Source organism: Pseudoalteromonas sp. KG3 (genome assembly GCF_030436385.1).
GTDB lineage: Bacteria > Pseudomonadota > Gammaproteobacteria > Enterobacterales > Alteromonadaceae > Pseudoalteromonas > Pseudoalteromonas prydzensis.
Genome location: NZ_CP098524.1, coordinates 807,401 through 865,071 on the forward strand (window position 1 = coordinate 807,401; position 57,671 = coordinate 865,071).

Genomic DNA, 57,671 nt, shown 5'->3' on the forward strand with positions numbered 1-57,671 from the left:
CAGTAAAGCGGCGCCGCTTGTTGACCATGCAATTAAAATAGGAATTTTATAATAATACGATAAACCAATTGAGGTAACTCCCATCGCAAGCCCTAACATCAGTACCCAGCTGGCAACTAAGTCAGCAGTGCCACCGAGTACAATAACGACTTGATAAATAAGAGCGATTGAGCTGGTAAAACCAATGATCACAGCGACTAAGCCTGCGGTTAAGCGATTTAATAGCTGATTTGAAAGTTGCATGAAATTCCTAAAGCGATAAGTCTTATCGCTCTAGTTATACATAAATATTGCAGTGATGCTAGTCGCAGTAAGCTATTTTTGACTAAGGTATTACTCGCTTAAGTAAACATTAACAAAATTTAATGTTCTCTCCACCTTGCCGATATTTATAGCCGGTTATAGTGCTTGGCATAAACAGCTTATTCAGCCGACTAAATTTGGAGTTAGTTATGCACAGCCAGCACAAAAAAATCACTCAGATTATTTCATTATCAGCACTGACACTCGCATTAACTGCTTGTGGCAGTAGTAATTCACAGAGCAATGAGCTTACTAAGTTACCAAGCGTACTAATTGGTGAGCTAACCGCCACTACAGCAACAACAATTACAGTAAATCAGCATGAGATCCCGGCAAGTAATGCCGAGGTGGAGATTGATGGTGTAGATGGCTCATTGAGTGACTTGAAAAAAGGCATGATGGTTGAAGTAGAAACCAATGGCAGCCACGCGACGGAAATTGATTACGATCCTAATTTTAAAGGCCCAGTGCAGGTTCAAGGTAACGTTATTAATATTGCTGGTGTGAGATTAACAGGATTTGATAGCAGTATGGTAAAGGATGGTGATTTAGTTGAAGTAAGTGGTTATAACAGTGCTTACAACAGGTTAACAGTGACCTACCAGCAGCCAATCAGCGATCCCCAAACTGAGCTTGAAGTCGAAGGGGTAATCTCTGCACTTAATACCCAACAAAGGACATTCTCGTTAGGGAATATTCTGATTAATTATCAACAAGCAGATGTGGATGGGCCTCTTGTTAATGGACAATTCGTTGAAGTTGAAGGTTTTATGAATGGCCAACAGTTGTTGGCAAACGAAGTTGATGCCAAGCAACACAGTAGTTTTGATGATGACACGGATAGCCAGTTAGCTGGGCAAGTTACGTGGCTAAACAATGATTCAACCTTAATGACTATTAATGGCCAATGGCAAGTCAGTTTAAATGCGCAAACGCGTTATGATGATGGAACGGTAGCTGATCTAGCGATTGGACGGTTTGTTGAGATTGATGCCCTATGGCAGCAAGCAAATAACAGGTTTGTAGCGCAAGAGATTGAGTTTGGATCAGCAAATGATGTTGTGAACAGCAACAGCGCTTTTTCAGTTACAGGGTTAGTGACTTATACACAGGGCGTTGCGACAATCAATGGTATTGAATTTATACTCAATAACCAAACCGTATTTGATGATGGCTTAACGTTAAATAACATAGAAGGCCGATGGCTTGAACTTGAGGGGATTATCGCCGATGATAAACAAACCGTTAGCGAAGTTGAGCTAATGGATGGCAATGAGCCGCTTAATCTAACTGGTTTTGTCAGTGCAGATCAAAACATGCAAGCTAGCTTATGGGGTTATGTAAGTGAGGATAATTCACTCGATCAATACCTTGACCAGTATGTTGAACTTGAATGCCAATGGGTTGCAGAGGATCAAGTTACAGCATGTCGACTTGACGATTAATTGAAAATGCCACAGCCGTTGCTAATAACGGCTGTGCTTTGAGGTAAGCACATGAAAAAATTATTGCTAGTTAGCTTATTGTTTGTCACCTCAATGAGTATTGCTGCCAGCTCCGCTATTTTTGCAAAGCTGCATCAAGCAAACGCACCAACGCCGAGCGCCATATTACAAAAAATTGAGAACGAATACAGTAATAAAACCGTGATTGTGGAGTTTGAACTTGAGTTTGAAAAAGGCAATACCACGTATGAGGTCACATTATATCAAGCTAGTAGCGCACGCTTTATTGAGTTATTAGTAGATCAAAACGGCAGCTTGATTGAACTTGAGTACAACGCCCCAGAGCTTGATGAACAAGAAGAAATTGCCGCGGCAGAGTTAATGCGTCATAAGGGTTATACCATGCAAGGTTTATTAAGCAAAATGCATGATCCTGCTCATCAATACCTTATTGAAGCCCAGCTTGAACAAGATATGGGCGTGACCTACATGGTGGCCACCTTTATCACAGCACAAGGACGGCATAAAAAAGCCATTGATTTGGCAACGGGCAAAGATCTGCCTTTGCTGCGTTGGGGTAACTAAGCGGCTATTTTGTCTATTGATTAAACTAAGTTGAACTGACTAATGAAATTACTGCTGATCGAAGACGACAAGCAAAATCGTGATTTTCTCTATAAAGCGTTTAGTGAACAAGGCTATACGGTTGATACTGCAGCGGATGGGCAACAAGGTTTATTGCTGAGTACCTGTGAAGAATATGACATTATTATTCTGGATCGGATGTTACCGAAACTTGATGGTCTGCAAGTACTCGCAGCTTTACGAGCGACAGGAAAAACGACACCAGTATTGATTTTATCCGCGCTTGATAAAGTTGATGATCGTGTTACTGGGCTAAAAGCCGGTGGTGATGATTACCTTGTAAAACCTTTTGCATTTTCAGAGCTGGCTATTCGCGCAGAAAACCTGATTAAACGCCAAGTTGCTCATCCACCGCTTAATACTATTCTTCGTTTAGCAAACTTACAGGTAGATTACGCCAATCACAAAGCTGAAGTCGCTGGACAAGCACTGAGCTTACAACCAAAAGAATTTAAGTTATTACGCTTTTTATTAGAACATCAAGGTAAGCTCGTCACCCGTACACTATTGTTTGAAGCTGTATGGGAGTACCATTTTGATCCTGGCACCAACGTTATTGATGTTCACATTGCACGGCTACGTAAAAAGTTACAGCAATTCGATGCCGGAGTTCATATTGAAACCATTCGCGGGGTGGGCTATCGCCTTGCTAAAGAGCAAAATTATGCCGATTAACGATTCCATTTGGCGTCAATTTGATCCGCGTAATAGTTCGGTGTGGCGTTTAACGCTGGGCTTTGCTGTTATTATGGCGGTGATGCTGGCATTGACGGTTGTGCTAATTTACCAACTTTTATTAGGTGAGCAAAGTCGCCAAGTTGAACGACGTTTGGCTGCTGAGCAAGTAAGGATCGAAGGCCTTGCCAGTGAATTTTCAGCAAATAGTTTTTTTGCGCAACTGGAGGTATTTCGCAGCGAAGGCGATTTACTTATATTTTGGCAAAGTGAAGGTGAGCAAAGTCAGCAATTAAGCTTTTTACCAGAGGATATACCCACTTTGCCACGGACGGTGGTTTTTCCTGTATTAGACGCACAACGCGGGCAAATTCGTTTATTAACGACAGGCATAGTACGTACTCAACATGGTGATATAGTGCTTGCCACGGCAACTGAACATTTACAACGATTGATCGTTGAGTTTAAAACCATTGCTATCTGGGCATGCTTAATTAGTTTGATATTAACAGGCGTGTTTGGTTATATTTTTGCACGACGACATTTACGTCGCGTGCATTACTTCAATAATACGGCAGAGCAAGTACAAAATGGTGATTTATCGGCGCGTATTGAGCACCATCAAAAAGGCGATGAATTTGACCGATTAGGGGCGCATATCAATACCATGCTGGATGCAGTAGAAGAGAACTTTGCTTTAGTGCAAGGGATCACTGATAACATTGCCCATGACCTTAAAACCCCGCTTACGCGTTTACGGCTAAACTTGGAGCAACAAGCTCAGCGTTATCCTCAGATTGGTGTTGATATCGAACAACTTGATATCATTATTAATACATTTGATGCCATGCTAAAACTAACTCGTTTAGAGCATGGTAAGTTTCCATTGGCTATGCAGCAAGTCGACTGCCAGTTATTACTTGCAGATCTCATTGAAATGTTACAACCAAGTGCTGAGCAACAGCAACAAACAATAACTTTTGATTGCCATGGTTCTATGCACCTGCAAGGGGATAAAAATCTACTGTTCCAAGCCGTGTTTAACTTGCTAGATAACGCAATTAAATATGCAGGGATTGGCGCTAGTATCGTTATTTATAGCGATCCTCGTACTATCACTATCAGTGATAGTGGTAAGGGGGTGAGTCAAGAACAGCTTACTCAGCTGACGAAACGTTTTTACCGTGCCGATCCAGCTCGCCAACATGAAGGCTTTGGTTTAGGGTTGGCAACAGTGCAGGCAATCTGCTCCCGTCACCAACTGCAACTTAATTTACACAGTGATAGTGATGGATTTAGTGCCTCAATTTTACTTAGTGACAGCGCTTAAAATCGCTTTTGGCGTTGGCAATTCAGTGACAGTATCAGTGCTTTCATCTAAGCCTTCAAAATCAGGATTTGAGTTTGCTTCACAGATTTTAAACTGATTATCGTCACGATAATTTATTTTTTAATAAGGTTGCATTTATACGTTTATAAAAGTGTATAAATGCAAATAGATAGAAAGACCTATAAAAGGAAAATATGATATTTTATTGTTAATTTTCCACTCAGTTGTTTAGACAGTTCAAATTAACCATTCCACTATCACGATCTAAATTATTTTTAACATACAGATTAGTATGAAGATATTTTATTTTATTGTTTTTATTATCGGTAACAATTTTGTGCTTGCGATTTTTTTTGTTTCGATTTATGGTTAACGCGAAATTAACCTTTGGATCTTAATGGGAAACAAATGAAGAAAGCTATTGCATTTATTATCATTGTTCCACTCAGTCTGTTTTTTATCTATGAATACGCTATTCATGAAGAGGTAAAAACACCTGTGTTTACACCAATGAATGAAAAAAATGTTGCTGTAGTTGCTGCACCGATAGCTAAACCTTTGCCTAGCGAATCATTGTCTAAGGACGTTGTGACCAGCGCTGCAGATACGCTGCAAACTGATAGCGACTTTGATGCCATTAACCGCTTATCAGACAACGCGAAGCAGGTGCTAAAAGCTGCGGGTGTATTACCGACTGATTTAAAAAATGAAGCCTATGTTGAATTTGACTTAGCTGCACTAAGAAAGCTTAAACAAGGTGATAGCTTTGATTTAGCGATCCCGCAGACGGCTGAAACTTTTAGCGCCGAAGTGACTAATGTGATTGCCGCCAGTAATGGCGATAAAAGTGTATTTGGCAGCGTTATTGGCGCTGATGGACGTTTTCATACCACAGTGCTGACTATCGGAAAAGATGCTGTATATGGCCAGTTTACTGCCCCCAGTGGTAATTACGTGTTTGAAAGTAAAGGGCAATATGGCTGGTTAGCGGCTAAGCGCGACCTCTATAAAAACCATATTGAACACCAAGTAACCAATCAACCCGCCGCTCAGCCCAGTGATGGAGATGATCCTTTTGCTCCAAAAGCTGAGGCTAATAGCTTATAAAAATTCATCATGCGTAATTTTTAAGCCAATAAAACACAACTAACAAGGAAATAAGATGAACAAACGACTAACCACTTTAGCTGCATTTTGTGCGTTAGGTATGACTGCAACTAGCCAAGCGGCGACCATTGATATTGCGATTTTATATACCGATCAAGCGGCAGCTGCCACCACCAACATTAACACTAAAATCAACCAGTACATTGCCTTTAGTAACCAAGTATATAGCCAAAATGGGGTTGATATTACGTTACGTTTAGTCGGTAGCGAAAACTTAGGCAACCATGCTATTACACCTTCGAGCAGTTGGTTAAACTCAGTAACTAATAGCAGTTATATTCAAGGTTTACGTGATAGTTGGGGGGCAGATATGGTCGCTGTGCTTGGTACTGGTCAAAGTGCGGGCAGTAATCTAATTTCCTGCGGTATTGCGTGGGTTGGTAATGGCAGTAACGGTAGTTTATACAGCTCGTCAAGTAACAGTATGTATAGTATTACAGCAGTAGATTGTGGGGCGACAACGTTTGTGCATGAGCTGGGTCACAATCAAGGCTTACTACATTCACGTAAACAAGGTGACACCTCAGGTGGTGTATATGTAGATGGTATGGGCCATGGTGTGCAAAATCAATTCGCCAGTATAATGGCGTATCCGCATGTATTTGGTAGCGCCACACAATACGATTATTTTTCTAATCCAAGTTGGAGCGTGAATGGCCTTCCTTATGGTGTAGCTGGTGAGTCGTTTGCTTGGCGCACAGTTAACGAGACTAAAAACAGTATTGCTAACTTTAAGTAAGCGTTATTTTTAGTATATTGTTTTCCCTTTTGAGCGCAGTTGCGCTCTTTTTACTGGCGCTAAAGATAGCTTGTCCTGAGCTCAGGTTAGTTATTTAAGGCCGGCCAAAGTGTAGCCCCATCACTGTCAATTTTACTCAACACCTCAATCCCTAATACTTTAGCAACCATAGGATAAATATCGAGGTTATTGACTTTATCAAGGGTAATGCCTTGTTTAAATGCGGGGCCATTAGCAATAAAGGTTGCCGCCATATCATCGCTGTACGCGTAGCCATGGGTACCTAAATAGTTAACTTTGCCAGTATCGGCGAAGGTTTTTGGTGCTGTGGTTTGTAAAATAATATCGCCGGTACGGCCATTATTTTGATAATGATACTGCGCTCGCTGGCTATCAGTTAGGACTATGTAACGGCCTTTCGCCGCTTTGTTTAAGCGTTCTTTATAAGCGCTGATATCAGCTGCTGTGGTGTTTTCATCGGCATAAATTAGCACGCGTGGGCCGGTATTTTTAACCATAAATTTATCATCTTTGGGTAAGCTACTGATGGCAATGCTTTGGTTTGGCGCAACGGTGCTCATGCCATGGTCAGAGACAATAACCAAGTTAACATCTTGCTCAAGGGCTGCTAGGCGCTGTTGTAATTGCCCCATTAAGGCATCGACTTGCTGCACCGCTTGTTTTGTCTGCTCAGCATCTGGCCCGTATTTATGCCCCATACTATCAACCAATGAAAAATAGCTAATGACTAATTGTGGGCGCTGTGGTGCAGGGAGTTTTAGCCATTGGATAATTTGCTCTATACGGTTTTGGTAATCACTGTGTTTTGAATAGTGATAGTAATAATCAGGTGTCATACCATTAAAGCGGGCATCTGATTCGGGCCAAAAATAGCTTGCTGATTTTAGCCCTTGCATAGTCGCGAGGTTCCAAAGTGGAATGCCACTAAACCAAGTGCTGTCGTCCCTACCTTTACCCATGCTATAGCAGTCGTTGCGTTTGCTGTCGCAAAAGCGATTATCCACTACTCCGTGGTTAATAGGTAACAAACCGGTAATGATAGATAAATGATTAGGAAAGGTTTTAGTTGGATACACTGGCTGCATTTTATTCGCTCGAACACCTGATTTAGCGATAGCAGCTAAATGAGGGGCGCCGTGTTTTTCAATGTAATCCCAGCGAAAGCCATCCAGCGAAATAAGCACGACCGTGTTATTTGGGTTTTGTAATGCATGTGCATTACTGACAAAGCAAAATAATAGAACTGAAAAAACCAAAAACTTCATTTGGAAACCACCTTGGTTAAAGCAATGTTGAGTTAAAAAAGTGACAGAGTGCAGTGTAATATGCATTTGTGACATATATACCTAAACCTCCTCAAGATGCAGAATTCAGCGTTTCACAGGGGCTTAATATCAAGGCGTTACTTTGCAAGAATGGCCGTCCCTTTTAAGAAGGAACAACGCTGAGAGTAAGTGCCTGTGGAACGCCCAAAGGGTTGGTTTAAAAGCGATTTATACTGCGTTATTGATTTTAACAATAGAACTACTATTACTTGCAATCAATGCCTTGCCTAAATCGCTTTTAATTCCAACTGAAACTCGCATCTTGAGGTGGTTTGGGTATATGGCTTTATTTTAAAAGTTAATTATCCATTCTCATTCATGATACAAGCTGTTAGATTAAATTTACAATAAAAAGGAACTGCCATGATCGACTTTAGTAAAAAAATCACCTCAGCGCGTGAGCAGCGTTCGACCCCTAATTTACAAACCGCGCTTGAAAGCGATCGTGGGCGTATTATCAACAGTGCGGCAATTCGTCGCTTACAACAAAAAACCCAAGTATTCCCACTTGAGCGCAATGCCGCAGTGCGTTCACGACTGACTCATTCATTAGAAGTACAACAAGTTGGACGTTTTATTGTTCAGCGTATTTTTGCTAATTTGACCGCCAAACAGCAGGCGGAATATGGGTTGACTGGGCTGGAGCGACCACTGGAAAGCCTCGTAGAAATGGCCTGTTTGATGCACGATATAGGCAATCCGCCCTTTGGTCATTTTGGTGAAGCGGCAATTAATCAATGGTTTAACGCAAACTTATCGGCACTGACTCCTGCACGTTGTAGTGATCCACATACCGGTATTGGGGTGATCTTTAAGCATTTAGCACAAGATATCAGTAATTTTGAAGGTAACGCACAAGGTATTCGCATCATTCATTCGTTACTCTCACTGAATTTAACTTATAGCCAAAGCGCGGCTATTTTAAAATACACGCGTCCGGCCAGTATGGCTAAAGAAGATATACCCCGTGATAAAGATTATCTGATGAAAAAAGTCGGTTTTTATTACAGCGAAAAAAGCTTTGTAGAGCGATTGCAAAAAGAGCTTGAAATAGATCCACAATGTCGTCACCCGGCCAGTTACATTATGGAAGCTGCGGATGATATTTCCTATTGTTTAGCGGATATTGAAGATGCCGTGGAAAAAGGCATTATTAGCGTTGAGCTACTTTGCGATAAACTTAAACTACGTTATAAAAAAGTACTCATTAACTATACTATTGATGCTGTTGAGCATCAGCATGTGGTTGATAAAGCAGTTAATTACGCTTTAGAAAAAGCTAAATTACAGTCGTATAATTTCAACAGTGAATTTTTCATTTATTTACGGGTAAGCTTGCTTCATCCGTTAGTTAATTATGCTGCAAAACGGTTTATAGATAATATAGAGGCGGTATATCATGGCGATTTTAACCAAGCTTTATTGGAAGATCGTAGTCACCTACACGCCATTACCAGCACTTTAAAACAAGTGGCGTATGAGTATGTATTCTCTCACAAAGAAGTGGGTAAATTAGAGTTACAGGGGTATCGTATTATTACGGGGTTACTGGATTGCTATAAGCCCCTACTCCAACTCAGCCACGATAATTTTAAACGAGTGCTCAAGGGTGATAGCCGTTTTTTAATTGAAACCCGTTTGCTGCAAAAGCTATCAAAAAAACATTTAAATACCTATCTGCATGCTATCGATGCGATGCAAGCTGAGCCAGATCATGTAATCGCGTACGAATTTTATTATCGCTGTCGCTTTATTCAAGACTATATCAGCGGTATGACCGATCAGTTTGCCTATGATGAATATCGCACTTTGATGGTCATTGATTAGTAAAGTTAACAGCTAGATAAATTTGCGCACAACTATTAAACTGAGGTTATTGTGTTACTTTGCTTAATAGAATTATGCTCACTTATTTATCGCGGCTTAGCCTTTTTATTTTACTAACGTGTAGTTTTAATAGCGTTGCAAAATACAGCGAAGCTATGTGTATTTTGTATAAACAACAAATGCAGCAATACAGTGATAACACCAGCAGCCGTAGTTATCGCAATGCCGCCAGAGATTACGACAAAAACTGCAGCATTCCACCGCCAGTCGAAAAGGTGCAACCACAGATCACAGCACCAAAAAGCACAATGCCTGAGCCAGTTACTAAGCAAGCTGAAGACAGCAACGCTGTGCCTACTGAGCAACCGAGTACGGCTGTAAACCCCCTTGACAGCAAAGTTGAACAAACGGCTGCACAAGCGAAGCCAAGCGAAACAGCGGTCGCAACTGCGGTGGTAGAGGCGAGTGAAGTTTCAACAACCGAAGTTGAAGCAACTGCAGAGCTGATTAAAGAGCAAGTTGAGCCGTTAAATCAACAGCCTGTAAATGCGTCAGCTCCGGCAATTACTAGTGAGACAATCAATAATGATGCTGAAACGGGTTCATTATTAATGCCGAGTTTATTGCTGTTAGCGGTGTTGTTGTTAGCAGGATTACTGTTGCAGCGTTTACGCGGCAAGAAAAATTCAGCGTCTGAATCAATCGAAAGTAACGTCTCAGCCCCACTTGCCAGCACTTTATCTAACAAGCCAAATAAAAGCGTTGTAGCTGATGAAAAGAAACAGACTGCAACGCAGCAGCCAATAGCACAACAGCACATCGCCGAAAATGTGACAAGTACTGAACCACAGATTTCAGCACTTGACGACGATGGATCTAAACAAGCGCAACTGACACAACGTATTTTTAGTAATGATCACGACTTCAAAGAGCCTGAAGTACGTACATTTGATCCCGATGCGCCATTACCGGGCCAAAAACCGAGCGTATCGTCTGAAGTACAAACCAGTGATGACTCTGAGCAACGAGTGAATAGCACAGAAGAAGTTGCGCCGCAGACTGACTCATTTAAGCAAGGCCTTGAAAGTACAGCTGGCCATACTGTGGGGGCTGACAGCGATGATGACCTTACAAAAGCGCTGGATGCACTTAATGAAGAGCTGGCAGCTGAGCAGCAGCCAGAGCTTGAAAGTAATGAGCATGAGCCATCCATTGATCAAGATGACACAGCGACGACTGAGCAAAAGGCTAACCCATTTGCTAACTTATCTTTGGATCCAAGCTGGGACCCTAATTCGCCTGAAAAACCAACAATAGTGCCGAAGAAAAAGGTCCCTAAATCGGCCGAGTTAATCGCAGCGCAAGAGCGTGCTAAACAATTAAAAACTGACGATTAATAATCAAGCACGCTTTATTTATAGCGTGCAAACACGTTATTGCTTTTGATCGTTGTAAGTAGATGCTTTTTTTGCTTCTCGCCAGTGAAAAAGTGAAACCGTAATAACGACTAATAAATAGCTAAATGCAACAGCTATTAAAGGTGAAACCTGCTGTAATAAACTTACTTGTGTTTGATGGCTGATCTGTTTACTTGATAAATCAAGGGATGGTGGAATGTTTTTGGGTAAGGTAATTTCGAATACTTGGTCATCAGGAGCAGCTTCAGTGCGTTTTGAGGTGCTGCTTGAGTGCTCGCCCAAGGGGGGTTGCGCGGCTATGCTTTTTTTACACCAAACAGTTAAATCTTCAGCATTCGCCCGCACATTGCAGTGTTGCTGCGGTTGATACTCTGCATATAATACAGTGTGTTTTTTATAACGATGATAAAAATATGACTCGAGTGTTGAACCTGCAAAGGGGGAGCTAACTAGATCAGTGTGTTTTAATGATTGCTGTGCAGTATTAGCTGTCGTTGTTGCTATTAATAAAAGCGACAAGCTTAGTGCCACTAAGATAAAAATCCATTTTTTCATTAGTTTAGGTCCTGTAAAAGATGAGTATAAAGCCTACCAGTATTTTTAAGTGAAGCCAAGTTTATATTAAAGGTACAATTAAGGCGATAATAGCTAATCTGATTGCATAATAATCAGTGTATGCTAAATTTTAACGGCATTAACTTTACATAATTTGAACTGTGGATAGCAAACTTATCCCATTAAGATTCTACCCCAATACACTGTACTTAAAAGGATTATTATAATGAAAAAGTCATTGTTGGTATTAAGCTTAACTATGTTACTAGGTGCGTGCTCTTCCTCACCGCTAAGTGTTGATACAACTGAACAAACGCAGGATGGTTTATCAAAAGTTACAAACGCGAAAATGAATATGGCTTATGTCAAAGCGGGCACCGATTGGAGCCGTTTCACAAAAGTTTATTTTGCACCTGTTATTGTCACTAATGAACATCCTGAAGATTACGAAGCCCCGAGGATTGACCGTCGTGCAGAAGGTTTTGATGCAGGGCAAGCTTGCTGAGGCGTTTAATCAAACTGTAAGCTCAGTCTTTAATGATGAACAGCCCTATCAATTAGTAGCAGCGCCTGATGCCAATACGCTTATAGTTGAAACATATGTAACAGACATCCGCTTAGCTGCTCCGATTGAGTCGAGTCGTCGTAGCTTTCAAAGTGGCGGTGCAACATATACCCAAAACAGTGGCTCTATGGTGCTGCTTGCGAGGATAAAAGACGGCAAAGACAATACGGTAATAGCAAAAGCAGCCGACCGTGGTCAAGCGATGGACCAATGGCAACAAAACACCCAAGTGTTCAATATGGGAGATGTGAAAACAGTGTACCGTAATTGGACCAATGACTTTAAAAATGCCCTAATGCAAACCCGTGCATCTGCGAACTAACACGAACATCTGCGAACTATACTAATAAGCTCAACCAAAGCTGTAGCGGGTTGAGCTTATTCGATCCTTACTGTTTTTGAATTACATAGCCGCTAAAGCTTAGTGCTTTAAAATACAATTTAGGCGTGCTGTAGCCAGCATTATCGAGTAGTTCTGAGAGACGTAATCGGTCTAACGGGTAAAATTCATGCTCAAAATTATGTTTCATACGCTCTACGCCAATATCAGTTAATCCTAACTGTTGGCAAAGAGTAAATTGTGCATCGCGTTCAAAGCTTGTTTCTGGGCGCATTAAATCAGCTAAATACAGTTGTGCGGATGGTTTTAATTGCTTGGCTACGGCGCGAAGTAATGATTTTTTATCGCCATTATCAGCAACAAAGTGCAGCACTAGTAAACACAATGCGGCATCAAATGTATCTGTTAATTGCTCGATATCGCCAACATGGATTGTTACTCGATCACTAATACCTAAATCAGCAAAACGCTTTTGGCCAATATTGAGCATATCAGTCGAAATGTCTTGTGCGGTGAAATGCCAGCTTGGATTAAGTGCGGCAAGCGCAGCAATATCTTTGCCGGTGCCAGAACCAACCACGAGAATATGAGCATTATCGGGCAATGTTACCTTTAGTTGTGCTGCTGTTGTGGAATGTAATAAATCATAGCCTGGCACTAAACGAGTAATGCGTGAATCGTACTCTTTAGCTTCTTCATGTGTAAATGTTGGCATCAATCAATCCTTTATATTATAGAGATAGTTGAATAACCACCGGGCTTTTTAGCGACATGAACTTGCGTTGCAACCCGTTCGGTCATTTGTGAGACATGGGAAATTACCCCGACTTTACGCCCTTGCGCTTGTAAAGAGTCAAGTGCATCCATGGCAATACTAAGTGTTTCACTGTCTAACGTACCAAAGCCTTCATCAATAAACAAAGAATTAATGCTTACTTTGTTCGACGATAGCGAAGCAAGTCCTAGCGCCAGCGCCAATGACACTAAAAACGACTCACCACCTGAGAGGGTATTTACCGAGCGCTGTTCGTCAGCCATGTCTTTATCCACAATCGCAATGTCTAAGCTCTGCTCTATGGCTGTTAATTCATAGCGTTTATTTAGTGTTCGCAAATGGCTATTGGCATAATGCAATAAAATTTTTAAGGTTTGAGTTTGCGCTAAGTTACGCATGGTTTTACCCGTAGCATCGCCGAGCACTTTATTGAGCAGATGCCACTGTTCAACTTGCAGTTGTAAAGCCGCTAGTTCCTGCTGTTTACCTTGCAAAGCCTGACAGTTTTGGTTGTGTTGCTCAAGTGCGGTATTGGTCTCCAGTTGCGATTTTTGCAGTACGTTTTGCTGCTCGATCAGTGCATTTAACTGTGCTGCAAGTTGGTCAGCGGTTTGCTCTGGTTTATCGCTACTTTGGTGTTGTTGATGAGCGCTTTGTTGTTGTTTTAATGCCGCATTTGCATCAACAACTGCTTGTGTTAATTGCTCATGTTGCTGTAATTGCGCTTTAATATCATCACTGCTTAGAGTTAGTAAAATAGCGATCTGTTCATGACTGATATCGGTATATTGGCTTGCAAATTCACTAAACCATTGCTCGTAGCGGGCTGTTAATGAACTTAGTTCTTGGCTGTTCTCCTCTATGCGTTGTTGATGATTATTAATTGCAATCACCTGTTCGTCACGTTGCTTGATTGCTTGGTCATGGGCTTGCTGGCTTTGTGTTAGTTGTGTTTGACATTGCTCATGTTGCGTCGCGAGCCTTGCTTGGTAATCGTCTACGCTAATTTGCTCATTATTAAATAGTGCCAATCGTTCGCTTTGGGTGTTGTTATGCTGCTGCTGTGCTTTGGCTAACTCGCCAGTTAACGCTGTTAGCGCTTGTTCGCTTTCGCTGATCAATGGGTTAAGTTGCTGAGTTTTTTGTTCGCTACTATCAAGCTGTTTTTGAGTGCCCTCAAGCAAGGTTTGAGTGTGTTGGTATTGCTCTACCTGCTGGGCAAGCTGATTGAGATCAAGTGTATTGTTTTGCAATTGTTGCCAAAACTCAGTTTGTGAAAACTGTGCGTCAAGGGTCTGAGTTAATTCATTTATTTGCGAATTTAGTTCATTGTGTTTGTTGCTTAACTGGTTAAGTTGATTGCTTAAATCAACATACTGGTTGTGTAACTGTTGTTGAATTTGTTGTTCTGCTTTGAGCTTGTTTTGCAGTTGGTTTACTTTTTCTTGCAGCTCATGCTGGCGTTTTTGCACTGCAAAGTACTGGGCTTTTTGCTCGTTTAGTTGTTGGTAATGCGAGTCTAGCTGTTCAGCCGTTAAGTCATTTAGTTCACTGCGGGTACTTTGCATAGTGTTTTTAATGTCTAGTTGCTTGGCTTGTACAGTCTGTATCGTCTGCTCTAACTGTGCGTGCTCAGCGACGAACACAGCATGTTGAGTTTGTTGCTGATGCAGCTGTGTTTGTGCTTGTTCATAACGCTGTTTAGCGTGGCTATAGTCACTTTCAAAGTCGGCGATTAAATTCGTTAATTGCTGGTTTTGAGCAATCGAGAATGGGTGCTCTGTAGCGCCACAAACAATACATGGTTCGTTAGGAACAAGTTGAGCGCGCAGGTGTTCAACATTTTCACTGGCACGCAGCCGCGCTTGATTAAGCGTATATTCGCTGTGTTTTAGGGTTTGCTCACAGGTTAATAAATTTTGCTGCAATGTTGCTTGTTGCTGTTCGCTATGAGTCAATTTGTTAGTCAGTTCGCCCTGTTGCTGCGCACTGTGTTTTAACTCTTGGCTAAACTGCTTATAGCGTTCACGCTGCTCTTTTAAATAATCGATACTTTTTAGCTGGGCGTCACACTGCTCAATATTAAATTGATTTTGTTGCTGATTGAGCTGCTGGAGTGCGGTTTGTTCAAGCACTAACGCTTGCTCACTTGCTGCAACTTGGTTATTTTGCGCGGTCAGTTGCTCATGGTGATTAGACTGCTCAGCGCTTAGTTGTTTACTTTGTGCCGCGGTCGTCTTTAACTGCTCGGTGGCGTTGATATATTGCTTAAAACTGTGCTGATAGTAAGCCCAATCGTTTGCTAATGGCTTAAGTTGCTTATGCTGCTCTAACCATTGTTGCTGCTCAGTATTGCGTTTTTCTGCTGCGGCGTGCTCTGTTTGATTGTGCTTAAGTTGCTGCTGCAAATTTGTTAATTGTGATTGTTCTTTATCTGCTTGCAGGCCTAGGTTTGTTATATTTTGTGCATCGATTGCCAATTGATTATCAAGCTTTCGAGCCTTGCTGAGCATTGGCTCTGCGTTTTTTTGTTGCTGCTTAGCTGTTTGCAAGGCTTGACTGTGTTGTTCAAGAGTACTGGCAAGGCTGGCAATCAGTGTCTTATGATCAATGTTTTTTAAGTCACTAAGCTTAGCGTTCAACTCATTATTTTGTGTGGTTAAGCTTTTAAAGCGAATGCGATTGTCTTTAATTTCCAGCGCACTTTGTGCTTGTTTCGCTTGTTCACTTTGTTTTGCTATCGCAACAAGGGCAGCGCTGGCTTGCTGTTGGTTTTGTTGAGCTTGCTGCAAAGCCTGTGCTAATTTGTTGGCTTGTTGATACCAATTAACGCCCTGCTCTGCCTTGAGTACACGTTGCTTTGCTTGTTTTATTTGTAGCTCTAATTCTGCTAGTTGTGCCTTTTTAGCCGTTAACTCTTCATCTGTGAGTAAGGTATAACTTGCCAAGCTTGCTTTTAATAACTCTAAGTTATCTTTTTGCTCTTTATGGCGCTCAAAAATTCGCTTGCCTATTAGGCTAAATTTATCTGTGCCAGTTAAACACTCTAGAAGGTGTGCGCGTTCATCGCCGGTGGCTTTTAAAAATGCAGCAAACTCGTGTTGTGCTAATAAAACTGCACGAGAGAACTGCTCAAAGCTAAGCCCTATTTTACTTTCAATGTGCTTGATGGTGTTACTTTTATCGGCAATAAGCGCTTCGTCAGGTAAGCTAAATAGGCTATGTTCGGCGGTTTTTAATTTTCCAGTTACCTTTTTATGAGCCCGTTGTATTGTGTATCTTGCTCTATATTGGCATTTATCTTGACCTACAAAGTCCACCTCTGCATAGCCTGTTGATGTTCCCCTGCGTAGTAAATTACGAGGATCATTGAGCTTAATATTGTCGCCATTAAAATCTATTAAGTTACCTTTATCGCCTTTTAGTCTGGCTGTTTTAGTATAAAGGGCTAAGCAGATTGCATCTAAAAAAGTACTCTTTCCCGCCCCAGTATCACCAGTTATAGCGAATAAGCCAGCATCTTTTAAGGGCGCTTTGGTAAAGTCTATTTCAGCATCAACAATTGAGGCTAAATTATGGATCCGTACAGCGGTTATTTTCATAGTTGCTCTTGCTCCGTCAGTTCACTTATCACCGCATTTAAAAGCGTTTTTAGCTCTTCAGGTACGCTTTGCCCAGCCATATCTTTATTATTTGCGAATGCTTGCTCTAATAAGGTTTGCGGGTTGAGCATTTCAACTTGGCTTAGATCTTCAAATATAGCGCTGCTTTGTTGTTTATTTGTTTGCCGTACACGTTCTATACCACAAAAATTTACCGCTTTATTTTCTAGTGCTTTTTCAATTTGCTCTCTAAAGGTGGTATCGGTATCCCCTGCACTGAGCTTGACTCTTAAATATGGAGGTTGGCTGTAACTGCTGAGATCTAGAGCCGCTATTTGCTCGCATAATTGTTCAGCGGGAACACACTCTCCTTCAGGTAACAGAATTACCTCAGCGGTACGTGGAATGTAAAGGGGGTTTACAGTAACGGCAATTTGCTGATTGGTGATTGTGAATTCTGCAATGCATACTTGATGCTTATAATGACGCTCAGAAAACGACATAGGCATAGGTGTGCCGCTATAGCGGATAGTGTCAGACTTTGCGACTTGCTGCGCTTTATGTAAATGCCCTAGCGCCACGTAATTTGCCTGCTCACTAAAGATTTGTGCGGTGACTGATTCTTCACCACCAATTATCAAATTGCGCTCGGAATCACTGGAAATATCGCCCCCTTTTGCATGCAAGTGACCCATGATGATCAATGGCGTAGCGACGGGTTTATTTTTAAGTGCGCATTCGCTGCTAAGTTGGTACGCTTTAGCAATGCCCTGAGCGTAATCTTGCCCGTTTTCTGTATTACTTAAGGTTGTGACGTCACTGGCACGTAAAAACGGCATGGCGACGATATGAGCGTTTACTGTATCTGTGTTTATGCGGATCACAACATCATCAGGGTTATTCGCATCAAAACGCCCTACTACATGGGTATCAAACTGTGCCAGCAAAGGTTTTGCAGTCATAATGCGATTTGCTGAATCATGGTTACCAGCAATAATAACTATTTGTAATGCTGGGCAGCGTTTTTTAACGTTTTTGATGAACTGATAAAGCTGGTTTTCACTGCTAGCAGGTGGTGTTGCGGTGTGATAAATATCGCCAGCAACTAACAGTAAATCGATTTCTTCATTGACGAGCGTGTCAATCAGCCAATTAAAAAACTGCTGGTGTTCACCTGCACGGTGATGTTCATAAAATTGTTGGCCAAGATGCCAATCTGAGGTGTGTAAGACTTTCATGTCACGCTCTTAAAATCTGTTAAGAGCGTCAATATACCCAAGCTAAATTAAGATGCAAGGGCATAGTTAAGGGCTGAGGTTATACCAGGCAAAAATCACAATCGGCAATGCTAATAATGCCATCACTAAAGGCACCTTTAGGGCTTTGGTTTGTTTTGCTTGTAATACTTTTAATGCATTAGTTTCGTTACAAGCGGCCACTTTATCGATATAAAAATAGCCCGAATCTAGATACTGTTTACAACTTTGTTCATCTGCTGGAATTGCAATCAATTCTTGTTGTTTTTTTAGGATATAAAAATCCATACGACCACCGCATTTTACTTGATTGTTGAAACATATTTGAAAGGAAAAGCCATGCTTTTAAACCCCCTCAAATTAAAAAAGTGGGCGATTTTAAATACAAAAGACTATAAAGGTCAACTAAAGAATTCACTATTTAGTAATTAAACTAAAAATAGCCGAAATTAGGCTCAAAGTTACCGCAATAACCAACAATATGCAGCATAAAACACGCCAGTTTTTACTATATGAAATTTCATCAGCAACCTCGGTAAACATTAATTAATTTTACTGTAAAACATGCTCATGATTACGCTTGAATTTTATGTAATGGCTGCTGTAAACCCCCTTTACATTACTTTTATTTTTAAGATTAATGACGGTTTTCGTATACCTCATTTTCTACCCTATAAAAGCGGTGGTTTGTCGCTATTTTATTGAATAATTGTGACCATTTTGACAAAGTAGGCTAACGGAAATTTAACAGGATTAATTATGAAAAAAGCAGTAATAACATTAGGGGCTTTGTTTTTACCATTAGCACTCTCAGGTTCTGTTTTGGCGTCTTCAGTTGAGCAAACTAAAGGCAGCTATGTTGATAAGTTTCGTCAACTCGATGAAGCGTTACCAACACCTAATGTCTATCGCAGTGCAGCCGGTGAACCTGGTGAGAAATATTGGCAACAGAAAGTAAATTACGACATTGATGTGACGTTAGATGAGCAAAAGCGCCGTTTAACTGCAAGCCAAACTATTGAATACAAAAATAACTCGCCACATACGTTGAAGTATTTATGGTTACAACTCGACCAAAATATCTTTAAAAGTGATTCAATCGCAGAACGTACTGCAACCTTTAACGCTGATAAATTACAAGGCCGTCCAGACGACAAACCGGCAAAGTTAAGCTTAGGGCAACTTCGTCGTCAGCAATTTATGAGCGATAATGAGTTAGGTTTTACGGTCGCTAATGTTAAAGATGAGAGCGGTAAAGAGCTAAAAGTAACTGTGGTTGATACGTTAATGCGTGTTGATCTAAACGAGCCACTTAAACCAGGTAAAGATGTTGAGTTCAGTATGAACTTTGCTTTCAACATTGTTGAGGAAGATGCCGTCGGTGCTCGCTCAGGCTATGAACACTTTGCAGAAGATGGTAATGACATATTTTTACTTGCGCAGTGGTTCCCGCGTTTAGCCGCATATACAGATTATGAAGCGTGGACTAATAAAGCGTTTTTAGGCAGTGGTGAGTTTACCCTTGAATTCGGTGATTATGATGTTGAGATCACTGTGCCTGCAGATCATATCGTATCAGCAACGGGTAAACTTGATAATGCCAGCAGTGTGTTAACGCGCACTCAGCGTAATCGTTTAGAACAAGCCGAAAAAGCAAAACGCCCAGTTTTCATTGTCACTGAAGAAGAAGCACTAGAAAACGAAAAACAAGGCACAGACCAAACCAAAACGTGGCGCTTTAAAGCCGAAAACGTACGTGATTTTGCATGGGCTTCTTCACGTAAATTTATGTGGGACGCTAAAGGCTATCAGCAAGGTGGAGATGATCAGCCATTAGTGATGGCAATGTCATTTTTCCCTAAAGAAGGTGGCGATCTTTGGAAAAAGTATTCAACCGAAGCCATCGTTCATACCATGGAAGTATATTCACGCTTCTCATTTGATTACCCTTACCCTGTAGCACAGTCAGTAAATGGCCCGGTCGGTGGTATGGAATACCCTATGATCACCTTCAATGGTCCTCGTACAAAGTTACAAGATGATGGCACTCGTACCTACTCGCAAGCTGAAAAGCGCTTTTTAATTGGCGTGGTGATCCACGAAGTAGGCCATATCTATTTCCCTATGGTGGTTAACTCTGATGAGCGCCAGTGGACCTGGATGGATGAAGGCTTGAATAGCTTTTTAGATGGCGTTGCGGGCCGTGAGTGGGACCCTACTATTCCATGGGGCGTAGAGCCGCGCGATATCGTCGCGTATATGAAGTCTGAAAACCAAGTGCCTATTATGACGCAGTCTGACAGCGTATTGCGTTTAGGCCCGAATGCTTATACTAAACCTGCTGCGGCACTGAATATTCTTCGTGAAGTTATTTTGGGCCGAGAGCTATTTGACTTTGCCTTTAAAGAATATGCATTGCGCTGGAAATATAAGCGCCCTACCCCAGCTGACTTTTTCCGTACGATGGAAGAAGCGTCAGGGGTTGATTTAGATTGGTTTTGGCGTGGTTGGTTTTACACCACAGATCATGTAGATATCTCGTTAGATAAGGTCTATCAATTACGTTTAGACACCAAAAACCCAGATATTGATTTTAACCGCTTACGTGATATTGAAGCGGCGAAACCAATGCCGTTATTCGTTGAGCGCAATAAGGCCGAAGGTAAGAAGTTATGGGTTGAAGAAAACCCAGACGTGACTGATTTCTATGACGGTAATGACCGCTTCACTGTAACGAATAAAGAGCGTAACGCGTATAACAAGTTCTTAAAAGGTTTAGAGCCGTGGGAGCGTAAAGTACTGGATCGTGCAGTTGAAGAAGATAAAAATTACTATGTGCTGGAGTTTTCAAACTTGGGTGGTTTAGTGATGCCAATTCTACTTGAGCTAACATATGAAGACGGCAGTAAAGAAGAGCAGTATATTCCGGCTGAAATTTGGCGCCGTAATCATAAACATGTGCAAAAGTTAATTATCACTGATAACAATAAACCGCTTGTTTCAGTTTCTGTTGATCCTCGCTGGGAAACGGCTGATGTAGATGTTGAAAATAATAACTACCCTCGCCGTATTATTCCATCACGTATTGAAGTGTATAAACGTGATAAGAGCAAAGCGAAAGTCAGCCGCGATATCATGCATGATATTAAAACTGAATTAAAAAATGATGAAGAAAAAGATGACGCTAAGGAACAAAAATAATGCGTTTTTTACTCATTACTCTTGCTTTACTCGTTGCTGCGCCTGCAATGGCGCACCAACTGAAAGCCTCTGTAACCACGGTTTTATTTAATAAACGTACTAACAACATCGAGTTGATGCATCGTTTTTATTTACACGATACTGAGCATGCTGTGGAGCATTTATTTCCTGGCAGTGCCGATATTATAAGTAATAAAGAGGATCAACAACGTTTTGCAGACTACATCGAGTCACATGTTGCTCTGCAAACACTTGATGGACAGCCATTAAAATTGCAGGAAGTGGGCGCTCAAATAGATGGAAAGTTCTTTTGGGTATACCAAGAAGCCCCTATCCCTAAAGATATTAAAGGCATTCGCATGAGTCATGGTGCACTGCGTGATTTATGGCCTGCACAAGTCAATATGGTTAACGTTGAAGGCAAAGGCAAAGTAAAAACCTTGCATTTCACCCAAGACGATACGTGGCTTGAAGCTCGCTTTGAGCCATTAGCAGCAAGCAATAATTAGTTTTAGTTGTTATTTCCCAACCGACGCGCACAGTAGTTTTGTGCGCGTTTTTTTCTTTAAATTTCTTCTCATATCCAATTACTTAAACTATCTTATAGGAAGTTACTGGGATGAATTTGAAATCATACCAATCGTGTTAAGTATTCAAGTCGATAGGTATCATAGACAAGGAAAGATATGAATTTGCATGAGAATATGGTCGCTGGGGTGATTTTTGATTTAGATGGCACGCTTATGTCATCGGAGTTAGATTTTACCTTGATAAAGGCGCAAATTGGTTGCCCAGCAGAGCTCGATTTACTTAGTTTTATAGCTCAGCTTCCTTCTCCTTATATGCGTGAAGAAGCAATGAATATAGTACATCAACATGAATTAATAGATGCGCAACATGCAACCCTTTTACCTGGCGTGGCGCAAGCAGTTGCAAGGTTAAAACAACAAGCCCTGCCGATGGCAATCGTAACGCGAAATTATGATCGCGCAGCAGCGCTTAAATTAAAAAATAATCCATTGCCAATTCAAACAGTACTGACCCGCAGTGATGCCCCTGCAAAACCTGATCCTAGTGCCCTAAATGCAATTGCAACATTATGGGAAATGGAGCAGCAGCATGTACTTTATGTTGGGGATTATCTTTATGATATACAAGCGGCACATAATGCGAATATGCGCGCTTGCTTATATGCACCTAGCGATATTCCTGCGTATGCCAATCAAGCCGATTACATTGTAAAGCATTTTTCTGAATTACCGGGGTTAATAAATCAATTAAATGAAAAACAGTTATTATCACAGTCCTCACATTCCACCGCTTTATGAAATTGGTTATTATGTTAAATAGAGTGTAATTTAACTTTTGTTGATGCAAAGTTCATAAAAATTAAATATCAAATAGTAATTTTGCAATCATTTAATCACTAGCTGAAAACTGTGCGAATTGTTAAAATGGCGTCAATCACGAGTTTCCAATAGAGGCATAAGATGGGCAGAGCATTTGAAGTCCGTAAAAACGCCATGGCAAAAACTGCCAATGCGAAAACCAAAGTTAATTCTAAATACGGTAAAGAAATTTACGTCGCTGCAAAAAATGGTGAACCTGATCCAGAAGTAAACCAATCTTTAAAACGTTTAATTGAACGTGCCAAGCGAGATCAAGTTCCTGCGCATGTAATCGAAAAAGCGATAGAAAAAGCAGCCGGTGGTGCAGGGGAAGACTATTCAACAGCACGCTATGAAGGTTATGGCCCAGGTAATTGTATGGTGATAGTGGATTGTTTAACAGATAACCCAAATCGTACTATCAAAGATGTTCGCTTACCGTTCACTAAAACAGACTCTAAAATAGGCACGCCAGGCTGTGTAGCCCATATGTTTGACCACTTAGCTGTACTTGGCTTTTCCGGTGATGACGATGAAGTGGTGTTAGAAGCGCTGATGATGGCTGACGTGGATGTAACCGATGTTGAAGTTGAAGATGGCAAAGTATCTGTTTTCGCTCCACATACAGAGTATTACAAAGCAAAAACCGCGCTAGAAGATGCCTTTGCAGATATTAACTTTGAAGTTGACGAAATTACCTTCGTACCGCAAGTCCATGTCGATATAACTGATCCGGACGACATCGCTAATTTTGAAAAGTTTATAACCATGCTTGAAGATTGTGATGACGTACAAAATGTTTATCACAATGCAACGGTTGTAAGTTAAGGGTAGCAGCGAGTTTACCTCGCGATAATAAGATTATTCGCGGTGGCAAGGTATTCGTTTAAAGGTAATTACCCACCGTGCTCCTGTAGTCATTTATCCAACAAGTTTATTTTACCACCGAGGGCAGGAGGCGCTGCGCGCTACACAGAGAAAGCTTAAGTAAAAAATTATTAATTTCTTCTCTATGAACTCTGTATTTTCGATGGTGAATACATCACTGAATGCTAGCTATTCACTGTAATTATGGCGATAGGCTATTTAAGTAAAAAAAAGCCAGCCCGAGGGCTGGCAATATGACACTAACAAACTCGAAGGGGAGTTATCGTTGCGCTTTAAACTTTATACGAAACGCATGCAATAATGGTTCAGTATAGCCACTAGGCTGCTTAACCCCTTCTAACACAAGGGCTAGGGCGGCTTGGTAGGCAATACTTTGCGCTAAACTTTGCTCAGAATCAGCCATCGCAATATAGTTAGCATCGCCCTCATTTTGACCATCCACAACTTTAGCCATTTTGGCCATGGTGTTTTCTATTTGCGCTTGTGTACACACTCCGTGATGCAACCAGTTAGCCATATGTTGACTTGATATACGCAAGGTTGCTCTATCTTCCATCAAGCCTATGTGGTTAATATCAGGTACTTTAGAGCAGCCAACGCCTTGATCAATCCAGCGCACCACGTAACCTAAAATACCTTGTGCATTGTTATCAAGCTCGGCCTGAATGTCTTCTTTAGTTAAACTATTCGGATCGACCATCAAAGGTGGGGTGAGTAGCTGCGTTAAACTGGCTTGTTGACGTTCAGAGATGGCTTTTTGGCAGGCAAATACATCAACATCATGGTAGTGCATAGCATGTAACGTAGCAGCAGTCGGGGAGGGCACCCAGGCGGTGTTTGCGCCAGATTGCGGATGGGCAATTTTTTGTTCCATCATTAATGCCATTTTATCAGGCATTGGCCACATACCTTTACCGATTTGCGCGCGGCCACTTAAGCCGGTTTGCAAGCCGATATCAACATTACGGTCTTCGTATGCTGCTATCCAAGGTTGTTGTTTAATGGCGGCCTTTGGCAGTACTACTCCGGCTTGCATTGAGGTATGAATTTCATCCCCAGTGCGGTCTAAAAAGCCAGTGTTAATAAAGACAACGCGCTCTTTTGCTGCTGCGATACAGGCTTTAAGGTTAACAGAAGTACGGCGCTCTTCATCCATAATGCCCATTTTCACGGTGTTTGCAGGAAGCTGTAGTAACTGCTCAACGCGGCTAAATAGGGTGTTTGTAAAGGCGACTTCTTCCGGGCCATGCATTTTGGGTTTTACAATATTGATACTGGCTGCACTGGAGTTTTTAACTGGGCTATTACCTTGTAAGTCATGCAGCGCTGCAGTGGCTGTGATCACCGCATCCATAATGCCTTCAAATACATCCCGACCTTGGCTATCTTGTATTGCAGGATTGGTCATCAAGTGGCCAACATTACGGATGAACATCATACTGCGGCCTTTTAAAGTCAACGGTTGGCCATTAACCCCGCTGTAGTTGCGATCTGGCGCCAGTGTACGCTCAATGGTTTTACCTTCTTTAGTGAATGATTCAACCAGCGTGCCTTTCATTAAACCAAGCCAGTTTTGGTAAACCTGCACTTTATCTTCGCCGTCAACGGCGGCTACGGAGTCTTCACAGTCCATTATGGTTGTTAATGCGGCTTCTAGCACCACGTCTTTTAAACCGGCTTTATCGGCGTTACCAATTGGGTGATTGTGGTCAATTTGTAGCTCAATGTGTAAGCCGTGGTTGATCAGTAAAATAGCCGTTGGATTTTGTGCTTCACCTTGAAAACCAACAAGTTGTGTTGGTTGTTTTAACCCAGTTTGTGAGCTATCACGTAAGGTGATAAAAAGCTGTCCATTCACTACCGAATAATTAGTGCTTTCGATATGTGAGCCATTTTCAAGGGGGATGGCTTTATCTAAAAACTGCCTTGCATAGGCCATTACTTTAAAGCCGCGAACAGGATTATAAGTGCTGCCTTTTTCGGCTCCATCCTCTTCACTTAACACATCAGTGCCGTATAAAGCATCGTATAACGAGCCCCAGCGAGCGTTTGCAGCATTAAGAGCAAAGCGTGCATTGCTTACTGGCACAACGAGCTGCGGGCCTGCTGTGCGTGCTATTTCGGGCTCCACGTTATCAGTTTCAATAGAAAAGTTTTCTGGCTCAGCAACCAAATAACCAATATCTGTTAAGAATTGTTGATAGTGCGCAGCGTCCCAGTGTTTGTGAGCAACATGATAGCTATCAATTTGATGTTGCAAGTCTTCACGCTTAATAAGTAACTGGCGGTTGATAGGGCTTAAATCATCAATAATATCAGCAAAGCCTTGCCAAAAATGCTGTTTACTAATGCCGGTACCCGGTAGCAGTTGTTGGTTAACAAAATCGGCTAACTGGCTATTAACAGTTAGCCCAAACTTGCTGTGAGAGGTGGTCATAATCGGTATCCTTTTAAACGGTCGCGGTGCTAATTAAATGACAATTGTTGATTGTCGTGCTGTAACCATAACTCAAAAACGACCGTTCAGTGTGGTTTTGTCCATTCATAAAGTATATAGCCAGCATAACAACTATAAATTTACTAAATCTGAAAAATCAGCCTAATGTTGTTTTAAGCGCTAACGAGCAAACCCTCATTAGCCTCTCTCACAATCAGAAATATAAATTTGTATTAACCCGTTCAAAGGATTTTTATTATGACTACTTATCAACGTGAAACAGATTCGTTAGCAACACTTTGTCAAGCACAAGGTAAACAATGGCAAGCGATTAACCCTGAGTACGCCAGTCGTATGCGTTTGCAAAATCGCTTTCGTACTGGGCTTGATATCGCACAATTTACGGCAGATATTATGCGTGAAGATATGGCGGCATATGATGCTGATACTAGTCAATACACGCAATCTTTAGGCTGCTGGCATGGCTTTACTGCGCAACAAATGATGATGGCAATTAAGCGTCATCAAAAAACAACTAAGCGCAGCTACGTATACTTAAGTGGTTGGATGGTTGCAGCACTTCGCTCTGAATTTGGCCCACTGCCTGATCAAAGTATGCATGAGAAAACTTCAGTGCCAGCGCTTATTGAAGAAATTTATACGTTCTTAAAACAAGCCGATGCTCGCGAATTAGACCATTTATTTAAAGACCTTGATGCTGCAAAAGCAAGCGGCGGTGATGTGCAAGCAGTGCTAGATAAGATCGATAACTTTGAAAGTCATGTAGTGCCAATTATTGCCGATATTGATGCCGGTTTTGGTAATGAAGAAGCAACCTATTTACTGGCTAAAAAGATGATTGAAGCTGGCGCATGTGCCATTCAAATCGAAAACCAAGTGTCAGATGCAAAACAATGTGGTCACCAAGCAGGTAAAGTAACGGTGCCGCATGAAGACTTTTTAGCAAAAATTAATGCGGTACGTTATGCATTTTTAGAGCTTGGCATTGATAACGGCATTATCGTAGCGCGTACTGATTCACTGGGTGCAAGTTTGACCCAAAAAGTGCCGGTATCGCAAACACCTGGCGATCTTGCGAGCCAATACAATGCGTTTTTAGAAACCACACCGATTAACGGCGTAGAGGACTTAAACGAAGGTGACACTGCAATGAAGCTTAACGGCCAATTGTGTAAACCAACCCGCCTTGATAACGGCCTTTATCAATTCCGCGAAGGCACAGAGAAGGACCGTGTGGTACTTGATTGTGTGACCAGCTTGCAGTCAGGCGCCGATTTACTGTGGATTGAAACTGAAAAACCACACGTTAAGCAAATCGCTGAATTGGTAAATCGTGTTAAACAGCAAGTACCAGACGCGAAACTGGTTTACAACAATTCACCATCATTTAACTGGACACTTAAATTCCGTGAGCAGGTTTATCAACAGTGGCTTGATGAAGGTAAAGATTTATCAGCTTACCCAAGCATTGATGATAATAAGGCACTGATGGCACCTGAAATGGATAATACTGAATTGGCACAAGCAGCCGATGTGTTAGTACAAAACTTCCAACGCGATGGCGCACGTGAAGCAGGGATTTTCCATCATTTAATTACTTTACCAACGTACCATACAGCAGCATTAAGCACAGATATTCTATCTGAAGGTTACTTTGGCGACTTAGGAATGCTAGCTTATGTACGTGATGTACAGCGCCAAGAAATTCGTCGTGAGCAAGCGTCAGTGAAGCACCAAGACTTAGCGGGTTCTAATATCGGTGATACACATAAAGAGTATTTCTCAGGTGATAATGCGCTTAAAGCGGGCGGTGAAGCGAATACTATGAATCAATTTTAAAAAGTAAAACAACATTCCAACTCAACAGTGTTACAAGGGCCGCAAGGCCCTTTTTTCGTGCATAGCTAAATGAATAAGCTTGTGCATAGCGGAGTTTTAAGCGTAACCTAACTTGCTAACTTGCTAACTTGCTAACTTGCTAACTTGCTAACTTGCTAACTCAGATCACTATTTTACTAGCAGGAGTCTAGGCTCTAACTTTTCAGATCAGAGTTTAATTAAGTGAAGCTTTTTTGGATCAGAATTTCATCAAGCGAGGGGAGTGGTTTGTATCCTCTACTGATTTTGGCCTGTTAGAGCTGATTTTACTCTTTAGAAGGGGGATTATTGATAAATAGTGTCGTTTATTCTTATTAGTTAAGCGATATAAACCGATTTTTTACTAACTCAAAGTCGTTACAAACCATTTTTTTACTAACTGAAACGCCATAAACAGTGACTCAAACCGATTTTTTACTAACTCAACTGACTGAAATTGCTATAAACCGAAATTTTACTAACTCAGCTTACCTACTAAGTCCGATATAAATATTGCTCAATGTGAATAAGCACTCACTTTTTGTAAAGGGGGTTTACAAAAGTGAGGGGAAGTTAGCGAGAGTAAAGTTAGCGAGAGTAAAGAGACGAAGTACTTGACTACCGCGTTTAAAAATTTATTTTGATAAAACTCGCAAACTCGCAAACTCGCAAACTCGCAAACTCGCAAACTCGCAAACTCGCAAACTCGCAAACTCGCAAACTCGCAAACTCGCAAACTCGCAAACTCGCAAACTCGCAAACTCGCAAACTTTACTCTCAGAACTCGCTAACTTATTTCTATTTACTATGCTTATCAAACCACCACTGAATATAAGCTACTTTCGTCATTAAATTTGAAGGGCGTTTAGTTATGCCATGCGATGCGCCAGGAATGCGCACCATTGCCGTGTCCACACCTTGTAGTTTCAAAGCTTGGTAGTATTGCTCAGTTTCAGATATCGGCGTGCGGTAATCGACTTCGCCTGTTAATAGCATGGTCGGGGTTTTAACATTACCTACATAGCTTATTGGAGAGCGTTTCATATAATGCGCAATGTGATCCCAAGGCTTGCCAGGGAACCAGTAATCAGCAAAAAATGGGTAGTAGTCAGCAGTTAGTACAAAACTGATCCAATTGATAACCGGTTTCGCGACAACAGCAGCTGCAAAACGGTCAGTATGACCCACAACCCATGCTGTTAGTGTGCCACCGCCTGAGCCACCGGTGACAAATAACTTAGACTCATCAATAAAGCCCTTTGCAATTAATGCATCTACACCAGTCATTAAGTCATCAAAGTCATTACTTGGGTAATTATGATGAATTGTTTGCGCAAACTCCTTACCATATGAATCACTGCCACGTGGGTTCATATAAAGTACTACATTGCCCTTGGCGGCAAACAATTGGACTTCAGGGCTAAAATGAGGGCCATAATTGGCCACTGGTCCACCATGTATCTCAAGTACTAATGGGTATTTTTTGGACTTATCAAAACCCGGTGGATATGCAACCCAACCTTGTATAGCTAAATCATCATGACTTGATTTAAGCCAAATTTCTTCAACCTTGGCTAGGTTTTTATTAGCTAATGCATCTTCATTTAATTGAGTTAATGGTTGCGTTTTACCGCGCTTTAAAAATGCGATATCGGCAGGGCGCTGAGTATTTGCTAAGGTAAATGCCACTTCGCCATCTTCGCTCACATCAAAATCACCACCCGAATATGGGCGGCCAAATGATACGCTGCCTATGTCTTTAGTTAACAGCTTACGTTTGCCGCTACGTGGTTGATAGGCGAGAGTAGTTTGTCCTTCACTATCAAAAGCAAAGTAAAGTCCTTTTGAGTCATCAGCCCATTTTATTTGTGCAACACTGCGGTCTAAGTCGGCTGTAAGACTTTGTGTTTTATCTGTTTTTAAATCACGAATATATAATTGCGTATTTTCGTAATTGGTTTTTTTATCATCATATCCTGTGTAGGCCAAATAACGGCCATTAGGTGAAATCTGTGGTTGGCCATCTGGGCCGAGTCTATCGGTGATTTGAGTGATCTCAGCAGATTGTAAATCCAGTTTGTAGATTTCAGAGTTGGTTGGCTTAAATAAGTAATCTGCATGGCGATTTGCTGAAAAATATAAACTTGCGCCATCATGACTAAAGCTGATTGCACCGCCATGGTCAAAATCACCAGATGTCAGCTGATTTGCATTACCGCCAGTGGCACTAATTTCAAATAGGTGGCGAAAGCCCTTTTGTGTATAACCACCACCATCAGCGCGGTAATAAACATCATCAATATACTTAGCAGGCTCAGCCCAATTAGCACCCTTTGGCTTGCCAGGTAAAGACACTGGGCTTGCGCTGGCAGCGGGGACAAACTGACTAAATACAAGTTTTTTACCATTCGGTGACCAAGTTAAATTGCCAGGGCTTTGGGTTAAATTACTGATCTTGGCAACTGCGCCGGTATTCAGCCATTTGACATAAATTTGGCTACTGCCATCGCGCGTTGAAATAAACGCTAAGCGCGTTTCATCGGGTGAAAGCACTGGCGAGTAATCCATATGCACGCCAGAGGTAAGCGGTTGCAGTTGTTTTGAACTGCTATTAACCGACCAAATATTACTGACTTTACTATCGCTTTTAATATCCATGCGATTACGAACAAAATACACGGTTTTACCGTCGTTAGTCATTTCAATTTGATTGGCATATTCAAGGTCGAATACGTTTTCAAGTTGTAGAGTTTGCTCTGATGGACTCGCAAAGCTTGCAAAACTGGCGGTCGCTAAGAGCGCCAAAGGGGCAATAAACTTCATTTTTATTCCTTGTTATTAAACAACATTAGTACTGTTATAAAGTAACAGCGATTAAAAATACACCATATTGCGATGAAAAGCAGAGTTAAAACCTTTAGATGCTTTTAGTTAAATCGACTTTGTGATGAATTATTAATAAAGGAGTTAACTTAACTTTATTTGTAAATGAAAATCATTATTAACTGTGGGGTGTTGTGATATAGTTTTAAAAAAGTATTCTCAAAGCTCTTTGCAATGAGTGCAGCCAGCCCAGTTAGAATTATAAGGTTTAAAATGACTTTGTGCAGTGACATAGAAATAGATATGGTGAATAGATCGCAGCAAATTGCAAGTGATCATAACTTTGTCCAGTTGTTACCCGGCTTATCAGTAAGCTTATCTACAGCGGGTGATATGGGCCCTGCTGATACTAAACATGTGTTTCCGAGTGATGCGCAACATATTCATTTAAACAGCATTCTTGCGGGAAAATTCGAAGCTACTGTAGGCAATCATTTTTTGCAATGTGGCTGCGGAGACTTCAATATTGGCTTTTCAGCAGGTGAAAAATTTTGTTCATATCACAGCCATGATTTTTGCAATTTAGATATCATGATAAAGCCAGAACTACTTACTGAGCTTGCTGGTGAAGAGCTCTGTGACATAGAGTTGAGTAATCGTCAGTCATTCTTTGTAAAACAAAGTGGATCGAATGGTAAAGTTAATGCATGTGCAAACCGTATTCACCAGCTTATAAAAGAGCCACAAGCAAGTCCTTTGTTATTACATTCTGCGACGCTAGATTATCTATATTGGCACCTGAGCGCACTAAAATCAGTTGATAGCGGCAACCAAGTTTCACTTCGAGAAAAGAAGCAACTTATTGCTGCAAGAGATTTTTTGCTCTCTGATCTGAGTAACCCTCCGACAATTTCAGACGTGGCTAAAGAAGTAGGTTTAAATCAATGTAAGCTTAAGCAAGGTTTTAAAGCATTGTTTGATAACACAGTATACGGCTGCTTCCAAGAAGCAAGAATGCACAAAGCTATGAGTCTACTCAAAGACCATAATGTTACCGAAACGGCAATATCATTGGGTTACAGCAATATTAGTCATTTTAGTGTAGCCTTTAGAAAACAGTTTGACGTGCTGCCAAAAGAAGCTCGGCTTAATTTAGCGCCCACCTTTGTGAGTAATTAAGGTGAGTAATTAAGCGTGTTACTAAAAATAAAAGTGGCGAACAATCAGTTAACGCCACCTTTGCATATATATCAGTTTAGAAATTAGTACCAACTGTTAAACCAATGGTTCGTGGATTTCCTGCTTCTCCTGTCACACCAAAACCAAAGTTAAATGCAACTTTTGAATAGTATTCATCGAGTGCATTTTTAACCCATAAATGAGCATACCAGTTCTCGCTTTCAAGACCGATTTTGCCATTCAAAAGGGAGTACCCAGGTTGTTTCATTTGATTCCCCGCATCAAAAAAATGCTCACCCATATAAATGCTCTCTAGTTGGGTAAATAATGTGTAGTCACCACTTAGTTCTGTACGATTGCTGATTGATAAGTTCGCGCTGAATTTGGGTGTATTTGGCAAGCGATTACCTGAGTAGTCTTCTACCGCGCCGGTGGCAAAGTTTACACTTTCGTACTCGCTATAGGTGGCATCTATATAGCTACTTGAGAAGCCAATAGTCCAATCTGAATGAGGTTGGTAGCGCGATTCAAACTCTAGACCACGGCTCGTACTCTCACCTGCATTGTCTGTAATAATTGTGGTGTTTTCTAGCATTTGCTGTACTTGTTGATCGTCCAATGAGACATAAAACGCCGTGATTGAGAAACTCAGTTGGTTATCCAGTGCTAATGCTTTATAGGCAATTTCATAGTTATTGCTGTACTCTGGCTCAAAGCTGGGCTTATTTAAGTTCGGATACAAAGTATCAAAGCCTCCTGCACGATAACCTTTACTCCATGAGGCATAAATTAGGTCATCGCTGTAAGTTTGATATGAGAGTGCGAGTTTTGGTAGTACTGCACTGAACTCTTTTTCTCCATCATATTGCGTTGTAACACCCGTAGATTGGGAGTTGATACTGATGTCTGCTTCTCGTTGTTCTTTTTGATAACGTAATCCGGCGATAACGGTTACCTCTTCAGTGATAGCATAATCAACTTGGCCAAACGCAGCCCACGCTTGGTCGTCTTTTATAGTAACCGATCTATCAACCATAGGCCCGCTGCCCGGATACATAGCAGAAAAGTTCAAATCATTTCTCGTCGTGTTATGAATACTTGACTGATACCCATAAATACCTACTAGCCAATGATAGTCATTGGTATTTTTTGAGCTCCAACGCATTTCCTGTGAAATTTGATCAAATACTTCACGTGAATTACTGTGAAACTGATATTCGGAGTTATTTCCGGTATCTTGGTCTGCGGTATTCACATTGTCCCAATCTCGCCAGCTGGTGATGGAAATAAAATCAACATCACTACCTTCATAATCAAGGGTTAATGAAGCACCCAGAGCATCGCGCTCATCAACGCCTGCAAAGTCATGATCTACTTGATCTGGGTTTTCTTTGATTTTTTCAATGAGTCCCATTGCATATGAATCTCCCCTAAAGTGTTCATAATCTATTGCAAAGTTGGCTTCGAGATTATCTGTTGCTAGCCACTTTAGTTTTGCTCGCGCACTAATATCATCGCGCGCGCCAAAATCAGTATTTAAGTAGGTATTCTCTAAGTGGCCATCAGTGCTGTGTGCAGAGACAAACATGGCTAAAAATAGATCATCATTATTAATGGGTGTGTTGAGCCCTAATCGCACTCGTTTTGAACCAAAATTATCAGCGGAAACAGTCCCCGTAACCTCTGGCACTTCATCAGGCTGTTTGGTAATTATGTTAATAACACCTGCCAGAGAGTTGCCCCCGTACAATGTACCTTGGGGCCCTCTTAGTACTTCTACACGCTCGATATCAACAAGGTCTAAATCGAAAATACTATTACTGCTGTAATTAACGCCATCTACATAAAAGCCGACGGTTGACTCAGTAAATAAGCCCGGACCTATGCCGCGAATAAATACGTTGCTATCTCTTCGACCACCCCAGCTATACACGTGTAAACTCGGGATTTCGTGGCCAAGCTCTGTAATAGAATAAACTTCTGAATCAGCTAGCTCTTGACCAAAAATGGCGGTAACGCTGGATGCGACCTCCATTATATTTGCAGAGCGTTTCTCGGCAGTAACTTCAATGCGCTCTAAATCTACCTGAGCAGTTTTCTCGTCAGCATAAAGGCTGCAAGACGTGGCGCCTAAACTTAGTGTAAATAATGCACGGAAAATATGACGGCTAATTTTTGACAATGAGTGGTGAGAGTTGGCTGCAGATGTCAGCTTGTAACAAGGCATAGTAATTGAGTTCCTAATAGCAGTGAATAGTAAGTAGTTGGGCACTAAATTATTGCTTAGCAGACACTCGATTTTTGAGTTGGTTTCTCTGCAATAGTGGGGCCCTATTTTTATTGCCGTTATTGTGTCTGTAAGGGGTTGTAGCTACTACCCGCAAACGGCGATTATCCCTCTATACGGGTTTTTAAAGATGGTTAAAGTATTAGGCTTTAACCATCTGTAATGGGGGTTTACAGTTCGCTGGTATTATTGCTGTAAGCAATATCAAACAAAGCCCCATTTTCAGTGAATAAATCACCTAGCTGCTTTTTATATTGAGCGTGCTTTAGGGTTTGGGAGATTTGCTGATATAGCAGATCTGCCGATAAAAACTGTGCGCCTTGCTGTGCATGATAATTAACCACTATATTATTAATAATATTACTAAAGTGCTTATCACCAATGAGTTGCGATGCAGTGTAAATGGCAACTTGTGCTTTACTCTTGGCATAAGGTTGAAGTGTCAATCGAAGTGCATTCTTTTCAATACCAGACTCTTTAGTACGTGCAAGTAAATAATCATCGGTGATAGTGGCAAGCAGTTGTTGTCTTGCTTTACTACTAAGCCCTGATTTGCTTAATGCGAACCAGCTTGGCACCCCTTCAGATAACAGGGGGTAACCTGCCGAATTAGCAATTGCAATGTTTTGCCACCAAACTTGTGCAATTGCGTGATGCAATGTGTAACCGACCCAATCAATATTCGGTGGCTGATGGTAATTATGTTGCCAAGCAGACATTTCAGGAATAAGCACTAAATTTGCACTCACTGTTTGCTTGCCCATACCTTGTGGTAGCGCAGCAATTTTTAAGCTGTTATAAGGGTAGCTACCAAACACCAATTCACCTTGCTCAAGAGCAAGTTTTGCTTGTTGTAAAATGGCATCCAGAATGACTTCATCAGTGTTGATGTAAAATAGTTCTATCGATATTTCTTGCGCCGTTTTAGCGCTTAACCACGATGCTTTACGGGTTTGATATTTCGCACTCACAATGGCCGGTTTCCAGTAACTGGCCGTGGTTGTTTCATATTCATAGAGATGGCGCTGACCTAATGCTTGATGGCTAATTAACTCGCCTGGAGCGACAACAATTTGGTCATTTGGCGCTTCGATTTGCAACGTGTAAGTTATTAAGTCCGCATCATTGTGTTGATATACCTCGGGTGCAGTAGATTGACTCACAGCATCAATAGTTAACGGGTTAAGTTTATGCTTGTTGCGAAGTGCGCTGTCGTTGATTATTTTATTTTTTTCAAACCCAATAGTGGGCCAAAAATCAGTATCAATGTAGCTGGCATCTTTACTGATTTTGCCAAGGTAGTCAGTTGCATGATTGCGGTAGCCCTGATATTGGACTGAGGCTGCAATACTCAACAGGGTGTTTTTTTCAGGCGCAACATTGAGGCCCCATAGCGAAACGTGATGTGCTTCATCTGTTCGCTGCGCTGAAAGTGTTTTCCCCTCAGTGCTGATGCTATTAATGGTAGTGAAGGCATTGCTATTAATTAGCAGCTGCTCAATAGGGGGGTTGTTTGGGTTTACCAGCGTTAAATTAGCTTTGTAATCAACTGCTCGCTTATCTGGATGAAGCGTCAGAGCAACCTCAGCATGACTAATTTTAGGCTGCGGCTGAGTATTAAATTGACGATATTGCTGCTCATACTCCACCTGTTTTGCATAGCCATCAGCTTGTGTTTCAAACTGACCATTGATAATCATATTTTGATAAATAGCATGCGCTTGATAAACAAAGGTTGTTACCGCCAATAGCAATATAGCCAGTGACCGTAGTGCGATTTTTCGAGGTAATGTTGCTATTCTTTCTTTGCATGGCGAGATCATACCTCTAGGCCACAGCCAGCTGACAAACACCAATAAAACACAATAAAAGCTTAACCAGTAGATCATAAGATTAAGGTCTCTGGTAATAAACTGTTCCATTGAAGCAATTTCAGATAATTGCGCTATTGACGGCCACGCCCATAGTAACATAAAGTTTTCTACTGCGTTGGTTTCATTGAATATAGCCGGCGAAATACACAGCATCACCGCGAGCACTTGTGCGGCAATTTTAGACTGCAACAGGCCATAACTGATGATGGCAATAAAGACATAAGCCAGCATTAATGGCAGTAATACAATAAAGCTCAAATGCCATAAGCTTTGCCAGTCAGGATCGACGTAGCCTTGGATAAATTGAGTGCCCAGCAAACCTGATATTGGCACCAGCATTAATACAAAGGCAATAATAATTGCGCTGATAATATGACTCAAAGGGGCTTGCCAGTCAGGTGTGGGGCACACAGCAACAAGCTGTGCGGTATTTAGCTGATGGTCTTTGTGGCATTGATCAACAACGAAAAAGGCAGCGGCTAGCATAGTGAAAATTAAACTCGGGTAAATTAACACCGGGAGCAAGGTGTGGGTTTTTGGTAAAATGGCCGCGCTGCCTTCTATGCCCGGTAGACGATAGCTTAACCCTGCGATGATCAGCATCAAAGATAGAGTTAACATTGAAAAATAAAACGCTTTATTGGTAATGATTTGGCGCGCTTGAAGATACCCAGTACGGACACTGAATTTAAGCCAATAAGCAATAGCGTTATTGCTTATCATCGTCAGCGTAGTCATGTTTAGCTTACCAGTACTGGGCTGGTGTTGTTGATCAGTTGTAATTGCCTTGGTTGATGATTTTTGCCCGTTGCTGGTTCTAAATGCTGCTAAGTCAAAGCGCCACCAGGCAAATACCAGAAGGGCAACAGCAAGTGTTAAATAGAGTAGGCGATTACAGAGTAAAGCGCTATCTAGGCTCAAAAATTGAGTCATTCTTTGCTCAGCCGTCCAGTAAAAAATTTGCCCTTCAACGGTGACTTTACCTAGCGGGTCGACAATTTGTAGCCAAGGAGCTTGGGGAGCTCCATCACCAAATAAGGCGGTGATCAGCACAAAAGAACCTACCGCTATCATCATCGCAGCATAAGCGGGTGTCGCGCGCCCTGTAAGTGCCGTGAGCGCAAAAGGGATTGCTGTATAAACAATACAAGCAGGGAGTAGCCAAAGTAGTATCGCGTGGAAAATATGCGGCCACGAGGTCGCTATGAAGTCGCTGGAAGGGTAAAGCCCAAAGAGGTTTGACACCACAGGTAAGGAAACCATGGCGATAACAACAGAACTCATCACCAATAGTACGATCACTAAACACGCTAAGTATTTACCGATAAAATAGTGCTTACTATTAATATCAAAACTATACAAATAATCTGCCGTTTTTGAATTCAGATCTCTAAGTAGTGTGGGTATTACCAATGCACTACCAACGGTGGCAGCCCAAAATGTGTAATACATAAATAGATAGTAAATAGCGTAAGGAGAATTGCGAGCGACTCTGCCACTTTGCATCAAGGTATCCCATTCACCACCTAACATTTCTCGGTACCCCATAACGATCATGGCGAGCAAACAGGCCCATGTCGCTACGGAGCGTAATCGATATTTAAGCTCAAATAAAAAACTGGTAATAAACATGTACAGATCCTTAAACAGCTAGTTCAGGGACGTAGCTGAAGTAAAAGTCTTCAAGGTCCGCGGGGCTTTGCGTAAAGTTATCAGCAGGGAGTGTGTCGCTTAGAATTGTGGCTTGTATATCGCCTTTGATGATGCGTGTTGATATCACTTTGTGATTATTGCGTAGCTGGTTTAACTCTTCTCGTGCTACTGTCTTACGCCAGATCTTTCGTTCGATGGATGCGACGAGGGCATCGGGCTTGCCGCGTGCTAATATACAGCCGTTGTTGAGGATACCCATATCACCACACAAATCAGTCACATCGCTCACTATATGTGTGGATAGAATCACAATAGCGTTGTCAGTAAGTTGATGCAAAATACTGTAAAAGCGATTGCGCTCAGCAGGATCTAGCCCCGCCGTTGGTTCATCGACAATGATCACTTTAGGGTTGGTTAATAAAACTTGTGCGATACCAAAGCGCTGACGCATACCACCTGAATAGGTATCGACTGCCTTATGGCAATGTTCAGTGAGATTAACCAGCTGCAATAATTCGTCAATTCTGTTTTTGCGCTCTTTGCTATTTTTAATGCCTTTTAAACGAGCAAAATAATCCAACATAGTCGTTGCCGATGCATCAGCGTAAACACCAAAGTCCTGTGGCAAATAGCCTAACTGGCGACGAAATTCAGTAGGATTGGTAAAAATATTTTGCCCAGCAAAGCGAATTTCGCCGCTGTCAGGTATTTGTAATGTGGCAATGGTACGCATAATACTGCTTTTGCCCGCACCATTAGGGCCAAGAAGGCCAAACATGCCTTTTTCAATCGTTAAATTGACTCTTTTAAGTGCGTGCACACCATTTGTATATGTTTTTGATACATCTCGAATTTCTAATTCCATATTACTGACTCTGTTGTTTATTTTAAATTGTAACGATTTTATTAGGCGCTAGATTGATAGCTGATGACTCCCCCAATCGGTTTTCCGATCCCCCAAAACGATATTTTATAGCGGTTGTACCCGTTACTTCCGATTTGGGGGCTACATAACGGATGCGGGGAGTGGGAGCAAGTTAACTGCAGTAGGCTTAGCTCTTTTCTATCGTCGCTATGTAGCGCATTTTAAGGAGCGAGCTTGTGGGGGTTGAGTCATCTGAGGGGAAAGACAGTTATCGTCCCTGGTCTATCATTTTTTCGATTTGCTCACCTTATAAAGTAAAAATGTTGATGGCTTTGAGTTTAATGGCCATTGTCACCTTCGCTGAGCTTGTGCCGCTGTATTTGCTCTTTGTTGCAATACAAGCATTATTAAATCCACTTTCGAGCTCGGTTGGACTATTGCTATGGATTGCAGCAGGTATGTGTGCCGCGATTTTATTAAAAACGGGACTTGCAATCGGTGCTTATTATTTCAGTCATCAAGTTGCTTTTAAAGCGTTGACTGAAGTAAGAATGAAGCTCGTAACTCAACTGGCCAACCTTCCGTTGACCTGGCTGAGCGCGCAAAGCCCTGCCGTGTTAAAGCAAAATATTTTGCAAGATGTGGAGCATATTGAAAACTTTATAGCCCATCAAAGTGTAGAGCTGTTTAACGCAATTCTTACGCCTATAATAGTATTTACGTTGATAGCTTTTATCGACTGGCGGCTTGCATTAAGCGCCGTGGCAGTAGTGCCTTTAGCATTTTTAGTCAGTGGTTTGTTTATGTATAAATCTGCCAGTCAATATCAACGTTTTAGTCAGGTATCTGAGGATTTAACCTCGACATTGAATGACTATGTTAAAAATATGTCGGTGATGAAGTTGTATAACCTAGACAGCAAGCACTTTAGCGTTTTAAACCGAAAACTTGATCGATACCATAAACTAGTATTAAGTCTTACTAGGCAAACAGTGCCAGGTTGGACACTTTACACTGCATTACTTGGCGCTTCTTTTATTTTCTTACTTCCTACTGCTATTGCGTTACACAGTACACAAACAGTGAATATTGAGCAGATCATTTTAAGTGTGTTATTAGCACTTGGTATGCTCAGCCCCATTATAAAGGTCAGTCGGTTTTTTATGGAGGCTAATGAATTGTTAGCCGGCGTAAGGCGCATCGGACCGATTTATTTAGCCCATTCGGCCAAGCTGAAACACGACCCTATTGATAAAGAACGGACGCTAATGCAGTTTGAAAATGTCACTTTTAGCTATCAATCTCAGCAAGTTATCAATGGGATTAACCTTAAACTAGTCCCTAATTCATTAAATGTGATAGTGGGGGCATCAGGTCATGGTAAATCCACCGTTGCAATGTTGGCTTGTGGTTTGTTACCTCCATCGTCAGGCACAGTACAGGTATACGGACACTATGTGTCTTTATTAACTGATAGTGCGCGTACTCAGTTTATGAGTGTGGTTACACAAGAGAGTTATTTATTTGAAGGCACACTGCGTGACAACATCTTGTTTGGCCGTTGTGGTATTAGCTCCAAATCCTTAGACGATGCGATTGCCGCTGCTCAGCTTAAACTTTGGCTCACGCAATTGCCTGATGGACTTGAAACACAGCTGCAAGCGCGTGGGCAAAACTTATCTGGTGGAGAAAAACAACGTATAGCCATCGCTCGAGCGTTAGTGAGTAACACTCCATTAGTGATTTTGGATGAAGCTACAGCGGCAATGGATAATGTGACTCAGGCGAATTTTTATCATGCATTACAGCGGCATTACCCAAAGACTACTTTTTTAGTGATCACGCATAAATATTCAGGCCTTGAAAATACCAGTCAGATCTTTGTCTTGAATGAGGGGAGAATTGCCTCACAAGGGAGTCATGACACTCTACTGGCTAGCTGCGAATATTATCGCCACAGTTGGCAACTTCAACAAAGTGAAGCCGATCAGCAAAGTACGTTGAAAGACTCGCTAGATTTATAACTAATTAGCTACGAGATTTAAATGAACAAACACGCATTATTAACTATTGGACGTGTGATAAGGCATGCCAGTGCTGGAAAATGGCGCTTTTATACAGGGGTTGTTTTTCGTATCTTGGAGCGTTGCATCGCTATTTTACCGCTATTGCTAAGTTTTTACTGGCTACAGCAGCAGTTCGAAATGTCAGAACAATATTGGCTTTGGTTGGCAACGCCGGTGGATTATTTGCTGACTTTAGCGGGGTGTTTTTTAGCGCAACTGATTTGCGCCTACATTGGTCAATACCAAAGCTTTGTTGGCAGTTATCGTATTGTTCATGCGTATCGTATTAAATTGATTAACCATGTTAGACAGTTGCCACTTGGGCATCTGCAACGAGCCCGTAGCGGCGAATTTTTAGAAATGCTCACTGAAGACATTAAGAAAATTGAGAGTATATTCTCTCATATTACGCCTGATTTAATTTCAGCTTTGGTTGCCCCTATCATTGGCATTATCGTGTTATTTTTTGTTAACCCCGTTTATGCGATGGCTATATTGCTATTATTGCCTTTGGCATTTTTAGCCATGCAAATCTCAAAGCAAAAATTTATCCGTGTAGCCAGCGCTAAGCGCAGCTCGTATCGTCAGACTGCAAGCTGTATTACAGATTATATTGAAGCCTTAAAAACCCTCAAATTATATGACCAAACCCAGACCAGATTGGCCCGTATTGCCATGCAACTAGAGCAAACAAAACAGCATAGTTTGCAAGTTGAAATGTGGGGGGCTGGGCCTGTGCTCACGTATCGAGTGGTGCTTAACATGGCGCTCACTGTGTTTGTAATTCTCTTGGCTGTGACTATGCCTGAGCAACAGTCAGGCATAGATTTTACCAGCATCTTATTTGCGTTGCTGTTGGTTAAATTGCTAGACCCCCTTTTTGAGATTGCTGAATACCTTAGCGTTTTACGCATTGCAATACAGTCTGAGCAAAAACTAGAGTCTATTCTAAACGAGCCTGTACTAGTCGAGCCAATAAACGTGAAAATACCATTAAACTTTGACATCGAGCTTGAGAATATATCGTTTTATTACAAGGATAAAAAAGTGATAGACAGCGTTAACTTTTGTGTAAAGCAAGGCTCTACAACGGCTATTGTCGGTGCTTCTGGTAGTGGTAAGTCTACTTTACTAAATTTATGCGCCCGTTTCTTTGAGCCAAACTCAGGTCGAATAAAAATTGGTGGGATTGATCTTAATGAGATTGGCTCTGAAGGTGTACATCAGTTAGTCAGCATGGTATTTCAAGATATCCAGTTGATAGATGCTAGTATTGCAGAAAACATACGCATCGGTTCCCCAAGTGCTAGCGATGAAGAAGTAATGCAAGCATGCAGGTTGGCAAACTGTTTGGATTTTATAAATCAGCAGCCAGAAGGAATGAACGCGCGAGTGGGTGATGGTGGCTTATTATTATCGGGTGGTCAAAGACAGCGTATTGCAATTGCCAGAGCGTTGTTAAAAGATGCGCCTATTCTGTTATTAGATGAAGCCACAGCTTCGCTAGATCCCATCACCCAAACAGAAATCGTCCAAGCAATGAGTAATCTTATACAAAACCGTACCGTGATCACGGTAGCCCATCGACTTTCAAGCATTGTAAACGCAGATAATATTATTGTACTTCAAGAGGGTAAAGTAGTGGAGTCGGGCGGGCATCATTGCTTGTTATCACGTGGTGGATACTATACACAGCTCTGGAATGCATAGGCTATGTAACTGCGTAAAGGGGCTTTACAGTCATCTTTGTAAAACAAGGGTTTTACAATTCAATCTTGAATGTAGCCACCAAGTAATATTTTCATTATATATAATGATAGTATTGGCTTTGTTAAGAGTGGTTTTTATTCGTGTTAGTGTTTTGGGAAACGTTGAGCATCATTTGTTTTTATCGTTTTGTCATAAGTATTTTGTTCAACCTTTTATTAAGAATTTAGCATGTATTTATCGGTAAAAAACAAAAAATCCTTGCAGCTTCATGCTGAAAATCTCACGGGATCAATCGAAGGATATCGACGGGAAGTTAACCGCTTTTTGACCAGACGGGTAGGCTGCGCCGACACGGCTGCTGATATCTTCCAATCTGTTGCAGAGAACTTGCTATATAAAAGTTTGAACCTGGCCTATTGGCTAATATTGCTCATTTTATTTAATTTTAAGTGGAATTTCGCTTCTTATTACTCAAGAGTGAATACTTTAGAGCGCTATTACGCTGGATTTATGATTGTTTAACTAAACTCGAAGGGCTCCAGTGACTTATGAAAGTCAGTAATCTTCATCAAGTACTCATTTTGCAGTATCAAATTTAGACTCTAGTGACAAAGTTGGGGGCATCGCTTTATCTCGGAACATCATCTCTTTAGATGACAATAATATTACATAAGTTGCTGTTTGGATTCATTGAGTCATTATAATTCGCATCTGCACAGATTTTTAAAGCTTTTCCTATCAAAGTTACCTTCATTAATTTTTTACATTAATTTTTCATTTATTTATTACGGGTAAAGCTATTGGGTGTGTCTACATTAGTATTGGAGTGCTGTGTCGAAGGATAGGAATGATGAGAAAAAGCTTAGATATGGCGTTATGAATACATCAAAGTACAGTTTTTAGGCTTAAATATCTTGAAGCCGTGAGGCAACTAACAATGTTGTGACCAACACAAAAAATGAAGCTGGACAACTCAAAGGAGGTGATATTGTGATTTATCCCGAACAAACTGAATTAGAGCGCAAATCAGATTGTGATGTGGCATTGAGCAGCATGCAGGCTGCGGTGTTTGAGCATACGTTTACATTACAACCAGCTGATCCACTTGCATTGATTGAGGCCCTAATCGGTGCAAAGTTAAGCGAAGATTACTATGTTTACGAAAAGCCGGCATCCGGTCTTTGGCATATAGCACTTGGTATTCAAGCCGCTTTGGTTATTACGTCGACAGAGGTGACAGAGACTAATCGTGATCAGCCGCCAGTCCATTATCCTTTGCAAGGAGAGGTGTCTGATCTTGCTCGTCGTTTTGTGAAATCACACGAAGTGAAGGGATGGAACATCTTTGGTCAAGCAGCATTTGAATATGCTGCACATATTCGTGAGGTGTCGGATTCATTACATCCATCAAAGGAAAAATGGCCTCTATTGAGTTTGGTACTACCCTACAGCGAAATAGTCATTAACCAGAACCATGTAGGTGTTCGCACACGAGATATTACAACATTAGCAAAACTACAAACCTTATTAACCTCAGAAGTCCAGCGCCAAGGAGAATATACGATGTCTCCGCTAGATACTCACTGTGGCAAAGCTAAACATCAAAAAGCGGCGCAAACTGTACTCGATGAAATCCATTCTGGGCGATGTGAAAAGATCACTCTTTCTCGTCAGGTTGAGGTCCCTGAACGTATCAATATGCTAGGCACTTATCTGCAGTCAAGACCAATACATACACCTTCTCGTTCATATTTAGTCAAATGTATGGGCCGTGAAGTTATGGGCTTTAGCCCGGAGCTTATAGTCGCTGTAAACGGGAGGGCTGTTTTAACCGAGCCTGTTGCAGGTACGCGTGCACTACACAGTTCATTGGCGGATAATGCGCAATTACGCCACGATCTCCAATCAGATCCAAAGGAAATTGTTGAACACGCCATTTCTGTGCGCGAAGCAGTAAGAGAGATGGAACTCTTTTCTGAAAGTGTTGTTGTCAATAAATTTATGACGACAATAGAACGTGGCAGCGTGCAGCATTTGGCTTCTGAAGTGAGCGGCGTCCTCAAGCAGGATAAAGACGCTTGGCATGCCTTTGATGAATTATTTCCCTCAATTACCGCCTCTGGTATCCCTAAAGCAGAGTCTATAGAAGCCATTTTACGTATTGAAGAAGCCCCTAGAGGGCTGTATTCCGGTGCAATTCTGATGTTGAACCAAAAGGAATTTGAAGCTTGTTTAGTATTGCGTTCGGCATTTCAAGATACTGCAAAGTCTTGGATACAGGCAGGATGCGGAATGGTTGGCCTTTCTATTCCTGAGCGAGAATTTACCGAAACAGTAGAAAAATTCGCAGGAATAGCTCCTTACATTGTTTGTGAAAACTAATGCGGCAGATCCGAAATTTTTGCAGTCGATAAGTGAATCACTATCGGCTATTGACCTGTATTCCTTTGCTATTTTTTGAGAGAACCTTGATGTTTGAACTGAATATTCCAGAAAAGCTTAATGTTGCATCCGTGTTCGTCGACAAGCACATAGAAGAAGGGCGTAGTGATAAGCCCGCAATTTATTGTGAAGAACGTGTGATCACTTATCGCCACCTTCATGAAAGTGTTAATCGCTTCGGTAATATCCTTCGGGATTTAGACATACATGCTGAAGATCGCATTGCGATGCTATTACCTGACATCCCAGAATTTGCATTTGCATTTTTTGGCACGATGAAAATTGGTGCAGTAGCAGTACCACTTAATACGCTGCTAGACAGTCCACAGTACCTACACTTCCTTAATGACAGTGGTTCGCGGATTTTGGTTGTTCACGACTCACTAGTAGATTTGTTGACCCCTATTTTAGATAAGCTAAAGTACCTCGAGCATATTCTAGTATGTGGTCAAGAGGCGACTGATTTTCCTAATCTTGAGATACTACTAGCTGATGCTTCCTCTGAACTTGAAGCGGCAGATACCCAGCGTCATGATGTTGCTTTTTGGCTCTATAGCTCGGGTACTACGGGATTACCCAAGGGGATAATTCACCGTCACCAAGATATGGTAGTGACATCAGAGCGTTATGCGAGGCAAACATTAGGGCTTACAGAGTCAGATACTTCGTTTTCTGTACCTAAGTTGTTCTTCGCTTATGGTCTCGGGAATAGTTTGTATTTTCCACTTTGGACAGGTGGGTCTGCGGTACTCTTGCCAGGCACACCAACTCCAGATGCTGTATTTAACATTATCGAACGCCATAAACCCACCGTATTTTATAGTGTTCCCACTAATTTTACTACATTACTACAGACTGCCGAACGAGATAACACTATCGACCTAAACAGTGTTCGCCTGTGTTTATCGGCTGCAGAACCATTACCCAAGCCACTATTCGAGCAATGGCAAACACGCTTTGGTTTGGAACTTCTGTAAGCGTCTAGCGAACCACACCTAGCATCGATGTTCTGATTATCTAAAAATACCTGCTCAATGATAAATTCGGAGCAGGTGATGAAAACTTACAGAACAAGCGCACAGTGGCAGCAGCTTTTGCTGAAACGCAGTACGTTTAGTGGTACTAATATTGAATTCTGCCAACACCATAATGTCGCTATTACGACTTATTATAAACAACGTGCTTTACTGGCAAAAGACCAGCCTAATTCCACCTTGCCAGTGCACACGCAGTGCCTTACATCATCACGTTTTGTCCAGGTAAAACAAACTACTGAAGTCTGCGCGCAAACTCGTCAAAATACGCTGCAGTTTGATACGCTAACCGGCCAACTCACGTTTCCTATCGATTTAGCGACGGCCGATATCGTTGCCATTATTAAAGGGCTAACGGTATGAGGATGTTCGTTGATGTACCCACCGTCTATTTATGTGCCGATGCCGTTGATTTTCGAAAATCAATTAATGGTCTGGCGGCGTTGGTGGAAGCAGAGCTTGAACTACCCGTGCTCAGTGGTGCGCTATTTGTGTTTTGTAATAAAGGCCGTGACAAACTCAAACTGCTTTACTGGGATAACACCGGTTTTGCACTGTGGTATAAGCGATTAGGTGCGACAAGAAGTCGCTTTGTTTACTGTTGAACTTTGATTCAACCCTTCGTATTGCCGAAGGTTTCCTATTTCGATATGCGTCACTAGCAATGGTGGGGTGTGAAGCTCGAAAGACAATGTAGCCTTAAGTTCAATAGTGATGTTGAACAAACTGCAAGCATCATGCGGTTGGGCCCTAGGAATTAATGGTATGTGTAATTAACTGAACAGTTGTAACTGTCGTCATTGTAAACAAGCTAAAGATGCTGACAAGCTTGAACCAAAAGGTGTGGTGGACAAGTTAACATGCTCTAGTCTCATGTTACGCAATTTAATGTGCCCCCGGCGGATTGACTGACACTAACCCATTATGTGAATAAAGCGGAACTTGGTAAGCCCGTATGCTCCCTCGTTGAGGTAGTTTCTTCGTAAGAATGAATGACGGGCATGCGGGTAAAGGACGATGGAGAAAGCGAATGCCTTGCTGTAATGGCAAAGATAGATGTATTGAACGTGACATCATGCGAAAGCATAGCCCACTTCCATCGAGTGGTTAATCACAAGAAATTTGTAATAAGATTTTAGCTTAGGAATGCAAATGAATTGCTCTTATGAACAATGTGCACCTATAAACGAAGCGCAATGCTGGTCTAACATCGATTGGAAGGCTGCAAAGCGCTACGTAGGATCATTGCAAGCGCGTATTGTGAAAGCAGTAAAGCAAGGGAGAAAAGGGAAAGTTAAAAGCCTGCAATGGTTATTGACTCATTCCTTTTATGCGAAAGCCCTTGCGGTTAAACAAGTAACGGAGAACAAAGGGCGTAAAACGTCTGGTGTTGATGGCGAAACATGGCAAAGTGCTACTAAAAAATGGCGAGCAATCTCATCGCTCAAACGCTCTGGATACAAGGCAAGTCCATTAAGGCGAGTCTTTATTCCAAAGTCGAATGGGCAGAAAAGACCTCTCGGTATCCCCACAATGCTGGATCGTGGGATGCAAGCACTATATTTGCTAGCCGTTGAGCCAGAAGTGGAGACAAACAGTGACGGCAATTCTTTTGGTTTTCGAAAACAAAGGTCTTGTGCTGATGCGATCGAACAATGCTTCAAAGTATTGTGTCGCAAACGTGCGGGAGAATGGGTGCTTGATGCGGACATTAAAGGTTGCTTCGATAATATCAGCCATGAGTGGATGCTAAAGCACTTAAACATCGACAAACCAATCCTTTCACAGTGGCTGAATGCTGGCTTTATGGAGTCTGGTAAGGTATATCCAACACTTGCAGGAACACCGCAAGGAGGAATAATCTCGCCGACGTTAATGAATATGGTATTGAATCAACTGCAAGGAACAATTGAAGAAGCTTCTGGTGTTAAAAGAGGTAAGCACCGTGAAATTCGTTCTAATGTTAAGAGAGTCTCTGTAATCAGATATGCCGATGATTTTGTTGTAACGGCTCATTCTCAAGCGTTTTTGGTAGATACAATATTGCCTTGTATTAATGAATTTATGTCCCAACGTGGTTTGGCATTATCGCCAGAAAAAACGCACGTTAGGCATATATCAGAGGGTTTTGATTTTCTTGGTCAAAATCTCAGAAAGTATAATGGCAAATTATTGGTCAAACCCAGTAGCAAAAGCGTTCTACATCTGATGAATAAGTTGAGACTTACGATCACCAAATATCGCTCTAGTCGACAAGACAGGCTAATCTTTCAGCTTAATCCAATATTAAGAGGTTGGTGCAATTATCACCGACACAGTGTCGCAAAGGAAGTATTTTGCAAGATTGACTCTGATATATGGTTGCTACTCTGGAAATGGGCATGTCGTAGACATCCTAGAAAAGGAAAATACTGGATTAGGGCTAGATACTTCCACTCTGTTGGGGCGCGTAATTGGACATTCTGCACCGGTGATAAACAAATAGGCTTATTTCGGTTAGCAGCAATGCCGATTGTGCGACATCCAAAGATCAATTCCGATGCAAACCCTTACGATCCGACACATGAAACTTACTTTGAATCTCGGCTTGATGTGTTAGTAAATTCTCGCAACAAAGAACGTCTGCATAGATTATTATCACGTCAAAATGGTGAGTGTTTGTATTGCAAAGAAAAAATAACGGCTAAAACTGGTTGGAATATTCACCGCCTAGTACCTTTATACTTAGGTGGTGATAATAAAGCGAGTAATACCGTGGTTGTTCATCCTTATTGCCATAACAGCATTCATAGGAGTCAAAATACTGCTGCGCCATCCTACATGGCGTTATAACGACTTGAGCGGTATGCGGGGAAACTCGCACGTACCGTTCTTAGAGGGCTGGGCTCGAGTAATCGGGTCTGGCTACTCGACATAAGCATAAGTTCAAATGGCCCAAACTCATGTCACCCACCATGACCTTAAGCGAGCAGCAATTACACTGGTTATTATCGGGTTATGATGTGATTGGACACAGTAAAATTGATGTCGCAGGTAAGCAAATGCTTTAATATTTGCGATCGATTGATGATCATCAAAGTGAGTTCAGTTAGCACTGCAAAGCCTTTGATGATGCCTTAAAATAGGCGTCATGAAAAATGAACTCGCCCTTAAACAGCGCATTGCTGAACTTGAAAAACTGTTAGCGCAGAAGGATGCCCAGATTGCGGCATTGGAAGAGCGCTGGAGCTTGGCCCAACAAAAACAATTCGGCAAAAGTGCTGAAGGCTTTGCCGGGCAAGGCGAGTTATTCAATGAAGTGGAAGAAATTGTTGAGGAAGTTGAGGCAGAGCAACAATCCATTAGCTATACCTGTAAAAAGCCGGTGCGTAAGCCACTGCCAAAAGACTTACCTCGTGAGCAGGTTATTCACGACATCATCGACAAAACCTGTGATTGCTGTGGCGGTGAGCTACATAAAATGGGTGAAGATAAGTCAGAAAAGCTTGAGTTCATACCCGCTAAAATCAAAGTGATTGAGCATATTAGGCCTAAATACGCCTGCCGTCACTGTGATAAATCCTCAACTCAGACACAGATTAAACAAGCCTCAATGCCTGCCATGCCCATCAACAAAGGCATTGCAACCAGCAGTTTGCTCAGTCAGCTTATCACCAGTAAATACCAATACGGGTTACCGCTGTATCGCCAGGAAGCGATGTTTAAGCAATACGGTATTGAACTCAGTCGACAGACCATGAGCAGCTGGATAGACAAATCAGCCACACTCTTCGCGCCATTAGTTGAACGGCTTAAAGCCGAGCTGTTAAAGCAACCCACGCTGTTTGCCGATGAAACGCCATTAAAGGTGGTGAAATCGGACAAAGTAAACAGTTACATGTGGGTGTATTGCTCGGGTCGAGATTCACCAGACCCGAATAATCCTATCCCTAATATCGTACTTTACGACTTCCACAATAGTCGCGCGGCCGCCTGCGTGGTCAATTATCTTGATGGATATCAAGGGTACTTGCACGTGGATGGCTATCAAGCCTATGCCAGAACAGAGGCAACCTTAATCGGCTGCTGGGCGCATGCTCGTCGTAAATTTATCGACGCGAAAAAGCTACAAGGTAAAAACAAAACCGGCAAAGCGGATGTGGTATTGAGCCTTATCCAAAAACTGTACGGCGTTGAGTCACGCATCAAAGATAAAAGTGTGGATGACAAATATACGGCAAGACAAGAGGTTAGCCTGCCTATTCTTAGCAAGCTAAGAATATGGCTTGAGCAGGATCAGCCAAATTTAGTGGGGAACAGCAAACTGATAGAGGCAGCTAATTACCTGGCAAATCAATGGCACAAGCTCATACGCTATGTTGATGATGGCCGACTTAGCATCGATAATAATAGAGCAGAACGCGCGGTAAAACCGTTTGTGATAGGCCGAAAGAATTGGTTATTTAGCCAAACGGCTAACGGTGCCCATGCTAGTGCCACCCTTTACAGCATTGTGGAAACCGCCAAGATAAATGGTCTAATCCCATTTAATTACATCTGTGCTTGCCTTGATGAACTGTGCCAGCCTGAGCCCGATATCGACAGCTTGTTACCCTGGAATTTTAAAACATAGGTGTAGTTCGCTAGACGCTCACGAACTTCTTGAAGGTATTGGTTCTACTGAGTCATTACATATCTTTATCTCCAATCGCGCTGGTAGCGCCAAAATTGGCAGTACAGGACAACTTGTACATGGGTATGAGGCGAAAATAGTTGATGATAATGGAGTTGAACTGCCTGTAGGCGAAAGAGGAACTTTATACATAAAAGGGGAGAGTATCACACTTGGATATTGGAATAATCCTGATAAGACTCAAGAAACCCTGAAGGGCGAATGGTGCAACACTCGAGATACTTTTAAAGTCGATGAGCAGGGGTATTATTATTACGTTGGCAGAGAAGACGACTTGATGAAAATTGGCGGCCAATGGGTATCGCCTAAAGATATTGAGTCGGTATTACAGGAACATCCATCGGTGCTGGAAACCGGGGTTGTAGGCTCCGTTGATGAAGGGATAATCACGCCTGTTGCTTATGTTTCTCTTAAAGATAGTTATACGGCGTCAGTAGAGCTGGCACTGGAGTTACAAGATTTTGTTCGGGAAAACTCGACTAAACATCATGCCTGCTGGATTGAATTTATCGATGAATTACCACAAACTACGGTGGGCAAGATCCAGCGCGTTGGTTTGCGCGAACTAGATGAACTACGCAAACAAAGCAGAAATCAGGTTGTCGCGTTTACAAATGAATTGGCGCAGTTAAATTCTGGTCGTGAGCTGCAAAACAAGCTTTTTGATTATGTCAAAACGCAAGTCGCAATTGCTTTTCGTCTTGATGAAACAACATTGCAAGACCCAACAGAAAGCTTTTTTGAGTTAGGAATGGACTCTCTTGCCGCTGTTGCATTGAGAAATCGCCTACAAACTGGCTTGGGGTGTACGATACCTTCTGCTGTATTATTTAAGCATGCTTCATTGGATGGCTTAACAGAGCACATTATTCAGGAAGTGTTAGTCCTGCCGAATAGTAAAACCGGGCCTGTGCAACATGCGCTAGTATCGAATGATACGCTACCGCAGCTTATACCATCACCACAAGAACGCTCTGAGCCTTTCCCACTTACAGACATCCAGCTTGCTTATATTTTCGGTCGTGGTGACACTTTCCTTGGTAACGTAGCCACGCACTGGTACACCGAAATAGATTGTGACTATGATGATGCGGCGCTGGCACGCTTTAATGCTGGATGGCAGCGATTGATAGAACGTCAAGATATGCTGCGAGCTGTGATGTTGCCTGATGGAAGGCAACAGATCTTAGACGATGTCCCACCTTATGTAATAGAAGTTACAGACCTTATTAATAAGCCAACTACGCTTGTTCAAAAACAACTGATAGCTACTCGAGATAAAATGTCTCATCAGATACTAGATCCTTATACTTGGCCGATCTTCGAGATTAAAGCAACAAGAATCAGCGAAAGTCGCACCCGGTTACATGTCGGGTTGGATCTTTTGATCATGGATGCATGGAGTATGTTTCTTATCTTCCGTGAACTTCACGATATCATTTACGAACCATGCAAGCTTGAGCCATTAGAAATCAATTTCCGAGACTATGTGTTAGCTGAGGAAGCTTATAAAGAGACCGAGCATTACCATAGGGCAAAAGAATATTGGTATGCGCGCCTTGATAACTTACCAGCCACACCGGACCTTCCTTTTGCGGTAAAGCCAGAAGCACTTATAAGTCATGAATTTACGCATAGAGGGATCACGGTACCTGCAAATACTTGGCGTCGCCTGCAAGACCGTGCTGCTAAAGTCAATTTAACGCCTTCTACTTTGCTATTAGCAGCTTTTGCTGAAGTATTAGCTATTTGGAGTAAAAACGCTCACTTTGTTATTAATATTACGTTGTTCACTCGTCAACCTTTACATCGTCAGATAAACGATGTGGTTGGTGACTTCACCTCTTTACTGCTGCTTGAGGTGAACCATAACATTGATGAACCTTTTATTGCACGTGCGCAGCGTATTCAACGGCAGTTGATGGATGATTTAGATCATAATGCTATTCATGGCGTGCAGGTACTACGGGAATTGGCAAGGCGACAAGGTGGCAATCAAAGAGCGGCCATGCCAGTGGTATTCAGCAGTACTTTAGGGTTAGGAACGCTTGGTGCCGATATGTCATCAGTGAGTCAATTCGGTGAGATTGCTTACACTGTCAGCCAGACGCCTCAAGTCTGGTTAGATTATCAGGTTTTTGAGAACAAAGGAGAGTTGATACTTAACTGGGATTGTATTGAAGAGCTGTTCCCTAAAGGACTTATTGATGACATGCTCGGTGCTTATAGCAAAATGTTGGAAGCATTAGCTCGCGATGACGTAGCTTGGCAACAACACGCTTTTCATCACCTTTTGATAGACAAGCAACTTACTGAACGCAAAGCAATTAATGAGACTTCAACCGACTTTTCTAACAAGTTACTCCACGAATTATTTATTGAGAATGCCGAACAACACCCTGATGCTTTAGCTGTGGTTTCCAACTCGTATCGTTTAAGTTATGGAAAGCTTTTAAACCTCGCTAAACGCACGGCACACTGGCTGCAACGCCATGGTGTAGTGCCAAACACTTTAGTGGCTATTGTGATGGAAAAAGGTTGGGAGCAAATAGCAGCTGTACTTGGCATCCTAATGGCTGGTGGAGCCTATCTTCCGATCGATGCTCATCAGCCAGCAGCACGTAGAGATCGGATATTAACGGATGGTCAAGTAACTCTCGCCTTAACTCAGTCTAAATTTGAATGTGAAGTACTACCTGAAGGGGTTGAGCTACTGACTATATCAGAAGATAACCTCAGTAATGAAACAGATCAGGTTGCAGAAGTAAAAATTGCTCCCGAAGATCTTGCCTATGTGCTTTATACCTCAGGTTCTACAGGAGATCCTAAAGGAACCATACTACCTCACCGTGGGCCTGTTAACACGGTTTTAGATGTCAATCGCAAATTCTCAGTGACAGAAAATGACAGGGCAATTTGCCTGTCGGCACTCCACTTCGACCTCTCCGTATATGATATTTTTGGTATTTTAGCGGCTGGCGGCACGTTAGTTATGGCAGAGCAGCAGGGATTGAGAGATCCCGCGCACTGGCATGAGCTGATGATCGAACATAAGGTGACAGTTTGGAACACCGTACCAGCGTTACAGCAGATGCTGGTTGATTATCTTGAACCCCGAAGCGAATTTATCCCCCCCAGTATGCGGTTGGTTATGATGAGCGGTGATTGGATCCCTGTTAACCTGCCTCGTCGTATTCGTAATCTATGGCCACAGATGATGATTGTGGGACTTGGCGGTCCGACAGAAACCTCCATTTGGAATAATTATTATGTTATTGAAGAGGTTGAGTCTCATTGGCAAAGCATCCCCTACGGCAAGCCACTTGCTAACCAAACATTACATGTTTTTAATCAAGCTCTTAAGCCATGTCCTGTTTGGGTGACAGGTGATCTTTATGTTGGCGGTCGTGGTGTTGGCAAAGGTTACTGGGGAGATGAACAAAAAACCAAAGCATTATTTATACATCATCCTGAAACTGGTGAACGCCTATACAAAAGTGGTGATCTAGCTCGCTATTTACCTGATGGCAATTTGGAGATCATGGGGCGAGCCGACTTCCAAGTGAAGATCCGTGGACACCGCATAGAGCTTAAAGAGATTGAGTCGCTCTTGAGTGATTACCCGAGTGTTCGGTCTGCTGTGGTTATTGCACATGGAAATGAGCAAAATCTCCAGTCCCTTGCCGCTTTTGTGGTAGTTGACAACGGCGAAGTGCTGATTCAAACCACGCACGTCAACCTAATCAAAGCGCTTAAATCTCACCTAGGGACATTGCTGCCAGCTTACATGGTACCTACCACGATAACAATTCTCGATGCCTTGCCATTATCCTCTAACGGCAAAGTTGATCGTAACGCATTACCCGCTCCAGATATGTCTCAAATTGATGAGCCAAGTGAGCAAAACCAACCTGAAACCGAGCTGGAGCAAAGACTTGCTGAAGCTTGGGGGGAATTGTTGCAGTGCGATAGCGTCGGTATTTACGACAGCTTTTTTGACGTTGGTGGTGATTCTGCATCTATTGTCCAACTACACGCGAAGCTTTGGGAATCTCTTGGCCGAGAAATACCAATCACAAAGCTTTTTGAACACCCAACCATTCATGCATTAGCTGGATATCTTGGTGGAGATGAATTAGCGACCCAGACAGCAAGAAACTCCAGAGTAGACAAACGCCGTACGAGTAGGCACTCGGCAAAAGAGCAAAGGCAGGCAAGGAAACGCAGCCGAGCGGAGAGCTCATGAGATGATCATTAAAAATACTGTGGCGGTGTCGATTCAACAGCGCACAAAGCACTTTAAAGGCTGGAAAGAGCAAATTAAATTAAGGGAAATAACACAATGACGATTTCAGATTCGATTAACGACTCAGATATTGCTGTAATTGGATTGGCTTGCCGTTTCCCTGGGGCTCAAACCGTCGAGAAATTTTGGGATAACTTGAAAGGTGGTGTCGAGTCTATCACTACGTTCTCAGATGAGGAGCTAAAAAAAGCAGGTGTTAGTCCCACGGTCTTGGCAAGACCTGACTATGTAAAATCAGGCTCCATACTTGAGGATATTGATAAATTCGATGCCAATTTTTTTGGTTTTTCTCCTAAAGAAGCACAAACTACAGATCCACAACAGCGCATATTTTTGGAGTGTGCTTGGGAGGCAATAGAAGACGCAGGTTATTCTGCTAATAAAGATGAATATTCCATAGGGGTCTATGCTGGCGCAGGAATGACCAGCTATTTTTTTGAACGTGTATCAGCCGAACTGCCATTTTTGGAAGCTGAAGCTTTTTCGGCACTGCTTGGTAATGATAAGGATTATTTGGCCACGCACGCATCATACAAGCTTAATCTTAAGGGTCCCGGAGTCAGCATTCAAACGGCTTGTTCAACATCTCTTGTTGCAACCCACATGGCTTGTCAAAGCCTTATCAATGGCGAGTGTGATATCGCATTAGCTGGTGGTGTTTCGGTTCGCACACCACATAAAAGTGGTTATTTTTATCATGAAGCAATGATGTTGGCACCGGATGGTCACTGTCGCGCTTTTGATGTTGACTCACAGGGAACGGTACCTGGTAATGGTGCGGGTGTTGTTGCCTTAAAACGTCTTGATGATGCGCTTGCTGACGGTGACACCATTTATGCCGTGATTAAGGGCTCAGCGATTAACAATGATGGTGCGGGCAAAGTTGGTTTCACTGCGCCAAGTGTTGAAGGGCAGGCTGCTGTGATTTCTGAAGCCCAAGCTATTGCAAGCATAGACCCTGAAACTATTTCTTACGTAGAAGCACATGGTACTGGTACAAAACTTGGCGATCCCATAGAGATTGCAGCGCTGACCAAAGCATTTTACTTTGGCACTGACAAAAAAGGTTTTTGTCCGATTGGTACAGTAAAATCCAATTTTGGTCACTTGGACGCAGCTGCAGGTATCGCTGGTTTAATTAAAACTGTGTTGGCATTGAAGCATAAGCAAATCCCGCCAAGCTTGCATTTTAATAAAGCCAATCCAAGTATCGACTTTTCTAATACACCATTTTACGTGAATACCGTGCTGATGCCGTGGCAAAGCGGGAAAGTGCCACGCCGTGCTGGCGTTAGCTCCTTTGGGATGGGAGGAACCAATGCGCATGTGGTGTTAGAAGAGGCACCAACCATGGATGCAAGGTCGCAAAATCGTCATATTGAACGTCCCCTCCATTTGCTGACTCTGTCTGGTAAAACGACGAATGCACTACGGCAGCAGGCCCATAATTTGGCAAGACACCTAAAGGACTATCCTAGTGCTTCTTTGGCTGATGTTTGCTACACAGCGGCAACTAAACGCCACCATTTTGAACATCGGTTGAGCTTGACTGCTGGCACTTATGAGGAGGCTTTACAACAGCTAGAATGCCGCCATTATCTCACTGCAAAAGCTCGCGAGAAAGCGCCAAAGCTGGCATTTTTATTTTCTGGGCAAGGATCCCAGTATCTGGCGATGGGAAAAACGCTATTTGAAACTCAGCCGTTGTTCCGTGCAGAGCTCGAACAGTGTGATGTCGTTTTACGTGATTTAGACGTGCCACTGTTAGATTTACTTTATGGTGAAAAATCAAACACTGAAACCTTGAATCAAACTATGAACACCCAACCTGCGCTGTTTGCTATTGAATACGCACTTGCAAAGCTTTGGCTATCTTGGGGGGTACGGCCAACCGTGTTGATGGGACATAGTGTTGGCGAGTATGTGGCAGCATGTATAGCAGGTGTTTTTAGCTTGGAAGATGGTTTAAAGCTCATTACAGCTCGTGGGCGGTTGATGCAATGCTTATGTTCGCGTGGAGATATGGTGGCATTGCCAGTCAATGAAGCAAAAGCGCAAGAGCTGATAGCTCCCTTTGCGGATTTGATCTCGCTAGCCGCAATTAACGGCCCGGAAAATACCGTTGTGTCTGGCGAATCTCAGTCAATGGCACGGTTTGTCAAAGGTTTGGCTGAACATGGAATACAAAGCAAAGCGTTATCAGTTTCTCACGCTTTTCACTCAGTGATGATGGAACCAATGTTGGATGAATTTGCAAAAGTGGCGAGGACCATTCGCTTTGATAAACCAAAGATACCAATTTGCTCAAACGTAACAGGAAAGATGCTTACCGAGGAGTTGCTATCTCCTGATTACTGGGTGCGGCATGTACGCCAACCGGTACGTTTTTCATCCGGTATAGAAACACTACAAACTCATGGAGTTAGCGCATTTTTGGAGATTGGTCCTAAGCCTATTTTACTGAGTATGGCTGAGCAACTTTTGGTGAATGACGTGGATCATATTTACCTTCCCAGTTTGCGTGAAGCACTTGATGACTGGCAACCGCTATTAGAGAGCCTTGGACGTTGGCATATACACGGTGGCGAAGTAGATTGGCAAAGGTTTGATGAGGGATATGGGCGTTCTAAAGTCTCGCTACCTCTTTATCCATTTCAGCGTCAACGATACTGGATGCCCCCTTTAAGTACTGTTACAGATATAATTCAAGACTCGTCTGTACACCCTTTGCTTGGTCAGCAGTTACAACTAGCAGATACCGATAAGATCCGCTTTGCCAACAATATGGGAGCGAAAACGGTGCCGTGGCTTGTTAGTCACCACGTATTTGGCTCTGCTGTTTTACCTGCCACAGGCTATTTAGAAATGGCATTTTCTGCTGGTATGGCGTGCCAAGATATGCAAAATCCCAAGTCTAGCAGTCTTATTCTTCAAGATATCTCGTTTGAGCAGGCGCTGATTTTGTCTGAGCACGATACTT

At 42.1% G+C, this 57,671-nt stretch carries 39 protein-coding genes (2 of these 39 running past the window's edge); 27 read left to right on the forward strand and 12 right to left on the reverse strand.

Annotated features, from left to right (window positions below):
- On the reverse strand, positions 1 to 243 hold the start of the coding sequence (locus tag NDQ71_RS22050; RefSeq protein WP_301562750.1) for a benzoate/H(+) symporter BenE family transporter. Its footprint begins 915 nt before the window's first position; the window shows 243 of its 1,158 coding nt (coding positions 1–243); the start codon lies at positions 241 to 243; the stop codon falls past the left edge of the window.
- 209 nt (positions 244 to 452) lie between these two features.
- Between NDQ71_RS22050 and NDQ71_RS22055 the strand changes: the two genes are divergently transcribed.
- From NDQ71_RS22055 to NDQ71_RS22080, 6 genes are all read left to right on the forward strand, one after another.
- Positions 453 to 1,748 carry a DUF5666 domain-containing protein gene (locus NDQ71_RS22055; protein ID WP_301562751.1) on the forward strand — a complete coding sequence of 432 codons (1,296 nt, stop codon included), beginning with the start codon at positions 453 to 455 and terminating at the stop codon, positions 1,746 to 1,748.
- A 51-nt stretch (positions 1,749 to 1,799) separates the two neighbouring features.
- Entirely contained in the window at positions 1,800 to 2,333 is a 534-nt protein-coding gene (locus NDQ71_RS22060; protein WP_301562752.1) for a hypothetical protein, read from the forward strand.
- A 42-nt stretch (positions 2,334 to 2,375) separates the two neighbouring features.
- Positions 2,376 to 3,068, forward strand: coding sequence for a response regulator transcription factor (locus NDQ71_RS22065; RefSeq protein WP_283708818.1), 693 nt, complete (start codon positions 2,376 to 2,378; stop codon positions 3,066 to 3,068).
- Entirely contained in the window at positions 3,058 to 4,398 is a 1,341-nt protein-coding gene (locus NDQ71_RS22070) for a HAMP domain-containing sensor histidine kinase (RefSeq protein ID WP_301562753.1), read from the forward strand. Before NDQ71_RS22065 ends, NDQ71_RS22070 begins: the two co-directional genes overlap by 11 nt.
- A 408-nt stretch (positions 4,399 to 4,806) precedes the next feature.
- A complete protein-coding gene (locus tag NDQ71_RS22075) occupies positions 4,807 to 5,505 on the forward strand; it encodes a hypothetical protein (RefSeq protein WP_192540167.1) in 699 nt (232 codons plus the stop codon).
- A 55-nt stretch (positions 5,506 to 5,560) separates the two neighbouring features.
- Positions 5,561 to 6,304, forward strand: coding sequence for a zinc-dependent metalloprotease family protein (locus NDQ71_RS22080; RefSeq protein ID WP_192540168.1), 744 nt, complete (start codon positions 5,561 to 5,563; stop codon positions 6,302 to 6,304).
- A gap of 86 nt (positions 6,305 to 6,390) precedes the next feature.
- On the opposite strand, the gene NDQ71_RS22085 is transcribed toward NDQ71_RS22080, so the two are convergent.
- Entirely contained in the window at positions 6,391 to 7,590 is a 1,200-nt protein-coding gene (locus NDQ71_RS22085; RefSeq protein WP_192540237.1) for an ectonucleotide pyrophosphatase/phosphodiesterase, read from the reverse strand.
- Positions 7,591 to 8,013: 423 nt separating this feature from the next.
- On the opposite strand from NDQ71_RS22085, the gene dgt reads away from it, so the two are divergent.
- Positions 8,014 to 9,477 (forward strand): dGTPase, encoded by a 1,464-nt coding sequence (dgt, locus tag NDQ71_RS22090; protein ID WP_192540169.1) that lies wholly within the window; start codon positions 8,014 to 8,016, stop codon positions 9,475 to 9,477.
- A gap of 164 nt (positions 9,478 to 9,641) precedes the next feature.
- Positions 9,642 to 10,874, forward strand: coding sequence for a hypothetical protein (locus NDQ71_RS22095; protein WP_192540170.1), 1,233 nt, complete (start codon positions 9,642 to 9,644; stop codon positions 10,872 to 10,874).
- A 36-nt stretch (positions 10,875 to 10,910) separates the two neighbouring features.
- Here NDQ71_RS22095 and NDQ71_RS22100 read toward each other — a convergent pair whose 3' ends face one another.
- Positions 10,911 to 11,450, reverse strand: coding sequence for a hypothetical protein (locus tag NDQ71_RS22100; RefSeq protein WP_192540171.1), 540 nt, complete (start codon positions 11,448 to 11,450; stop codon positions 10,911 to 10,913).
- A gap of 226 nt (positions 11,451 to 11,676) precedes the next feature.
- Here NDQ71_RS22100 and NDQ71_RS22105 point away from each other — a divergent pair, with 226 nt between their 5' ends.
- Both NDQ71_RS22105 and NDQ71_RS22110 read left to right on the forward strand, forming a co-directional pair.
- Positions 11,677 to 11,955, forward strand: a complete 279-nt coding sequence (locus tag NDQ71_RS22105) for a hypothetical protein (protein WP_225736422.1) — start codon at positions 11,677 to 11,679, stop codon at positions 11,953 to 11,955.
- Positions 11,921 to 12,337, forward strand: coding sequence for a DUF3313 family protein (locus NDQ71_RS22110; RefSeq protein ID WP_301562754.1), 417 nt, complete (start codon positions 11,921 to 11,923; stop codon positions 12,335 to 12,337). The genes NDQ71_RS22105 and NDQ71_RS22110 overlap by 35 nt, the downstream gene beginning before the upstream one ends.
- 67 nt (positions 12,338 to 12,404) lie before the next feature.
- Here the strand turns inward: NDQ71_RS22110 and NDQ71_RS22115 are convergent, their stop codons facing one another.
- From NDQ71_RS22115 to NDQ71_RS22130, 4 genes are all read right to left on the reverse strand, one after another.
- On the reverse strand, positions 12,405 to 13,070 hold the full coding sequence (locus tag NDQ71_RS22115) for a class I SAM-dependent methyltransferase (protein WP_192540172.1): 666 nt from the start codon (positions 13,068 to 13,070) through the stop codon (positions 12,405 to 12,407).
- Between the two features lie 11 nt (positions 13,071 to 13,081).
- The gene (locus NDQ71_RS22120; protein WP_192540173.1) at positions 13,082 to 16,732 is read right to left on the reverse strand and encodes an AAA family ATPase; all 3,651 of its coding nucleotides are present in this window, start codon (positions 16,730 to 16,732) and stop codon (positions 13,082 to 13,084) included.
- Positions 16,729 to 17,970, reverse strand: a complete 1,242-nt coding sequence (locus NDQ71_RS22125; protein WP_192540174.1) for an exonuclease SbcCD subunit D C-terminal domain-containing protein — start codon at positions 17,968 to 17,970, stop codon at positions 16,729 to 16,731. The genes NDQ71_RS22120 and NDQ71_RS22125 overlap by 4 nt, the downstream gene beginning before the upstream one ends.
- Before the next feature lie 66 nt (positions 17,971 to 18,036).
- Positions 18,037 to 18,276: a hypothetical protein gene (locus tag NDQ71_RS22130; protein WP_064664794.1), complete on the reverse strand. Its 240-nt coding sequence runs from the start codon at positions 18,274 to 18,276 to the stop codon at positions 18,037 to 18,039.
- A 471-nt stretch (positions 18,277 to 18,747) separates the two neighbouring features.
- On the opposite strand from NDQ71_RS22130, the gene NDQ71_RS22135 reads away from it, so the two are divergent.
- The 4 genes from NDQ71_RS22135 to NDQ71_RS22150 all read left to right on the forward strand — a co-directional run bounded on the left by NDQ71_RS22135 (position 18,748) and on the right by NDQ71_RS22150 (position 23,405).
- Positions 18,748 to 21,189 (forward strand): M1 family metallopeptidase, encoded by a 2,442-nt coding sequence (locus NDQ71_RS22135; protein ID WP_192540175.1) that lies wholly within the window; start codon positions 18,748 to 18,750, stop codon positions 21,187 to 21,189.
- Complete coding sequence (locus NDQ71_RS22140; RefSeq protein WP_192540176.1) at positions 21,189 to 21,698, forward strand: DUF6702 family protein; 510 nt, start codon at positions 21,189 to 21,191, stop codon at positions 21,696 to 21,698. Before NDQ71_RS22135 ends, NDQ71_RS22140 begins: the two co-directional genes overlap by 1 nt.
- A 177-nt stretch (positions 21,699 to 21,875) precedes the next feature.
- Positions 21,876 to 22,517 carry an HAD family hydrolase gene (locus NDQ71_RS22145; protein ID WP_192540177.1) on the forward strand — a complete coding sequence of 214 codons (642 nt, stop codon included), beginning with the start codon at positions 21,876 to 21,878 and terminating at the stop codon, positions 22,515 to 22,517.
- 162 nt (positions 22,518 to 22,679) lie between these two features.
- Positions 22,680 to 23,405: a YebC/PmpR family DNA-binding transcriptional regulator gene (locus tag NDQ71_RS22150; protein WP_192540178.1), complete on the forward strand. Its 726-nt coding sequence runs from the start codon at positions 22,680 to 22,682 to the stop codon at positions 23,403 to 23,405.
- Positions 23,406 to 23,724: 319 nt separating this feature from the next.
- Here NDQ71_RS22150 and NDQ71_RS22155 read toward each other — a convergent pair whose 3' ends face one another.
- Positions 23,725 to 25,902 carry a malate synthase G gene (locus NDQ71_RS22155; RefSeq protein WP_192540179.1) on the reverse strand — a complete coding sequence of 726 codons (2,178 nt, stop codon included), beginning with the start codon at positions 25,900 to 25,902 and terminating at the stop codon, positions 23,725 to 23,727.
- A gap of 258 nt (positions 25,903 to 26,160) precedes the next feature.
- On the opposite strand from NDQ71_RS22155, the gene NDQ71_RS22160 reads away from it, so the two are divergent.
- On the forward strand, positions 26,161 to 27,762 hold the full coding sequence (locus NDQ71_RS22160) for an isocitrate lyase (protein ID WP_301562755.1): 1,602 nt from the start codon (positions 26,161 to 26,163) through the stop codon (positions 27,760 to 27,762).
- 816 nt (positions 27,763 to 28,578) lie between these two features.
- On the opposite strand, the gene NDQ71_RS22165 is transcribed toward NDQ71_RS22160, so the two are convergent.
- The gene (locus tag NDQ71_RS22165) at positions 28,579 to 30,603 is read right to left on the reverse strand and encodes a S9 family peptidase (RefSeq protein ID WP_301562756.1); all 2,025 of its coding nucleotides are present in this window, start codon (positions 30,601 to 30,603) and stop codon (positions 28,579 to 28,581) included.
- A 273-nt stretch (positions 30,604 to 30,876) separates the two neighbouring features.
- On the opposite strand from NDQ71_RS22165, the gene NDQ71_RS22170 reads away from it, so the two are divergent.
- Positions 30,877 to 31,782: a helix-turn-helix transcriptional regulator gene (locus NDQ71_RS22170; RefSeq protein ID WP_301562757.1), complete on the forward strand. Its 906-nt coding sequence runs from the start codon at positions 30,877 to 30,879 to the stop codon at positions 31,780 to 31,782.
- Between the two features lie 76 nt (positions 31,783 to 31,858).
- Here NDQ71_RS22170 and NDQ71_RS22175 read toward each other — a convergent pair whose 3' ends face one another.
- The 3 genes from NDQ71_RS22175 to NDQ71_RS22185 all read right to left on the reverse strand — a co-directional run bounded on the left by NDQ71_RS22175 (position 31,859) and on the right by NDQ71_RS22185 (position 38,461).
- On the reverse strand, positions 31,859 to 34,009 hold the full coding sequence (locus tag NDQ71_RS22175) for a TonB-dependent receptor (protein ID WP_301562758.1): 2,151 nt from the start codon (positions 34,007 to 34,009) through the stop codon (positions 31,859 to 31,861).
- A 230-nt stretch (positions 34,010 to 34,239) separates the two neighbouring features.
- Positions 34,240 to 37,575: a hypothetical protein gene (locus tag NDQ71_RS22180; protein WP_301562759.1), complete on the reverse strand. Its 3,336-nt coding sequence runs from the start codon at positions 37,573 to 37,575 to the stop codon at positions 34,240 to 34,242.
- A gap of 10 nt (positions 37,576 to 37,585) precedes the next feature.
- Entirely contained in the window at positions 37,586 to 38,461 is an 876-nt protein-coding gene (locus tag NDQ71_RS22185) for an ABC transporter ATP-binding protein (RefSeq protein ID WP_301562760.1), read from the reverse strand.
- Between the two features lie 236 nt (positions 38,462 to 38,697).
- Here NDQ71_RS22185 and NDQ71_RS22190 point away from each other — a divergent pair, with 236 nt between their 5' ends.
- From NDQ71_RS22190 to NDQ71_RS22240, 11 genes are all read left to right on the forward strand, one after another.
- Positions 38,698 to 40,485 (forward strand): ABC transporter ATP-binding protein, encoded by a 1,788-nt coding sequence (locus tag NDQ71_RS22190; protein WP_301562761.1) that lies wholly within the window; start codon positions 38,698 to 38,700, stop codon positions 40,483 to 40,485.
- Between the two features lie 21 nt (positions 40,486 to 40,506).
- Positions 40,507 to 42,237, forward strand: a complete 1,731-nt coding sequence (locus NDQ71_RS22195; RefSeq protein WP_301562762.1) for an ABC transporter ATP-binding protein — start codon at positions 40,507 to 40,509, stop codon at positions 42,235 to 42,237.
- A 228-nt stretch (positions 42,238 to 42,465) separates the two neighbouring features.
- Complete coding sequence (locus NDQ71_RS22200; protein WP_301562763.1) at positions 42,466 to 42,759, forward strand: hypothetical protein; 294 nt, start codon at positions 42,466 to 42,468, stop codon at positions 42,757 to 42,759.
- A 420-nt stretch (positions 42,760 to 43,179) separates the two neighbouring features.
- Positions 43,180 to 44,619, forward strand: a complete 1,440-nt coding sequence (locus tag NDQ71_RS22205) for a salicylate synthase (RefSeq protein WP_301562764.1) — start codon at positions 43,180 to 43,182, stop codon at positions 44,617 to 44,619.
- Between the two features lie 89 nt (positions 44,620 to 44,708).
- Positions 44,709 to 45,656 (forward strand): AMP-binding protein, encoded by a 948-nt coding sequence (locus NDQ71_RS22210; RefSeq protein ID WP_301562765.1) that lies wholly within the window; start codon positions 44,709 to 44,711, stop codon positions 45,654 to 45,656.
- Between the two features lie 78 nt (positions 45,657 to 45,734).
- Entirely contained in the window at positions 45,735 to 46,076 is a 342-nt protein-coding gene (locus NDQ71_RS22215; protein WP_008467385.1) for a hypothetical protein, read from the forward strand.
- Complete coding sequence (tnpB, locus tag NDQ71_RS22220) at positions 46,073 to 46,318, forward strand: IS66 family insertion sequence element accessory protein TnpB (protein ID WP_301562766.1); 246 nt, start codon at positions 46,073 to 46,075, stop codon at positions 46,316 to 46,318. Before NDQ71_RS22215 ends, tnpB begins: the two co-directional genes overlap by 4 nt.
- 547 nt (positions 46,319 to 46,865) lie before the next feature.
- Positions 46,866 to 48,545 (forward strand): group II intron reverse transcriptase/maturase, encoded by a 1,680-nt coding sequence (gene ltrA, locus NDQ71_RS22225; protein WP_301561760.1) that lies wholly within the window; start codon positions 46,866 to 46,868, stop codon positions 48,543 to 48,545.
- Positions 48,546 to 48,843: 298 nt separating this feature from the next.
- A complete protein-coding gene (locus NDQ71_RS22230; RefSeq protein ID WP_301562767.1) occupies positions 48,844 to 50,325 on the forward strand; it encodes an IS66 family transposase in 1,482 nt (493 codons plus the stop codon).
- Positions 50,264 to 54,631 (forward strand): amino acid adenylation domain-containing protein, encoded by a 4,368-nt coding sequence (locus NDQ71_RS22235; RefSeq protein WP_301562768.1) that lies wholly within the window; start codon positions 50,264 to 50,266, stop codon positions 54,629 to 54,631. Before NDQ71_RS22230 ends, NDQ71_RS22235 begins: the two co-directional genes overlap by 62 nt.
- A 96-nt stretch (positions 54,632 to 54,727) precedes the next feature.
- Positions 54,728 to 57,671, forward strand: the 5' portion of a protein-coding gene (locus tag NDQ71_RS22240; protein WP_301562769.1) for a type I polyketide synthase. 2,507 nt of this gene lie beyond the right edge of the window; only the first 2,944 of its 5,451 coding nucleotides appear in the window; its start codon is at positions 54,728 to 54,730; the stop codon falls past the right edge of the window.

Excerpts from the sequence above, each read along its gene's own strand:
- NDQ71_RS22055 (WP_301562751.1), top strand. The coding sequence starts at position 453 with ATGCACAGCCAGCACAAAAAAATCACTCAGATTATTTCATTATCAGCA.
- NDQ71_RS22060 (WP_301562752.1), top strand. The coding sequence starts at position 1,800 with ATGAAAAAATTATTGCTAGTTAGCTTATTGTTTGTCACCTCAATGAGT.
- NDQ71_RS22065 (WP_283708818.1), top strand. The coding sequence starts at position 2,376 with ATGAAATTACTGCTGATCGAAGACGACAAGCAAAATCGTGATTTTCTC.
- NDQ71_RS22070 (WP_301562753.1), top strand. The coding sequence starts at position 3,058 with ATGCCGATTAACGATTCCATTTGGCGTCAATTTGATCCGCGTAATAGT.
- NDQ71_RS22075 (WP_192540167.1), top strand. The coding sequence starts at position 4,807 with ATGAAGAAAGCTATTGCATTTATTATCATTGTTCCACTCAGTCTGTTT.
- NDQ71_RS22080 (WP_192540168.1), top strand. The coding sequence starts at position 5,561 with ATGAACAAACGACTAACCACTTTAGCTGCATTTTGTGCGTTAGGTATG.
- NDQ71_RS22085 (WP_192540237.1), bottom strand. The coding sequence starts at position 7,590 with ATGAAGTTTTTGGTTTTTTCAGTTCTATTATTTTGCTTTGTCAGTAAT.
- dgt (WP_192540169.1), top strand. The coding sequence starts at position 8,014 with ATGATCGACTTTAGTAAAAAAATCACCTCAGCGCGTGAGCAGCGTTCG.
- NDQ71_RS22100 (WP_192540171.1), bottom strand. The coding sequence starts at position 11,450 with ATGAAAAAATGGATTTTTATCTTAGTGGCACTAAGCTTGTCGCTTTTA.
- NDQ71_RS22105 (WP_225736422.1), top strand. The coding sequence starts at position 11,677 with ATGAAAAAGTCATTGTTGGTATTAAGCTTAACTATGTTACTAGGTGCG.
- NDQ71_RS22115 (WP_192540172.1), bottom strand. The coding sequence starts at position 13,070 with ATGCCAACATTTACACATGAAGAAGCTAAAGAGTACGATTCACGCATT.
- NDQ71_RS22120 (WP_192540173.1), bottom strand. The coding sequence starts at position 16,732 with ATGAAAATAACCGCTGTACGGATCCATAATTTAGCCTCAATTGTTGAT.
- NDQ71_RS22125 (WP_192540174.1), bottom strand. The coding sequence starts at position 17,970 with ATGAAAGTCTTACACACCTCAGATTGGCATCTTGGCCAACAATTTTAT.
- NDQ71_RS22130 (WP_064664794.1), bottom strand. The coding sequence starts at position 18,276 with ATGGATTTTTATATCCTAAAAAAACAACAAGAATTGATTGCAATTCCA.
- NDQ71_RS22135 (WP_192540175.1), top strand. The coding sequence starts at position 18,748 with ATGAAAAAAGCAGTAATAACATTAGGGGCTTTGTTTTTACCATTAGCA.
- NDQ71_RS22140 (WP_192540176.1), top strand. The coding sequence starts at position 21,189 with ATGCGTTTTTTACTCATTACTCTTGCTTTACTCGTTGCTGCGCCTGCA.
- NDQ71_RS22145 (WP_192540177.1), top strand. The coding sequence starts at position 21,876 with ATGAATTTGCATGAGAATATGGTCGCTGGGGTGATTTTTGATTTAGAT.
- NDQ71_RS22150 (WP_192540178.1), top strand. The coding sequence starts at position 22,680 with ATGGGCAGAGCATTTGAAGTCCGTAAAAACGCCATGGCAAAAACTGCC.
- NDQ71_RS22155 (WP_192540179.1), bottom strand. The coding sequence starts at position 25,902 with ATGACCACCTCTCACAGCAAGTTTGGGCTAACTGTTAATAGCCAGTTA.
- NDQ71_RS22160 (WP_301562755.1), top strand. The coding sequence starts at position 26,161 with ATGACTACTTATCAACGTGAAACAGATTCGTTAGCAACACTTTGTCAA.
- NDQ71_RS22165 (WP_301562756.1), bottom strand. The coding sequence starts at position 30,603 with ATGAAGTTTATTGCCCCTTTGGCGCTCTTAGCGACCGCCAGTTTTGCA.
- NDQ71_RS22170 (WP_301562757.1), top strand. The coding sequence starts at position 30,877 with ATGACTTTGTGCAGTGACATAGAAATAGATATGGTGAATAGATCGCAG.
- NDQ71_RS22175 (WP_301562758.1), bottom strand. The coding sequence starts at position 34,009 with ATGCCTTGTTACAAGCTGACATCTGCAGCCAACTCTCACCACTCATTG.
- NDQ71_RS22180 (WP_301562759.1), bottom strand. The coding sequence starts at position 37,575 with ATGTTTATTACCAGTTTTTTATTTGAGCTTAAATATCGATTACGCTCC.
- NDQ71_RS22185 (WP_301562760.1), bottom strand. The coding sequence starts at position 38,461 with ATGGAATTAGAAATTCGAGATGTATCAAAAACATATACAAATGGTGTG.
- NDQ71_RS22195 (WP_301562762.1), top strand. The coding sequence starts at position 40,507 with ATGAACAAACACGCATTATTAACTATTGGACGTGTGATAAGGCATGCC.
- NDQ71_RS22200 (WP_301562763.1), top strand. The coding sequence starts at position 42,466 with ATGTATTTATCGGTAAAAAACAAAAAATCCTTGCAGCTTCATGCTGAA.
- NDQ71_RS22210 (WP_301562765.1), top strand. The coding sequence starts at position 44,709 with ATGTTTGAACTGAATATTCCAGAAAAGCTTAATGTTGCATCCGTGTTC.
- NDQ71_RS22215 (WP_008467385.1), top strand. The coding sequence starts at position 45,735 with ATGAAAACTTACAGAACAAGCGCACAGTGGCAGCAGCTTTTGCTGAAA.
- tnpB (WP_301562766.1), top strand. The coding sequence starts at position 46,073 with ATGAGGATGTTCGTTGATGTACCCACCGTCTATTTATGTGCCGATGCC.
- ltrA (WP_301561760.1), top strand. The coding sequence starts at position 46,866 with ATGAATTGCTCTTATGAACAATGTGCACCTATAAACGAAGCGCAATGC.
- NDQ71_RS22230 (WP_301562767.1), top strand. The coding sequence starts at position 48,844 with ATGAAAAATGAACTCGCCCTTAAACAGCGCATTGCTGAACTTGAAAAA.
- NDQ71_RS22235 (WP_301562768.1), top strand. The coding sequence starts at position 50,264 with ATGAACTGTGCCAGCCTGAGCCCGATATCGACAGCTTGTTACCCTGGA.